Here is a 57,671-nt window from a genome sequence, read left to right on the forward strand (position 1 = left end):
CGCTCCGTCAGGGTTTCCCCCATTGCGGAAGCTTCTCGACTGCTGCCTCCCGTAGGAGTCTGGGCCGTATCTCAGTCCCAGTGTGGCCGGACACCCTCTCAGGCCGGCTACCGATCGAAGCCTTGGTGAGCCATTACCTCACCAACAAGCTAATCGGACGCGGGGCCATCCCTAAGCGAAAGCTTAAATCAGAGGCCTCCTTTGATCTCCGGAAGATGCCTTTCAGAGATGTTATGCGGTATTAGCACCTCGTTAGAGGTGTTGTCCCACACTCAAGGGCAGGTTCCCCACGCGTTACTCACCCGTTCGCCACTCTACTCGCATCCCGAAGGATGCTTTCTCGTTCGACTTGCATGCCTAATCCACGCCGCCAACGTTCGTTCTGAGCCAGGATCAAACTCTCCATTGTAGTGTTTGAATCCATGTCGGAGCAGGAGCGAACTCCTCTCCGACTATGCTGAAACCATCCACATAAGGTGGATAGCTACTGGCTGAATCGACAGGTTTGTGCGCTATTCGGTTTTCAAAGAGCAGACTGCGCCCCTAGGCGCAAGGAGATTGAATCTAACCCCCGCTCACCCAGATGTCAATACCTTGTATGGAATTGTGTCGGGTGCTCTTCAGTTCCCCCAGAGGTTTCCTGAAGCGGGGAGCAATATAGGACGGAGCCTTATGGCTGTCAACACCTTGCAAGAGAATAAAGTGGAAATGTTCAGGTGATGCGAATTCGCAGGAATCGACGCTTCCCCACCTTGATGATCCGGTCTCCGGATAGCTCCGTGGACAGTGAGCTACCCTCATTTTCCACCTTTTCTCCATCGATGGAAACGGCACCCTGCCGGATCATTCTTCGAGCCTCGCCACGGCTTTTCACCAGCCCGGACGCTTCCAGAATTGCAACAATCCAGACATCCTCCCCGCCGCGGGGGAGTTCGTGGAGAGGCATTTCGTCGGGGATGTCCTTCTTGACAAAGACCTGATTGAAGGCCTCTTCCGCTTTCAGCCCTTCCCCCTCTCCATGATAAAGGTCGACCAGTCTCCGGGCCATTTTCCTTTTGAGGAGCACGGGATTCACGGAATGGCTCTTGAGGATCTCCATATCCTGCTCCGCTTCCTCTTTCGGGAACCAGGCCGCCAGAGTGTAGTAGGAAGACAGGAGTTCATCGGGAATGGACATGGCCTTGCCGAAAATCTCGGCCGCCGGCTCCATGATCCCGATATAGTTGCCGAGACTTTTGCTCATCTTGTCCCCGCCTCTGGTACCTTCCAGCAGGGGAAGAGTCAGGATCACCTGAGCTTCCTGCCCGTAGGCTTCCTGGAGATGGCGGCCAATCAGGAGGTTGAATTTCTGGTCGGTCCCCCCCACCTCGACATCTGCTTTCAGGGCCACGGAATCATAGCCCTGAACCAGAGGGTAGAAAAACTCCATAATGCTGATCGGAAGCTGGCTGGAGAAGCGCTTGGAGAAGTCATCGCGCTCGAGCATTCTGGCAACCGTGTAATGGCTCGAAAGAGACAGAACTTCTGCGAAGTTCATGTTCATGCACCACTCGCTGTTAAAACGCATCTCGAGTTTATCCATGTCGAGGATCTTGTGCACCTGCGAGCGGTAGGTCTCCGCATTATTGAGAACCTGTTCCCGATCCATTCTCGGACGCATTTCCGAGCGGCCCGAAGGGTCGCCGATCAGGGCGGTGAAGTCCCCGATCAGAAATACCACCCGATGGCCCAGATCCTGAAACTGCCGAAGTTTTCGAAGACCGACAGCGTGCCCGAGATGAAGATCGGGAGCCGTGGGGTCAAAACCCTGTTTGATGACGAGAGGGAGATCCTCGCGCACAGCCCGCTCGAGCTTCTTTTCCAGAAGGTCTTCGGGAAGAAGCTCCTCGACCCCCTCCATGATTACACTCAACTGTTCTTTCACCGGCAACATGGAACATCGCTCCCTTCGTTCTCGAGGGCGAATGAATCACCAAAGGCTGGAATTGACAAGACAATTCAGTCGGGCTTTATTAGAGAATAATGAGCAGACACTGGAAAAACAAAAAACGATGGCGGCTGCTGAGATGGCTTCTCAGCTTTCGCGTCTTGAGCATCCTGCTCACTTTCGGGATGGGCATGTCCATTGCCCTGCTGGTCTGGCTCTCCCGGGACCTGCCCTCCACTACGCGGCTTCAGGTGATCACACACAATCTCAAGACGCAGGTTCTTGATCGCAATGGAAAAGTCTATGGCTCCTTTGGCACCGAGAACCGGGTGGCCGTCAGTCTGGATGAAGTGCCCCGGCATCTGGTCGATGCCGTTCTCTCCGTGGAGGACAAACGATTCTATCGCCACTGGGGAGTGGATCTGGTTCGCTGGCCGAAAATCCTGATTCGGGATCTTGCCATTCTGCTCAAGAGTCCCAATGCCCCACTGCACGGGGGAAGCACCCTGACCATGCAGCTGGCCCGGGACCTTTTCCTTACCAAGGAGCAAACTCTCACCAGAAAACTGAAAGAGCTGATCCTGACCCTGAAGATCGAGAGAACCTACTCGAAAGATGAGATTCTCACGATGTACATCAACCAGATCTATTTTGGTGCGGGGGCATGGGGAGTGGAGTCCACGGCGCGGAGTGTCTTTGGCGTTTCCGCATCGGATCTTCGCATTGAAGAAAGTGCGCTGATTGCAGGAATGGCGAAAAACCCCTGGGCCTACAATCCGCTTCGCTTTCCGGAAAGAGCGTCCCGCAGAAGGGATCTGGCTCTTTACCTCATGGCAAGGAACCAGGTCATCAGCGAGTGGGAGTGCGACTCCCTGAAAACCATCCCCCTGTCGGTTGTGGGAAGGATGGGACCCAGAGCCAGAACCGGCAGTTACTTTCTGGAACATGTTCGCAAGCACCTGATCGACCGCTACGGCTATGACCGGCTCTACCGAGAGGGGCTGGTGGTTCACACCAGCATTGACTCCACGCTGCAGGCCCAGGCAGAAGTCCGGATGGAAGAACATCTCGCATACCTCGAAAAGTCCATGAAGTATGAGGATACTTATGAGACCGTCTCTGCGATGCTTGATACTGCGGCTACCATTCCCGCCTCCCGCCAGTACTTGCAGGGTGCGGCCATTCTTTTGGACTCAGAAGACGGAGCCATCCGCGCCATGCTTGGAGGAAGGGACTTCCGCCACAGCGAGTACAACCGCGCAGTACAGTCTTCCAGACAGCCGGGTTCTTCCTTCAAACCCTTCGTCTATCTGGCAGCTCTCGAAAACGGGCTCGCGCCCAGTGACCAGATCCTGGATGCACCTCTGGTGGTCAAACAGAGAGGACAGGAACCCTGGAAGCCTCGTAATCACTCCGGCAAGTTCAAGGGCGAGGTCACGCTGCGGCATGCTCTTGACAAGTCCATCAACATTCCGGCGGTGAGACTGATCCAGAGGCTCGGTCCCTCGACCGTGATCGACTATGCACGCCGTCTGGGAATCGACAGCCCCTTGCCAAATGTCCTCTCCCTTGCTCTGGGTGCTGCGGATGTTCCCCTGATTGAAATCACCGGTGCCTACGGGACCCTTGCCAGAGGCGGCGTTCTGAGCGAGCCTTATGCCATCCTCCGCGTCGTGGACCGCTGGGGCCATGTTCTGGAAGAGCATCAGGCAGAACGCAGAGAGGTTCTCGATTCAAAGACATGTTATCTGATGACCAACATGCTGCAGAGCGTCATCACTCAGGGAACCGGAGTTCGTGCGCGCAGGATGGGACTGACCCGGCCGGCCGCCGGAAAAACGGGAACCACGGATAACAACAACGATGCCTGGTTTGTCGGCTACACGCCTGACTATGTCTGTGGTGTCTGGGTGGGCTTCGATGAGCGCAAGGACATGGGTCGCTGGATGGAAGGCGCCCATGCCGCTCTTCCGATCTGGACCGGGATCATGCTCGCGGCCCATGACTCTCTGGAAGTCAGGGAGTTTGAGGTTCCGGAAGGCGTAGGAAAACTGGCAGTCTGCAGAGAGTCGAGCCTCTTGCCCACTCGCTATTGCCCGGAGACGATGCAGGAAGTGTTTATCGAGGGACGGGAACCCAATCGCCCCTGCGATCGTCATTCCCTGAGCAGTTCACAATGGAGAGGATCCGGCTCGGAGTTCCGGGACATGGACCGTCAGTCCATGGAAGTGGACGAGTTCAACAGTCCTTAAAGAGACGAGAGGACAAGGGGTGCAGAAACTGGCGCATCTTCGCCCAGTGAGAGGCACTTCGACAGGGAATCCGCACAGACATCCACCTTTTCTTTCTCCGACCCTTCTACGCGAAGCAAGACATCTCCGGGAAGCACCTTGTCCCCCGGCTTCCGAAGGAAACGAATCCCGGCCCGGGGATCCACACCATCCTCCGCCCTCTCCCTACCGGCACCCAGTTGTACACTGAGCTCTCCGACCTTTCGGGCATCGAAGGGAAGGAGAAAGCCCTCCTCATCGGAGAGAACTTCCCGGGAGTAGTCGGCCTCTGGCAAACCCCATCGCTCGTCATGGGGGTCCAGGCGTCCTCCCTGGGCTTCGCAGAGGCCCAAGAAACACTCCAGGGCCCTTCCGGAATCCAGCGCCTCTTCGGCCATGGCCAGGGCGACACTCTCCTCTTCCTCCAGCCCGCTTCCCAGCAACATTTCCGCACAGAGTCGAAGAGACAGTTCGCGAACTTCATTGGAAATCCTCCCGGCAAGGATATCCAGGGATTCTTCCATCTCCGGGCCATTGCCGACACACTGCCCGAGAGGAGAATCCATGTTCGTGAAGAGAACCCGGGTGGGCAGGCCGAGGCTGGCGGCCGTGTCTCTCAGGGCAAGCCCCAACTCTCTTGCTGACTTCATGTCCTGCATAAAGGCGCCCCGTCCCACTTTGAGGTCAATAACCAGGGAGGAAGGTCCGGCGGCCAGTTTTTTGGACAAAATCGATGCGACCACAAGAGGAAGGGACTCCACGGTGCCGGTAACATCCCGCAGGGAGTAGAGCCTTTTATCGGCTGGAGCGATTTCCTCGCTTTGCCCGATCAGGCAGAAATGATGTTGTTCCATGATCTCACGAAACTCGGACTCCGGGAGGCTGGTCCTGAAACCGGGAATGGACTCCAGTTTGTCGAGGGTCCCTCCGGTAAAGCCGAGCCCCCTTCCGCTGAGCATGGGCACGGCCAGCCCACAGGCTGCGGCAAGGGGAGCAAGGACCAGGGAGACTTTGTCCCCCACTCCTCCTGTGCTGTGCTTGTCTGCAGTTGTGCGGGCAAGGTGACCCCACTCATGTCGAGATCCGGACTCGCTCATGGCCCGGGTGAACTCCCGGGTTTCTTCGACACTCATCCCCTGAAAATAGACGGCCATCAGAAATGCAGAAAGCTGGTAGTCCGGGATGGAGCCATCAACCACACCGGCCACCAGACGATTCAGTTCCCCGGAAGTAAGCTCCCCGCCGCCCCTTTTCTTGAGAATCATCGGCTGCAGATTCACTCGCCGGCCTCCCGAAGCTGCTCAGGCGTGAAGGGAGCAGGCAGAAGCTCTTTCAGCCGGTAGCTTCTTGCTGATCCGTCTTCATCGATGAGGAGAATCTCCAGATCTTCGGCAAACTCCTGAAGCACCTGACGACAGGCACCACAGGGAGGGACACCGAAAGGCGCATCGCTGGAGATTGCAATTCGGGTAAAACGCCTCTGGCCGGAATGTACGGCGCGAGCAACGGCATTCCTTTCGGCGCAGACCGAGAGCCCCAGAGAAGCATTTTCAAGATTCGCAGCGGAAAAGATCTCACCGCTCTCCGTTTCCAGAGCCGCGCCTACCCGGAACCCGGAATAGGGCGCATAGGCCATCTCACGCGCCTCGAGTGCTTTTTCCAGCAGTTTATCCATTCATCGCCTCCCGTATACTGGGCAGGAAAGAAGTTCCCGTCCCCAGAGGTGACAGACCGAATATCCCGGCCACAGTTTCCGCATAATCGCTGAAGGTCCTCCGAATGCCCAGATCGCAGTCGCTCTTCATGGAGGGAGAAAATCCCAGAATCGGAACATACTCCCGGGTATGATCCGTCCCGGGCCCCGTGGGATCGTTTCCGTGATCCGCAGTCAGAAAGAGCCAGTCTTCATCGCGCATTCCCTCAAGGAAAGTACCCAGCCAGCGGTCAAAAACCTGAAGGCCTTCTGCAAAACCTTCCACATCATTCCGATGCCCCCAGAGCATGTCAAAATCCACAAGATTCACCAAGGCGAATCCCGGCGATCGCATCTCCGATTGCAAGCGGGTGAAATGCTCCATGCCCTCTTCGTTGCTTTTGGAACTGATCCGGCTCGAAAAGCCTCGCCCCGCAAAGAGGTCCACCACCTTGCCGACCCCGTTTACGGGAATCCCGGCTTCCAGTAGCAGGTCAAGCAGGGTCGCACGGGGCGGCTCCAGGGAAAAATCCCGTCGCCCGGGGCTTCGCTCGAAGGCTCCCGGAATACCAGTAAAGGGGCGCGCAATGACACGGGTGACCTCGTGGGGACCCCGCATGATCTCCCGAGCCTGCTGGCAGAGCATGTAGAGGGCTTTCTCGTCCAGAACATCTTCATGGGCGGCAATCTGCATTACCGGATCTGCGGAAGTGTAGAGAATGGGACGGCCCGTGCGAAGATGCTCTTCCCCCAACTCCTCAAGAATCCGGGTACCGGAGGCCGGGCGGTTTGCCAGAAAGCGGTAGCCGCTGACTTCCTCGAGTTCCCGGACAATCTCGGGAGGAAATCCCTCCGGATAGACGGGAAAGGGCTTCGGGCTCAGAAGCCCGGCCAGTTCCCAGTGCCCGGTCGTACTGTCCTTGCCCCGGCTCTTTTCAAGCATTTTCCCCCGAAATCCCCGAGGCATTACGCTCGGGTTCATTCCGGCAAAGGGCTGCACCAGGCCCAGCCCCAGACTTTCCATGGCCGGCAAAGAGATCCCCTCCGCGCCTTCGCAAACATGAGCCAGAGTATTTCGACCGCTGTCTCCGAAGTCCTGCGAGTCAGGAAGGTCACCGAGACCCAGACCATCGAGAATCACCGTAAAGACGCGGGGCTTCATTCTTCGCGCCCACCCAGGAAAAGAGGTCGTCCGAGAAGACGGTGAATGCCGGTCCACTCGCTTTCGTCTCCCTGGCTGCGGCGAGCCTCATCCATGACCCTTGCATAGCCGTCGACCTGGGCATCCAGATTGTCGATAAGATGAAAGGCGATGGCCTCCAGGGTCATGGGCAGCTTGGGGCTTCCATACTCATAGCTCCCCTGATGACTGACCACGATATGCTTGAGTTGCACGACCTGCTCCGGATCCAGGTCCGGGTGGCCGGGCAGAAAGGAATCCAGAATCTCAACCCCCTGAACGACATGGCCCAGAAGGCGCCCTTCCGAGTTGTACTCGATGGAAGTCTTGTAATCCATTTCCCGGGCCTTGCCGAGATCGTGCAGAAAACAGGAAGCGATCATCAGGTCACGATCCAGTTCAGGATAGAGATCACAGACCTTCTGGGCCAGGCGGCTCAGCTTGACCACATGCTCCAGAAGTCCTCCCACATAGGGATGGTGCCAGGTCTTGCCGGCCGGAGCATTGCGGAACTCCCAGCCCAGTTGCTCATCTTCCAGCATGTCCAGTAGCAGCCTGCGCAGAGCCTCCGACGAGACTTCGTTGACCCTTGCCTTCCACTCCGACATGAGTTCGTCCCGGTCCAGAGGGGTAACAGGCAGGAAGTCAGAGAGATCCAGTTCTTCTCCCTGGATTGACTCAATCTGGAATACCTTCACCTGGAGGGAGTCACGATGCTGGTGAACCTCTCCGTGGACACGGACAAAGCCCCCCTGCTGAATACTGCCGCAGGTCTTCTCTGCCAGGTCCCAGAGAATTCCCCCGACCACGCCCGTGTTGTCGCTGAACTGAAACAGGGCGAAAGTACTTCCGTCCGGGTTCTTCTTCAGAATCTTCCGCTTCAGGACATAAGGACCATCGATCCGGCTCCCGACCTTCAGCGACGCCACTTTCTGCTTGATCATCATTCCCCGCTTCCTGCGTTCAGACATTAAAACGGATGTTCAGGATGTCTCCATCCTTCACTTCGTACTCTTTTCCTTCGAGCCGGAGGGCGCCCTGCTTGCGAGCCTCGGCCAGCGAACCCAGACTGATGAAATTATCATAGGCAATCGTCTCCGCGCGGATGAAGCCTCTCTCCAGATCACTGTGAATCTTTCCGGCGGCCCGATGGGCAATCAACCCGGATGAAATCGTCCAGGCTCTCACTTCGTCCTCTCCCACCGTAAAGAAGGAGATCAGCTTCAGCAAGGAATAGCATGTGCGGATAAAGCGACTACGTGCCGGTTCCTCCACGCCGAGATCCTCGAGAAAAGCCCCCCGCTCGTCCTCCGGAAGGCGGGAAATCTCCCACTCGCTCGCAGAGTCCATGGTGATCAGGGCAATTCCCTTTTCCCTGCACCAGTCTTCCAGATTCCCATACTCCCCGGAATCGTCTCCATGGTTGACCAGAAGCACGACCGGAACCCGACTGAGGAACTGATAGGTTTTCAGGAGAGCCTCTTCGGATTCTCCCAGTTCCAGATTTCGAAGGGCCTGCTCGCCCTCCAGCCAGGCCAGGAGCTTCTCCATCAGATCGAGCTCCGGCTGAAGCTCCTTTCGGCCCTTCTGGAGGTCCTTGCGGATCTTCTCCAGTCGCTGTTCTATCAGAATCAGATCCGTGAGCACCAGCTCTGTCTCCATGGCCAGAGCGTCCTCGAAGACACCTCGGGAGTCCGGATCGGGAGGAACTTCTTCGGATGTGAAATCGCGAAGGACGTGGACCAGGGCATCCAGGTTGCGGAGATCATCCAGAACCCGGGAGTCCAGTCCCCCGCCTCCGGGCACAAAACCGGACAGGTCCAGGAAATCGATCTCGGCACGGGTAGTTTTCCGAGGCTGGAAGATCCCTGAAAGACGATCCACCCGGAGATCCGGTACCGGGACATGGGCACGATGGCTCTCCGCTCGTCCTGCGGAAAAGCCTGGCGTTTCCTCTTCGCTACCGGTGAGGAGATTGAAGACGGTTGTCTTCCCACTGAGCGGAAAACCGATCAGTCCGATTTTCATTCCGGATCCCTTCTATCTATCTGAATTGAAGCACACGGGGGCTTTGCAGGAAAGAGAAAGCGCTCGGTTCAGGCACAAAAAACCCCGGCTCCCGCAAATCGAGGGCCGGGGCAAAAGAACAGGATCAGCCGTTCGTGATCACGTATTCCTGAAAGCGGAAGTGCTCAAGAGTCAGGGGGCCGCTGACACCCGTCTCCCGACGCATCCGGGGATTGTTCAACTTCCCGAGAACGCCGGCACAATCGAAGGCCGCTTCAGACTTCAGAAGAGCCTTGAGGAAAAGGGAACCCTGGGGAGTCACACCTTCAAGGATGAAACGCCCCTGATCATTTTCGATGAAGTAACGCATGACGCCACCGGCCTCAGCGCGACTCAGGGAACCGCTCATCCAGATTTTCTCGCCCTTGCGACCGAGACTCTTCATCATGGCCTTGACCTCGGCAGCACTCATGCCGGAAAGCTGCTCCTCCAGATTGGAATAGGCGGCTCCATTGAAGCCCCCCTGCGTCTGGTAGCTGGGGAAGGAAGGCATCTCATCGGCGGTCACAAAAGAAGTGTCCGGCCCGTCGATGACATGTTCGAGGATGAGGTAGACCTCAGGTTGGGTGCCAAACTCGCGATGTACGCCCAGTTTGTAGCCTGTCTCCAGAGTCGTCAGGAGGTTCAGATCATCTGCGACCAGAAACTCGATGCGGTCTTCCTCCCTCAAGAGGGCAAGATTCCCTTCCACAGAAAGGATCTCGGGCTGGTTCAACTCGAACATGAAGAGCTTGTGTTCGCTCTCCCCGCTCAGGGCACCACCCAGGGTGACGTTTTCGTAAGGATTCTCGACCTTCTTTTTCCCGCATCCTGCCAGTGGAAGGACGAGCAGAGCCGTCAGGGACAGGATCAGGACACGCGTCAAAACGCTTTTCCGCAGCATTGATGAAGCTCCTTGACAAAACGATAAGGCGCCTCTCCAGACTGGAGAAGCCGAGGAAAATTAGCACCCGATTCGGCTTCCGTCAACGGCTTATGGCAGGAAAAACCGCTTTTTCGAAATGAAGGGAAGACAGAATTGCCCTTCCCCTTTGGCTCCGGGAAACCTAAGTTGAGGTAGATGAAGTATTCTATCGGCATTCTCCTCTTTCTCGCCCTTGCCATCGCCCCCTTTTCCGCTTCGGGAAAGGAGTCCCCGAGCCAGCCCGGCCTGCAGGACTGGCAGGTCTATGTCTGGGATGACCTCTCCGTTCTCATGAGCCCCCTGGAGAAGGATTCTTTTCGCAATCTTCTGCTTCCCGAAGACATGGACCTCTGGATTGAGGCTTTCTGGGTCCGGCGGGATCCCACTCCCACCACTCTCTTCAATGAGAGAAAAGAGGAGCACGAAAAGCGACTGGCTCGCGCGAGGAGTGCCTATCCCCTGGAAAGGTCTCCCGGTTTCGACCTCCGGGGCCGCGACCTTCTGCTCCTCGGCCCTCCCGATGAGATCCTCTTTCAGGATGACTGGTTCGATGAGACCGGCCACCATCCCGGTCGGGAAACCTGGATCTGGGTGGACAGCAAAATGAGGGCCGATTATGAGGACCGGAATCTTGACGGGGAATACGAAGAAGCAATTCTGGACCTGCCCTCCAGCCGACCGGATGTTGCCAGCCGTGCTGCAGGACAGGTCTCCGGAGAGGGAAGTGAAGAGGCCCGTGCCCTCCTTCGGGACCTGAAACGGAGCAACCCCGAGATCTATCAGCAGATGGTCCGGAAACTTGCGGAAGGTGAGATCCAGAACATTCTGGACCTACAAAGTGAGGCTCACACGGCAGAGTTGCTCCTCCCCCGGATCCGGAAGATGCGGGGAGCCTGGAAGGATGCGGTCCGAAAGGGAGAGGATCACTACCAGTACGATTTTCAGGCGGAAGCCCTGTGGGCCGTGTTTGCCGTGGACTGCTTTCGGGCCAGTTCCGGGAATACGAGAGTAGAACTCAGCCATGAGGTCAGAATTCGGGATCTTGGTTTTCGCTGGAACTTCGAAAGCAGCCAGTTCCAGGCGAAACTCCTTAGAAGGGTCGCCTTCTTTGACGAAGAGGATCGGAGGGTTTCCAGCAGGGAAGATTCCCTGGACATTCGCCGGACTTCGATGGAGGAAACACGCAGCGGAGAATTGATCCCGGGAATCTCGGCTCAGGAGCTTCCCCCGGGTTCCTATCGCATGGCCCTTCGCCTTGAAGACCAGCATAGCGGTCGGCTTCAGGTTTTCACCACGGCGGTAGAAGTTCCTTCTTTTCCCCGGGACACTCTGGCGGTCAGTGACCTCAGTTTCCTTTCGGACATCAGGGAAGCAGGGCCGGAAAACGAATCCACACATGGGGAATGGAGCCTGACCCCTCACCCCTTCCACGCCTATTCTTCCCATCTCAATCTTCAACTGTATTTCGAGATCTACGGTCTGAAAGCAGATCAGGACGGACTCAAGAACTACTCAGTTCGTTACCGGATTCGTCGCAAGAATCCGAAGATCCGCAGTTCCTGGCTCTGGACCCGCGAAGAAGTCATCGATTCCGAGATCAGTGCGAGCTTCCGCGATCAGCACGGGGAGGAACTCAGCAGACACCCCCTGACAGTCTCCACACAGACCTTTGACTCGGACAGTTATCTGATCGAGCTTGAAGTGGAAGACAGCCTCAGTGGCAGGATCGCCCGAAGCCGCGGACAGTTCAGCATTGTCCCCGCAGGGAACCTTCGATGAGTTGACAGTTTCTGCGTTCTGGGGAATACTGGGATTGCACATAGGAGGTGCCCGTGTTCTCCCGGATCCTGATTCTCCTTCTCTCCACCGTCCTCTTTTCACTTCCCGCATCTTCCCAGGAAGGAACCCCGGGCAGACCGATACGAATCGGTTTCAATGGCGGAAGCAGTCCCGGGATCATCAAGATCAAGGCCAATGCCTTTGCAGCCTTCCTGGAGGAAAGAAGCGGCCTGCAGATCAAGCCTGTCATTGCCGGTAGTTACAGCCTGCTGATTCGGGACATCGGGGCAAACCAGGTGGACTTTGCCTGGCTCTCTCCCCTCGGGCTGATCAAGGCCGAGGAAGTGGCCGATGCAAAGGTGCTGCTCAAGGCCGTTCGATCCGGGCAGCCCTACTACTGGAGTGCCGTGCTGGTTCGAAAGGACAGTGGCATCCGCAAACTGGGAGACCTGAAGGACAAGCGTTTTGCCTTCACGCATCTCGGTTCCACTTCCGGCTATGTGATCCCCAAGAGCAGTCTCCTGAAAGAGGGAATCGATCCGGATACCTTCTTCTCGGAAGTCCTGTATGCGGGCGGCCATGGTGAAGTCATCCGAATGGTGCTTGATGGAAGAGTGGATGCAGGAGCCACCTTTGCCGATGATCCCCGGGGCAAGATCGGATCCTGGACGGCAGAGGAGTTTCTTCCTCGCGAAGAGGCAGCAAAGCTGAGCACCATCTTCCTGAGCCATCCCATCCCCGGAGACACCTTCACGGCAACGGGCAAGATGTACTCCACTCACCCGGCCCTGGTGGACAAGGTAGTCAAGGCGATGGTGGAAATGGGAAACAGTCGCCCCGGGCAGACCATTCTGCGGGATCTCTACAATATCGATAGTCTGGAGGAAGCCCGGAGCAAGGACTATGATCCTGTGAGGGAAGCCTACAAGCGGGTCTTCAGCCTCTAGGCGCGCTCAAGATACTTGCCGGTGCTCGTATCCACGCGGATCCGGTCTCCGGTGTTCACAAAGGCTGGAACCGTCACGATGAGGCCCGTCTCCATGGTGGCCGGTTTGGTCTGGGCCGTTGCCGTGGCATTCTTCGCTTCAGGCGGAGCTTCCTGCACATCCATATCCACCGTCTTGGGAAGGGCAAGGCCCACCACGCGCCCTTCATAGGTCTGAACATCACAGACGATATTGGGAACCAGGTAGGGAAGGGCCTCTTCCACCAGATCGGGGTTCAGGGAAATCTGTTCGTAATCCTGAACATCCATGAAGACAAACTCATCGCCGCTCTGGTAAAGGAATTCTTTCTTTTCCGTGATTACATCCACCTTCTCCAGCTTGTCCCCGGTGTTGCTGCGAACTTCCTTGTTGTTCCCGGTATGGAGATTCTTCATCTTGAGCTGGATGTGGGCAGGGCCTTTGCCGGGGGTCACATGAAACTGGTAGGTGATTCTCCAAAGATCTCCGTCGATCAGAACCACATTCCCCACTCGAAGCTGGCTGGAAAGAACTCTCGGCATCCTGTCTCCTTGGATTCGATTTCGGGCGAAACATAGCAAGGAGTAGAGCGGGCTTCAAGTACGGAGAGCTTCCAGAAAGGCGGAAAGGGAATCCCGCAGGGCCTGCAAATGGTAACCGCCCTCAAGAACGGCTAGCAGGCGACCCTCGCAGATCTCGTCTGCTGCACCCCCCAAAATCCGGCCGAACTCTCCATAGGCTTCCGTGCTGAGCTGCAGCCCTGACAAGGGATCAAGGCGATGGGCATCAAAACCGGCTGAGATCAGGAGAAACTCCGGGCGATGCTCCCGAAGCAGTTCCATGAGTTCTCCCTTCATCCAGGCAAGGACTTCCTCATCTCCGCTCCCCGACGGAAGGGGCCGGTTCCGCTGGTTGCCGCAGGCCCGATCCTCTCTGGCTCCCGTCCCCGGATAGTGGGGCCACTGATGGCAACTTGCGAAGAAGACTCGAGCATCCTCTCGAAATATCCCGGCGGTTCCATTGCCATGATGAACATCAAAATCCACGATCGCTACTCGACGCAGCCCGCACTCCAGAAGATCGGCCGCCGCCACCGCAAGGTGATTGAAGAGGCAGAAGCCCATGGCCCGATTCGATTCCGCATGATGCCCCGGGGGACGAAGCGCACAGAAGGCGCGGGAGAAGTCCCCCGATAGAACACGACGGGTTCCCTCCGTCGCCGCCCCCGAAGCCCGGAGTGCTGCCTGCCAACTCTCCGGGACGACCGAAGTGTCAGGATCCAGAAAGGACGGTCCCCTTTCACAGGCACTTTTCACCCTGTCAAAATGATCGGCACTGTGGACTCGGAGGATCTCCTCCCGACTTGCAAGCGGGCATTGCTCAATCCGGTGAAAGGAGTCCTGCTTTTCCAGTTCCTCGAAGAGCGTGTCTATTACAATGAGGCGCTCGGGGCATTCCGGATGTCCGAGTCCGTTATTATGCAAAAGGAAGGCAGGGTCAGTGTACAAGGCGATGGGAGACTTCATGACGAGAATCTAGCACATCGACAAAGCATGTCAAAGGAAGGCAAGTCGTTGACGATTCCTGCCTCGCTCGTATATTCTTCCGCCACCCTCTCAAGGAGCTTTCATGGAGAACAGGCTCAAGAATTCCTGGGCATTGATCCTGGGCGCATCCAGCGGCTTCGGAGCCGCTGCGGCTCGTGCGCTGTCCAGGGAAGCTTGCCACATCGTGGGCATTCATCTCGACCGGAAGGCCACCATGCCTCTGGTTCATGAACTGGTGGCCGACATTGAGAAGCAGGGCGTCGAAGCCCACTTCTTCAACATCAATGCGTCCAGCGAAGATAAGCGTGGCGAAGTGATTCGCTCCCTGAAAGAGCAGGGCGTCGGGCAGATCCGTGTTCTGATGCACAGTCTCGCCTTTGGCACCCTTCTGCCCTTTTTCCCGAAGGATCCCGAAGAAGCGGCCATGCGACGGGACCGCATGGAGATGACGCTCGATGTCATGGCTCACAGTCTTGTCTACTGGGCTCAGGACCTCTATCGGGCTGGATTACTGGGGAAGGGAAGCCGTGTCTTTGCCATGACCAGTTCCGGCTCCGCCCGCGTGATTCCCGCCTACGGAGCCGTCAGTGCGGCCAAGTGCGCTCTGGAAAGCCACATCCGCCAGATTGCCAGTGAACTGGGAGCCATCGGAGTCACCGCCAATTCTATTCGTGCAGGAGTCACTGACACCCCGGCGCTGCGCATGATTCCCGGCAATGAGAATCTTCTGGAGAAAGCCCGGCAGCACAATCCCGCAGGGCGACTGACAGAGCCCGAGGATATTGCCGAACTGATCGTCAGCCTCTGCGGCCCTGCCGGCGACTGGGTCAGCGGAAATGTGATCGGAGCCGATGGCGGGGAAGACATCGTCGGCTAGTCGATCCGGAATCCATGCAAGGTCCGGGAAATGAAACATCCGTCCGCGATCACCATGACGGTTCCCGAAAGTGAATCTCCTGCCGAAGAGAACTCCAGACTGTAATTATAGAAGTCCGGCCCATCGACAATAACCGCCGAGGCGGATTGTCCCAGAACTTCCACTTCCACCAGAATCGCTCCGTCTTCAAAGTGGATCCAACAGCTGTTCTGGGAAATCTCCCAGTTGAACTCGCTGTAACTTTCGGTCGGTTCGCATTCACCGGACAAGACCCGACTACTGTCGGCGACAAACCAGTGGCCTCGCAGGTTTTCACAATCTGCCCCTGCATCCATAAGATAGATTTCTGCAAGGGAAGAAACCGTCGGGTCCTCCTGGCTGCGTGCCCGAAGGTGAACGGTGGCCGTGTCAGGAAGAAATTCCGGAGCAAGGTAGAGACCTTCGTCATCCACGCTCCCGTGGCTCTCCCCCTCGTCCAGTGACCAGTCGATTCCCTGATTGATGCTGCCCTGCACAAAGGCAGAAAAGGCATAACTCTCTTCCAGGTCGAGCATGATTTCTCCCGGAGTGAGTTCCACCAGGACTTCACCAAAGACCAGTTCACGAGCCGAACCCTGCCCCTCAAAGTCACAGGTCTGCCCGGATTGGCGAATCACGCCACTACAAGTGAGCTCCAGTTCCCCGGTGCCATAGTCGATCCGGTAGACAGCATGGGCACTGCTCTCGCCCTCTTCTCCCTCAAAGACCAGTACCACGCTGGAATCATTGCGGGTGGACTCCGTCTCAAGACTGAGGCCGGCAAGCCCGTCGAGGCTTGCGGAAACAAGGCAACCCTCCTGTTCGAGAGTCAGCACCGGAATGCGGGAATAGGCCCCCTCACAGTCCTCCCCCTCTTCAAAAAGAAGCCAGTAGCCGGAGTCCTGGGGACAAGCCCCGTCAGGATCGACCGGTCCCTCCTCGGCACAGGAAAGGGAAAGGAGGGCAAATGCAGCGAATAAGAAAAGTGATTTCCACATGATGGAGGAAGATGAAGAAAGTCCCGGAGGGAGTCCAGAAAAAAGGAGGAAAATGCGACTTGATGCCCGGAGGCAATTCGCTTCATTATCCCCGGACTCAAGACTGAAGGAGATCCCATGGGTCGCAGTATGATCGAGAAGATCTTTGACCAGCACGGAAAAGCCGGAGCAAAGCCGGGAGAAATCGTCGACCTTGAAATCGATGTTCGCATCGCAAGAGATTTCGGGGGAGCGAATGTCGTCGGCAATCTGGAGAGCCGGGGGCTGGGTCTCGACGATCCTTCCAGAACCTTCTTCACCTTCGACACGAATCCCACCGGCAGCGACCAGAAGTACGCAGCCAACCAGCAGCGCTGCCGGATTTTCGCACGCAAGGAAGGCGTGCGGGTCTATGACATTGATGCAGGAATCGGAACCCATGTAGCGCTTGAAGAAGGAATGGCCCTTCCGGGCAAGACCCTGGTTTCCACCGACAGTCATGCGAACATCGTGGGTGCCATCGGCGCCTTTGGCCAGGGTCTCGGGGATGTGGACATGGCCCAGGTCTTCGCTTATGGAAAAACCTGGTTCCGCCTGCCTCCGTCTCTTCGCATTGAGCTGACAGGAAAGCCCGGGCCCTTCGCAAAACCCAAGGATCTGGTGCTTGCACTCCTTCAGAAACTGGGGGCCAGCGGCCTTCTCGGTCACTCCGCCGAGTTCCATGGCGAGTATGCCGAGCAACTGGGCCTTGACGACCGGATCACCATTTCCTCCATGGCCACGGAAATGGGAGCGATTATCGCACTCTTCCCGCCCAATGAAGAAGTCATCGCCTACTGCCGCGCGCGCAATGCGGATTTCGAAGCGCTGTATCCTGACGAGGATGCCGAGTACTCCGACAGGATCTCGCTGAATCTGGATGGTTTGCGTCCCATGATCGCAAGACCCGGGAAGCCGGATGACACCTGCGAGGTTCGGGAATTGGCGGGACGGAAGATCGACTCGGCCTTCATCGGAAGTTGCACGAACGGCAGGCTCTCGGACCTGAGGGCTGCCGCGGAACTGCTTCGTGGCAAGCAGGTCGCAGACGGCGTGGTTCTCAAGATCGTTCCGAGCACGGACCGGATCTGGAAGACAGCCCTGGAGGAGGGCCTGATCGAGATCTTCAAGGACGCCGGAGCCCTGGTAGGCAACGCTGGCTGTGGCGGCTGTGCAGCAGGCCAGATTGGAATGAATGGCCCCGGCGAAGTGACTCTCTCCACCGGGAACCGGAACTATCCGGGAAAACAGGGGCGCGGAGAAGTGTATCTGGCCAGCCCTTCCACTGTGGCAAGCAGTGCCCTGAGCGGTGTCATTGCCAGCGAAGAAGAGATGCCTGCGGGCGTCACCTCTTTCCCCCTCGGAAGCGATCCGACCCCCCGCCCTGCCTCGAGAGAAGATTCAAAGGCGGAGGGTAAGCCGGAGAAGCTCAAGGGACGGGTCTGGGTCATCGACCAGGATGACATTGATACGGACATGATTTTCCACAACCGTTACCTTGCCATCACCGAGCTTTCAGAGATGGCTCCCTACACCTTCGACAATCTTGAGGGCTGGGAAGACTTCTCGAAAATGGCAAAGCCGGGGGACATTGTGGTCACCGGATCGAACTTCGGGGCCGGGAGCAGCCGTCAACAGGCCGTTGACTGTTTCAAGGCACTGGGGATCACCGTCATCCTTGCCCGCAGTTTCGGTGCAATCTACGAGCGCAACGCCGTCAATGCGGGGATGCCGATTCTGGAGGCTGACCTGATTCCCCGGGGACTTCAGGATGGAGAAATCATTGAAGTGGATCTGCGAAGCGGTATGATTCTCAGGGAAGATGGAAGCGAGTTCACTGGCAAGCCCTGCAGTGAGGTTGCACTCGAAATCTACCAGCGGGGAGGCCTGCTGGAAAGCCGGGAGGAAGCATGAGCGCGAAGGTCGCAGAAGCGGGAGTTCGTGGCAGAAAAGTCCGTTCGGATCTCTGGACGAAAGTGGAGCCAGCCGGAAGCGGAGGCCTTGAAATCGAGCTTCAGAGCAAGGTCGAGATCATGTATGGAGATTCCATCCGCCGGCAGTTGCGAAAGGGGCTGGAAACTCTCGGCATCGAAAACGCAAAACTGCAAGTGGAGGATGCCGGTGCCCTTCCCTACTGCATTGATGCCCGCCTTGAGGCTGCCGCCCGTCGCGCATTGCCGGATCTCGACAAGAGGATCCTGCCCGATGAGCCGAAGCCCCGCAGTGAAAGCAGGCGTGATCGTTTCCGGCGCAGTCGGCTATACCTCCCCGGAAACAGCCCGAAGCTCTTTCCCAATTCCGGGCTTCATGGCGCAGATGCCCTGATCCTCGACCTCGAAGATGCTGTAGCTCCCACCGAAAAAGATGCGGCCCGCATTCTGGTGAGAAACGCCCTGCTTTCTCTCGACTTCGGAGAGGCGGAACGAATGGTGCGGATCAATCAGGGAGAGCGCGGACTGGATGATCTGGGTGAGATCATCCCCTGCCCCGTTCAATTGATCCTCATTCCCAAGGTAGAGTCTGCTGAGGATGTTCGAATCGTGGATGAGAAGATCCGGGAGATTTCCGCCGAATGCGGTCGTGAGGAAAGCGTCTGGTTGATGCCGATCATTGAAAGCAGTGCCGGAGTTCTTGCCTCTCTGGAAATCGCCCGGGCCTCCGGGAACATCGTCGCTCTGGCCATTGGGCTCGAAGACTACACGGCCGATATCGGAGTGCCCCGAACCGAGGAAGGACGCGAGAGCCTGTGGATGAGGAGCCAGATCATCAACTCCTGCCGGACCACCGGCATTCAGGCAATCGACACGGTCTACAGCGATGTCGCCAATGAGGAAGGTCTGCGCGAAAGTGTCCGCGAGGCAAAGGCTCTGGGATTTGACGGCAAGGGATGCATCCATCCCCGGCAGATTCGGGTCGTCCATGAAACCTTTGCTCCTTCAAAAGAAGAACTCGAAAAGGCCTGCCGCGTGGTTCTGGCCTTTGAGGATGCCGAGGCACAGGGCCTGGGTGTCGTCAGCCTGGGAAGCAAGATGATTGATGCGCCCGTCGTCAAGCGGGCACAACACACCGTGGATCTGGCCATTGCAATGAATCTCCTGAATGAACAGTGGCGCAGGGAGGACCCGTCATGAGTGACTTCGTTAAGAACGCAGCAGGACGAAGCATACCAAAGAAAGTCAACGGAGTAGACCAGGTCCCTTTTCAGGGAGTAGGCAAGCACCCTCCCCTTGAAAAGAAAGCCGCCGCACCAAATGCTTCCTGCCAGGATTTTCCAGCCGATGGTGACAAGCGTGTCAGCAGTCTTCGCGAAGCACTGGAGAAGTGCGGACTTCGTGATGGCATGACGATCAGCAACCACCACCACTTCCGAAACGGCGACCGGGTCATGACCCGGGTATTCGATGCTGCGGCGGAAATGGGAGTTCAGGGTCTTACCTGGTTTCCGAGTGCGGCCTTCCCCTGCCATGAGCCGGTGATCGAGCATATGAAAAACGGAGTCGTCAAGCGCGTCGAGGGAAGTCTGAACGGTCCGCTCGGGGATTATGCCAGTAGCGGAGAAATGGACGGAGTCGCTGTTCTGCGAAGCCATGGCGGCCGCTGGCAGGCTGTGCAGGATGGGGAGGTTCACATTGACATTGCCATCATTGCTGCTCCCACCGCGGACTCTTTCGGCAATGCCACGGGTGACCGCGGGCCGAGTGCCTGCGGAAGTCTCAATTTCGGGCTGGTCGATTCACTCTATGCGGACAAGACCATCGTGGTGACGGACAACCTGGTCGATTTCCCCTGCATCCCCTGGCAGATTCAGGGCAATCAGGTGGACTATGTGGTGGAACTTGAGGAGATCGGAGACCCGGCGAAAATCGTTAGCGGCACAACCCAGATCACCAAGAGCCCCGACCGACTGCTTATCGCTGACCTGACTGCCCGCTTCATCCGTTCCACCAGTCTCTATCGCGACGGTTTTTCCATGCAGGCCGGAGCCGGAGGGACGGCCCTCGCCATGGCTATCTATTTGAGAGACATGATGCGCGAAGACGGGATCCATGCCCGTTTCATTCGTGGTGGATCCACGAAGTATCTGGTGGAGATGCTCGAGGAAGGGCTGACGGACTTCATTCTGGACGGACAGACCTTCGATCTGGAAGGTGTTCGCTCCCTGCGCGAAAACTGGAATCACGTCGCCACGAGCCCCTACACCAGCTACAACTGGCACGGGAAGGGTAATTTCGCCTCCCTGGTGGATTTCGTGGTTCTGGGCGCAACGGAAGTGGATCGCCATTTCAATGCCAATGTGGTCACGCACTCGGACGGCCGCATGCTCCACGGTATCGGCGGATGGCAGAACTGCCTCTTTGCCAATACCACGATTCTTCCGATTCCGAGTTTTCGCGACCGGATCCCGGTTCTCGTCGATGAGGTTACTACTCTCTGTGGCCCCGGCGAGTTAATCGATGTCATCGTCTCGGAGCGAGGCATTGCCATCAATCCCCTCCGGGAAGATCTCATCGAGGAAACCCGGAATTCCGGGCTCCCCATCCGCAGTTTCGAGGAAATCCAGGAGGAGGTCGAAAAACTCTGCGGCGGAAAACCGGAGCATCCCGAGTTCACCGAGGAAGTAATCGGTATCGTCAAGTGGGTTGATGGCACAGTAATGGATTCGATATTTAAAGTGAAATCTTAAGGCAGCAACCGGCCTGGTTCCCCGCAATCCCCCTCCTCCTGGCCCAGGCCAAGCCAGACTTCCTCGAATAGCCTGAATCCTGTTCCTGCGCTTTCCCCGAGCTGATCACCTTCCATGATGCGCCGACCCCCACCAGGATCACCCTGTTCACATTGCAAGGGACAAGGAGATGAGGGTCGGGCACGGGACCTTCGCCCAAAACAAGAACCCCCTCCCGCTTTGCGGGAGGGGGTCTCTTTGCGAGCTATTTCAATAACAGGAGCTTCTCGCTGCGATCCCGGTCGCCGCATTGAAGCCTCGCAAAGTAAATCCCGGATACCAGTGAGCGCCCCCGCTCATCCCGTCCGTCCCAGATCACTTCCCGCAAGCCCGCCCTCTGGAAGCCATCGAAGAGAGATCGAAGCTGCCGGCCTTTCACATCATAGATATGCAGACTTGCCGGCCCGTCATGGTCCAGGCTGATCTGCAGTTGAACTCGCGGATTGAAGGGGTTGGGCCAGGCATTCAGGACCAGGGGAAAAGCATCGACGGGCGTGGCCGGCGAGCCTTCAGAATTCGAAGCTCCCGGTGTAGCCGTCTCCATGAAGTCCCAGGGAAGTCCGCCGTCCGAATATCGTCCGTAGGAAATGTCCGTGAGCTGGGAGCCGAAGGTCAGGAAGTCGATCGGAGTTCCGTCCGCCTGATAAAAACCAATCTCTTCCCCGTTGCTGGACAGCTTGAAGTTCGCATGCAGGGGGCCATCTTGCGGATCGTTGTCCGCCCAGACAATCAGGTAGCCAAAGGGCTCGATCACGGAGGCCGGATCCTGGGGGAAGGTCCATTTCCCGGGTATCGCCAGATCATCGCTCAGGGTCATGCCCGCAAGATCAATGACATCGCTCCCGGCATTGTAGATCTCGATCCAGTCATCATAGCTGCCAGCCTCATCCGGAAGCACGGAGACATTGTCAGCCATGAACTCATTGAGGAAAAGGGGAACGCTGGCATCCTGAATCATGACTTCTTCCGCGAAAAAGGGAGCGCCGATCGGGTAGGTGGCCTCCATCCCCAGTGAATCCACGGCCACGATCCACCACTTCAGCATGCCGGCCTCTTCCATGGGAACGCTCTCGACGAACCAGTTCAGGGAGTCCGGTCCAGTGGGCATCATCTCCAGTTCATGGGACTGCCCCGCCATCTCCAGATGCAGGTCCATAGTGTAAGGACGTTCATGAATGCCAAGTCTTGCATCGACCCGCAGGCTGTCCTCCGTCCAGGGATTCTCCGGGCTGAAATCAGCACTGAGGATTCGGGGGAAGCTTGCAGCCTGGTTTGCCAGTCCGGAGCTGGGGAGCATCTTCTGCCAGGTGATCCAGCCATCGGGGAAGCGCCCCTCGGACGCGCCTTCCTGAAGCGGCCCGTAACGAACCCGATCTACCTGGTTTCCATCCTGATCCAGGAGAATCAGGATTCCCCCGGCCGGGTCCAGCACAGCAGGTCCACCGGTCGGCATGACCTCATGAACCATGTAATCCCCGGGTTCCAGCACGGTCGCGGGAATGCTGCTGAAATCCCCCCCATAGAGATTCCAGCCCACCAGCATCATGGACTCCTCACCGTAGTTATGAATCTCCACCCAGCCCTCGCCGGGGCCGGAAATGGCCAATTGAAGCTCGTTGATTCCGACCGGCGTGATCGTGGATTTGAAATCAGGAATCATGGTCTCAAACTGCGTGTCCCGCTGGTTGAGCCGATAGCGAAGGTAGCTTTCTGCGATATCGTAATAGTCCATGTTGCCGAAGAAAGCGCGATAGACATCCCTGTCCCCGGCCTGCTCCAGAGGGTCGTAGGTCTCATTGACAAGGTTCTCCAGATTCGGGCCGTTGAGAACAGTTGCATGAAGGTTCTCAAGCTCTTTTGCATAGGCCCATCGAATCTGGGGGACCTCCAGCATCCGGTTGAAGAGACAGTTCCAGGCCCCGTCCCAGAAGTGTGGGGAGTTCTCCGTCCCGAAATCCAGGGCAAGAGCTTCCGGCCAGAAGGAGAGAGTCATGTCCCAGGGAAAGAAGCTCCATCGACCGGTTTCCCGACTGTGATAGAGGTAGTAGTTCCGGTCGATGAAGTCGTACTGCCTAGTGTAGATCATCATCGAGTAGTACTCGAAGAAATTGCCGAAATCGATTCGCTCTGCGATGAAGGGCGGAAAATCGAAGTCGTCCAGATTCGCCGTCCCTTCGATCAGGTCCCGGAGGTCATCGTAGCTCTGATCGGATCCTCCCTTGTACTCATAGTACAGGTGGTACTGTGAATCGTTGGCAAGGGCACCCATGTCCGCATAGGCCTTGTAGAGATTGCCAACCTCCAGGTCTCCCCGCTTCAGGACGAAATCTTCATCCACCGGTTCCACAAGATCGTAGACGCCCCGGTACTCGCTGTTGAGAAACAGAGACACGGAGTAGGCATCGGAGTGCCAGACATTCAGTTCATCAAAGATGCGGAAACTCAGTTTATTACGAATCAGATAGTTGTCATCCGGGTTTGAAATGAAAAGCAGTTCATCGAAATCCGCATAGGCATCCTCCAACCCGGGCCGCACCTTCCAGGACTTCTTGTTGAAAAACTTCGCAAGCCCCCCCCGGAAGCGAGCTTCGCCAGCATGGTAGCCACCCCCATCCACCGCCCATCCAATGTTGTAGTATTCGTCGGAGAAAGGGTTGGCATTGAGGCTGTCATAATCCACGGTCGTGATGTTGACCTCGAACCAGGGAAGACCTGTCTCCGATCGTGCCATCGTGTTCACAGCCTGAGGAACACTCAGGGCACTCTCCCGGCCCCAGGCATCCCGATGGGAGATTGCATATTCGTAGGACATTCCGGGGAAAGCATCCCAGTCCACGAAGTAGCGACGCACCGAAGACATGCTGCCGACTTCCAGCCAGGGATCCTGATCATTCATGCGCCGATAGATCGCCGTTTCTTTCAGACTGACATCCCATTCATAGCCCCAGCGAAGGATGTTCATTTCATAGCCAGCCATTGCCGTGAAGTCTGTCGGTGAGTCCGGTGCAATTCCCGGATCCGCAATGTCCCAGACTCCGATGGCTCCGATCACGGCTCCACCACGGGGGCTGTCAAACTCCACATCCAGAGTTCCGTCGGAGACCGTGCTGGCGATGGAGTACTCATAGGCTCCCATGAAGCCGACCTTCGCGCAGAGGTCAAGATCATCAAAGATCTGCACCCCCTCGATCCAGATGTCCATGAGGCGAAGGTTCGGACCATGTCTTTTCCCGTCCAGCAGGTAAAGGCGAACGATATACTCTCCGTTGGGGAGATCAAATCGATAGGCCGTCGCTCCCTTGCGCATCCAGGTGTAGAGGTCGTAATCCAGGGAAGTCCAGGGAGCGTTGTTCGGCACAAATCCGGGGACGGTCTGTGATCCGCCCACGTAACCCTGGCTGCCAGGGAAGTAGGGCTGGTCAGCTTCAAAGGTATTCATCTGGGAGTCGGTGAGACGACTTCCCCCGCAATTGAAGGCATAGAGCGGAGCCTGTGCCTGAGAAGATAGAGCGAGGCAGAGGAAGAGGAGTGATGCAAGGATGCGATGCTTCAAAAAGCCTCCTGATATTGGCGAACCGGGGCTTAATTTTAGCATATCGGCAAGGCGGAATCGAGTGCCTCAGAGAAGAAGAAATGATGGCAATCCACTACAGGAAAGAATGGAGAAGTGCCTTCCACGCTGAAACCTGATGAGGCCAGGAAAAAACATCCGTGATTTCAAAAAGTGGAGATCCGTCTCCCGGATATGGCTTCAGGACTCTCTCCCGAAGAGCGGGGAAGAGTTCCCCTCGGGGGTAAAGACAGGTCGATGGCCAGATCTCGGGATAGGCGAGGTCTGCGGGAAGAAGGGGAAGGGCTCCTCGTGCGGCCGCTTCCAGAACCGACAAACCCTGAAACTCGTGAAGAGAAGTGGAGACGACCAAATGCGCGCGCTCCAGTTCCTCCAGATACTCGCCCCGGCTCTCCAGATATCCCCAGCGAGCAATTCTGTGAGCTAGCCTTTGCTTCGCTTCCTCAAAAACAGGGGGCTGCTCCCGGAAGGACTCACCGATTACCGAGACCTGAAAGTCCAGCCCCTCCTTGTCCAGTTGATAGAGAGCCTCGAAAAACTCTTCAGGGTTCTTGTCATGCTCCCAACGATGGTTCCAGAGGATGCGGCAAAGACCTTCCCGCTCCGGGGGCATGGGTCTATCTAGAAAGTCAGGAGACAGGGGGACGGGAAGCAAGTGGGAACGGTCGAGGATCCTTGCAGAAAGATCCCGGGGAGCATGATCCGGCATGGCACGCACAAAACCAGGAAGAGCATTCAGAAAACTGTCACGATTGAAAGCCGTGTTCCAGATCACGCGATCTGCGGACAGGGCACTGAGGATATTGATCCAGCCGTAGTGATAGTCCCGGGGATCCTCGTTTCGGGTCGGATAGTTCAACTGGTTTTCATGAAAGTAAAGAAGCGCCGGGATCTGCCTTGCCTCTGCAGGAATCAAACCCCGAAACTCTGCGAGGTTCATCAGGGAACTGGCAAAAACGAGATCGACTTCCGGTTTCTCCTCCCGCCAACGATCCGCAAAGACCGCTGCAGCTCCCCTCATGCGCCACTTCCACTTTCTTGCAGGGAGACTCCAGAGCAGAAAGTCCTCTTCAAGATGACGGACCATGCCATCGACCAGTTGGCGGTGGCTTCCTCCGTAGTACGGTTCCAGAATCAGGATCTTCATTTCACTTCCATATAGAAAGGGGGAGAGCCTTGGCCCTCCCCCTCATGATCCTGCAGGCAGGCCTAGAGCTTCCGGGCAACTTCCTCGGCAACTTCCAGCGTTGAGTGGCTGCCGCCCATGTCATAGGTGCGGAAATTTCCGTCCGCAATGACAGTGGCAATCGCTGACTCGAGGCGGGCCGATGCGTCAGACTCTCCCAGGAAGTCAAGCATCATGCGTGTGGACAGAAGCATGGCCATGGGATTGACCTTGTATTGTCCCGCATACTTCGGCGCAGAACCGTGGGTAGGTTCGAAGACCGCAAAGTTGTCGCCAATGTTTCCGCTGGCAGCAAATCCGAGCCCCCCGACCAACTGGGCAGCAAGGTCGCTGATGATGTCGCCGAACATGTTGCCGGCTACCAGAACATCATAGTCTTCAGGGTTCTTGACCAGCCACATGGCCATCGCGTCGATGTTGGTTTCCCAGAGGGGAATGTCGGGGTAATCCGCGGCCACCTTGTGTGCTGCGCGGGTGAACATGCCGCCCGTCTGTCGAAGCACATTGGGCTTCTCTACGAGAGTCACGCTTTTGCGACCATGCGTTTTCGCAAACTCGAAAGCCTGACGAACAATGGACTCGCAACCTGCACGGGTCACCAGGCGAGTGGTCATGGCCATCTCGTCCCGGGGAACATCGCGGAAGCGTTCGGCCTTCGGTGCATGCTTCGCCCAGGTGTCAAAGAGCTCATCCGGAACCGGGTGCGCTTCAATCCCGGTATAGAGGCCTTCGGTGTTTTCCCGGAAGACCACCAGGTCAATTCCATCCCGGAAGTTGAGAGGATTGCCGGGGTAGGCTTTGCAGGGCCGTAAATTCGTGTGGAGATTGAACTCCTGACGAAGGCGGACAATCGGGCTGAAGTACTTGTGTCCTTTTCCCTGCAATTCAGGGGAAAGTTCTTTTTCTGCTTCCGCTGGCGGCTTGCTGGTGATCGCCCCGAAGAGTGCGGCGTTGCTTTCTTTCAAAAGATCAATGGTGCGATCCGGGAACGGATTCCCCTCGCTCTTCCAGAGTTCCCAGCCAATGTCTCCATGCGGGTACTCCGCATCCAGCTTCAGAACATCGAGAACCAGCTTGCTGGCCTCCATTACCTCGTTGCCAACCCCGTCTCCGGGCAACCATGCGATACGGTAGCTCACGCGCACTCCTTTCGTCGCAATAGACAGGAAAAGCTAGCGAGGAGACTTGCGAAGCGCAAGACTAATTGCTCAGTGGGGTCAGGATCTTGCGACGTATTTCCACTCCGGGGGCACTAAGCCGGAAAAGATACACTCCACGGGAAAGATTGCTGCTGTCCCAGACCAGGTCTCGGGGGGAAGTCAGGGAGCCCTCATGGAGGGTCTCCAGCCTGCGCCCCCTGATGTCGTAAATCCGCGCGACTACCGAAACATCGCGATGGGGAATCAGGGGAAAGATCCAGGTCCTCCCGTCACTGCTCCGTGGCTCGCCCATCTCGACTCCCGCCAGTACGGGAACAGGGTCCGGATCGGAATCCTTGCGATTCGTCACATAGTCACCATTTCTCACGAAGGGTTGCGACACGCCATTGCAGAGGACCTCCGTCGCATCAGGGGCCCAGATCAGGAAGTCGAGATTGTCATCGCCCAGGAGAACCGTTTCGCCCTGCCAGGTGACCGAAGAGGGACGATCCAGCTGGACCATCGTCCGGCCCTGATCCAGATAGCGGCTACCTTCGAAAAGGAAACTTGCAGTTCTCATCCCGCTTTGAAGTTCCACTCCGGCCCAGAGACCATCGCTGTAAGACCCTGCCCCCTCCACCCATTCCTCGTCCTTGCGAAGAAGAATCCTGCGGCTTCGGTTTCCCCGCTCGCTTGTTGCCAGGATCCCCCCGGCAAAACGGAAGGTCGTGTCCCGGGGCGCTTCCGTGTTGAGAGGGACCGGAGCGAGGTGCATCAAGACACGGTTCCTTTCTTCGGATCGGTAGAAGCGGAAGACCTGCGACTCCGGATCTACATTCCCGTTGTCCCAGGAGGACAGGCCCCAGGCCCCGTCCACGAAAGCGGGTTCATGAGCATAGAGGTGAAGGGAACCGTTGTCGCCCGCAATCTCCCAGGTGTCCACTCCCGTCAACTGCACCTGCAGGTCTTCCTCCAAATGCATCCGCCAGCGAAGGGCACGATCCCCTCCGATTTCTGACAGAAGGTCATCGCGAAGGTAGATCTCCGGCAGTTCCCCCTCCTCTCCCGGGAAAAGGAGCAAGCTGCGCTCGGCCACCTGCATGGGATTGCCTCCATCGTATCCCCAGGACCAGTCCCAGCCTTCCCAGGGAACATCCGGGTCATTAAAGGCAGAGTGGGTCGTGTAGGCCTGAGCCATGTCAACCTTCAGATACTTCAGGAAATCGCTGTCCCAGAGGAAACTCATCACTCCATCCGTTCCGATGGATTTCCCGGCATTGTGCTGCCCCCGGTCGTCGATCGTGGGGAGATTGTGAGCCTTTGTGTCGGTATCGCCATAGCCATGGTCAATGGCAAAGCCATGGCCCATGGCGCGAAGCGTAAACTGCCCGACATCTTCCTGCATGTGCCCGCCCATGAACTGCCCGCCCTCTAAAGTCATGAGGAAGCTGTCTTCCAGCGGGTCGCCCGGCCAAGCCTGCCGGTAGACATAAAAGCCACGATCGGGAAAAAAGCGATCACGGCCCAGGAGCCGCGGATCCAGCTCCGGGGGGTTCTGGTGCCAGAGAACCGTCGCCCAGGTGTCCGAATCCTCGCCGAGATTATGCCCCTCGGCACCGGATGTGTGGCGCAGGAGCCAGGCGGCCAGACCCGGTTCCGCCAATCTCCCGCTGGCCCACTCCAGAAGACTGACATGTCGGCTGGTTTCGAAGGCCAGGGTGCTGCTGTCATTGCGGTTGAGGAACTTCCCCTCACCGACTGGCAGGATCTGCCATGCCATCCACTCCAAAACCCGCTGAAGATGTTCCTCCTCCCACTCTGCCGTGCCCTCCAGACGCCAACTCGCCTCCCAGGCCGGAAGAAGCGTCATCATGGTCCAGACCAGATAGCTGATGCCCTCCCGATAAGTCCCGTCAGCAGGCAGCAGATCCTCTATGCCGCGCTTGATGTAGACTCTGCCCGCCTGTTTCGCCTGAGCGACGACCGGATCTCCCGGGAGGTCTTCGCCGAGGGCCATTCCCGCAAGAAGAAGGCTTGCTCCAATCGTGATCCCCTTGTTGCTGACCAGGGGATTGAACTGGAACTTCGTAAAGAGAGAATCACTCGAAAGAACTTCCATGGATTCCAGCATCTCCGAAACCAGACGCTGCCGCAGGCTGTCAGAAGCGCTGCGAAAACCGTGATCATAGGCCCAGGAGAGGTTCCAGAGACGGAGAGCCGGACTCAGTTCCCCTAGGAAGCTATCCAGATCCGAGGGCCCCCAGTTGTCACAGAGATACAGGGCCAGTTCCTCCAGAGTCTCCGATGCAGTGCTCGCCGTCTCAGCGCTGCCCAGGCGGGCCGCAAGGCTCAGTTCTGCTACCTGCCGATAGCCCCAGTAATCGAGAACCAGGCTGTCCGGACCCATGGTGGCGTAGTTCTCCACTCGCGAGAGGATCCCGGAAAAGGTCGATGTTCTCAGCGGGTCTGATGCAATGTCAGAGAGAAGATCGGGGATCTCCGATTCGTGAAAGAAAAGAGAGGGATGGTTTTCCGTGTGCGGCGGCAGCACCGGGTCGGACAGACCTGTGCCCTGCAACATCAAGGAAAGCAATATCGCCAAAAACGCGCGCACGGATCCCCTCCGAAGGGACGGGTGAAAAAGTCCCCCCTTAATTATATCAGCTTTGGAGGGGTTCTCTCAAGGGAGGGGCTCCCGAAGGAGAAGGACAAAGCCGCCCTCCCGTCGAAGGATGCGGGACGGATACTGCCTCTGGATCTCCTCTGTCCGATGAAGGGGAGTTACGATGTAGAGCGGGCGATCTGTCGCTGTCATCAGTCTCTCCCGTCCCTCCGCAGAACGATCCGACCAGGCTCGCCGCCCCATTGTGTAGAGATGGGCATAGCTCTTGAAACCGGCGATACAGAGATCCGCAGGCTCCTCCCGCAGGCTCTCGTAAAGCGCAATGGCTCCCCCCTGGGAATGTGCCTCGATTTTGGGAAGCAAAAAGGGCCAGGATAGAAGGACACAAAGCCCGACAGTGAAACCCTGACTCATGGTTCCTCTTTGCCAGTTTCCACGGAAGACCCACAGGAGGGAGACAAGGGTCCCCAGTGCAAAGAGAAGCCCTGGAATCAGTGCCAGAGGACTCCAGGGAACCGGGCGAAGTATGTTGGCACGGGTAAACTCGTCCTCAATTAGATGAATCCAGGCATCCGGGTTTCTCATCAGGGCTGGCAGTGCGATGAGAAGAAGGGAGATCAGGCCCCCCACGAGAACCCAGAAAATCAGGGTCAGTTTCGAGAGCCTTGTCGAGTTGGCCAATAATCGTACTTCCCTTGCCGCCAACCAGGCTCCCGGCATGTAGACCAGGCTCGTGTAGTGAGGAATCTTGGTTTTCACAAGAGCAAAGAGAAGAAGGACAAAGAGCAGCCAGACTCTGGCAAGAAGAGTGGCGTCTTTCAGGGAAGGATCGCTTTCCTTTCGAAACAGGAATCGAAGAGCAAAAACAGAAAGCGGGAAACAGCCGAGGAGAAAGATCAGGAATTCGTAGCCGGGGAATCCCCCGTGGCCGGCATCCTGAGTCTGAAGCAGGCGAACCTGGTAGCGGACAAACTCCCGGATGAAGTCTCCCCCATTCACAAGACTCTCCATCAGAAACCAGGAAGCGGCACTGAGAACAAGAGCAAGTAAGAAAAGCGAGAAGGGGAGAATGCGAAGGTGAAAATCGCGCTTGATCAAGCGATAGATCACAAAGATCGCAATCGGGATTCCAGCGCCAAGAGGCCCCTTGCTCAGCACTGCAAGGCCGAGAGAAAGGCCGGAAATCATCGCAAGAGGAAAAACCCTTTCCTCCCGGCGATCCAGTTCGAAGAGGAGAAACAGGCCGAGAGCAATCCAGAAATTGAAGACCGGATCGATCAGACCCATGCGCCCGGTTACCAGAGGGAGAAAGCTGCCAAGATAGAAGCCCGCCCAGAGGAGCCCCTGCTTTTCATCCTTCCATCGCCGCCCCATCAGAAAGAGCATCAGGGCTGTCATGATACTGGCGATGGCACTCGGCAGTCGAGCCGATGCTTCGCTATCGCCCAGAAGAGAGGAAGCCATAGCCTGCAGCCAGAAGAAGAGAGGAGGTTTCTCGTAAAAGGGCTGACCGGCGATGGTCACTGTCAGGTAGTCGCCACGCTCGCTCATCTCGCGGGCAGCCTGAGCGAAGTTGAACTCATCCCAGTCGAAAAGGTGAACACTTCCGAGAAGAGGGAGGAAGACAAGAACCGCTAGCAAAAGAACCGGAAGGATGCCTCTCATGATGGCTTCTGATCCCTGCTGCGCAGGTCGGCGGGCAGCCAGAGTTTGGACATCAGGTCCACGCCGAACATTCCCAGAAGTGCCCCCCCGAGAACATCCAGGGGAAAGTGCGCTCCGACATAGACCCTGCTCACGCCCACCAGGAGAGCGAGCAGATAGAGCCAGCGCATACGGTTTCCGAAAAGAAGATGAAAGCCTGCAGCAAGTCCGAAGACGGCCTGGCTGTGACCCGAAGGGAAACTGCCATGGCGCAATTCGCGAAAGAGCTGCCGCATCGGAGTTCCATCGGGCAGGACTCCGCCCAGTTCCAGCAAGGGACGCGGGCGACCGACCCAGTCTTTCAAGAGATGTACGAAAACCGTGGTGAGCAGGACTGCCCCTAGAAGGAAAAGAAAGCGACTCCAGAAGCGACGGCGATCCAGCAGTAAGAGCCCCAGAATTGCAAGAGGCGCAGCAAGGAGCCCGTCTCCCAGCCAGGTAACCCAGCCAAGGAGCAGATCGCTTCCGGGAAAGTGAAGTCCATTGATCCAGGCGAATAGTGCGATATCCGCCTGACGAATCCAGGAACTGAGCGTACAAGCCGCCGATGGGGAACAGGTCTGGAGGAGTATCATGGAGCGAAGATAGTCAGGCCTTGTCCGGGGAACAAGAGAAAAGGCTGGCTCAATGTTTCCAAATATGGTACATTAATAAAAGTCCCCAACAAGTTGTGATACATGAAGATACGCAACATAACACTCCTTCTGGCCCTTTTTCCCCTTCTTCTCTCTGCCGAAGAACTGAGGCTGCTGGACTGGAATATCCTGAACTATCCGGGTGCGGGCTCGGACAGGGAAACCCACCTGTCGACTGTGATCGGGGAGTTGGAACCGGATCTACTCGTCGTACAGGAGCTTCAAAATATAAACGGCTACCAGCAGTTTCTCAGTGCGGTGCTTGAGCAGGTTCATCCGGGGCAATGGGGCGAAGCCCCCTTTCACAACAGCTACAATTCGGACCGGGGTCTCTACATCCGTGAGGAATGTGCCACCGTGATCGACTCCGGATGGCTGGACACGGATCTTCGCGACATTGAATGGTGGGATCTGGAGGCCACCTCCTCGGGAGATATCTTTCGCCTCTACACCCTGCACCTGAAAGCAAGCCAGGGAAGTACGAATGAAAACCGCCGGCACGATGAGTGCCTGGTCTTGCGCAACCAACTCGACACGCTCCCCGAAGACATGCCTTTTATCGTCGCCGGCGACTTCAACATCTACCACTCCAGTGAGCCCGCCTATCAACTGCTTCTCTCCAGTGGCCCGGGACAACTCCTTGATCCCATCGACTCTCCAGGGAACTGGCACGACAATCCCTCCTTTGCATCGATCCACACACAGTGTCCAAGGAAGGAGCAGTTCGGCGGTGGATCTTACGGAGGAATGGATGACCGCTTCGACCTGATTCTTGTCAGTGAGCACTTGCTGGATGGCGAGGGTCTGGAACTGCTTCCGGAAACCTATACCGCCTACGGTAACGATGGAGAACACTTCAACGAGTCGATTCTCTACGGCGGTTTCAACAATGCTGTTCCCTTTGAGATCGCCGAAGCGATCCACGAGGCCAGTGACCATATCCCGATACTTGCAGATATCGCACTGGGGGAAAGTGTCGATGCGCCCGAAAGTGAGGCGCATTCGATCAGACTCTCCGCATGGCCGAATCCCTTCAACCCGACCTGTGTTCTGGAAGTCCGTCTGGAAGAAGCCGCAAAGGTGACTCTGGAGATTTTCAATCTAAAGGGCCAGAGGCTTGAAGTACTCGTTCACCGCATTCTGGAAGCGGGCAGGCAGCAGTTCCCATGGAAGGCGGAAGGGCAACCCTCCGGTCTCTACCTTGCAAGACTACGCACAAACAGGGGGCAGGAAAAAGTGACCAAGCTGCTTCTTGTCCGATAGTCAAACGGTTGACAATCCCGAAAACCCTTGATAGCTTCTCGCATCCGGGAAATCCGGTATGTCCCCTTCGTCTAGCTCGGTTAGGACACCAGGTTTTCGACCTGGCGACACGGGTTCAAATCCCGTAGGGGATACCTTCTCAAGCGAGGGCTTTTGCCCTCGTTTTCTGTTTTTTGGCATGGCACGCTTGCCCTTCAAACCTGTTCCGGCTAGTTTCCATGGAAGATCCAAAGGAAGCCCATGCCCCATCGCGAAGCCCTATACAGCGTCCGCGAGGAAATCCTCCACAGTATCACTCACGGTCTGGGTGCTTTGCTGAGCATCGCCGGCCTTGTCCTTCTCGTCACCTTTGCGGCTCTGCGTTCTGACGTCTGGAGCGTAGTGAGCGTAAGTATCTTCGGAGGCAGCCTGGTTCTCCTGTATCTGACTTCCACCCTTTACCACGGCTTTCCCTGGCCCCGAGCGAAGATGATCTTTCGCAAACTGGATCACGCAGCCATCTACCTTCTCATCGCGGGAAGCTACACACCCTTTGTGCTGGTAAATCTCCGTGGAACCTGGGGCTGGACTCTCTTTGGCATTGTCTGGGGTCTGGCACTCCTCGGCATTCTCTTTGAAGTGTTGCTCAAGCGTCCGCCCAAGTGGCTCTCTCTGGGTTTCTATCTGGGTCTGGGATGGATGGTCCTTGTTGCCGCAAAGCCCCTCATCGAGTCGGTTCCCGCCTTGGGTTTACTCTTCCTGGCTCTCGGAGGCCTCTCCTACTCTCTGGGCACGGTTTTCTACGCATGGAAGAAACTCCCCTACCACCACGCCATCTGGCATTGCTTCGTCATCGGGGGAAGCGTCCTGCACTTCTTCTCTGTCTTCTATTCCGTGATCCCTGAGGCGTAGCTAGAATACACCCCAAGCTCAGGGCGTAAGATATTGTCACTTCATGTGTTCTGATATATGTCGCCCTGCTGGCGGGCGCAGGCACAATTTCCCGGCCAGAAGCTAGAGGCCCCGATACACCGCCAGTACTTTCCCGAGAATGCGGATTTCCGCTGAGCCGGCCGGCACGATAATGGGATCCATACTCGCATTCTCCGGCTGAAGGCGAATGGCATTGGACTCACGGTAGAAGGTCTTCACCGTGGTTTCGTCATCCACCATGGCAACGACGATTTCTCCGTTGCGTGCCTCCTCCTGAGACTGCACGACCAGCATGTCCCCGTCGAGGATATGGGCATCAATCATGGAATCCCCCGTGACCGTCAGGAGGAAGCTGCCATTGCGTGCCATGGAGCTGTCGATTTCCCTCCAGCCCTCGATGTTCTCTTCGGAGAGTACCGGCTGTCCGGCGGCCACGCGTCCCAGAAGCGGAAGACGAAGCACACTGTCCGCAGAGCTCGGGCGAAAGTCCAGAAGCTCAATGCCCCGGGACTTGTCCCGCTCGCGGCGGATGTAGCCTTTCCTCTCCAGAGCTTCCAGATGGTCCTGCACTCCCCGGGGAGAACGGATTCCGAACTGCCCGCCTATTTCCCGAAGGGTTGGCGGGTAGCCATTCTTATCGAGAAAGTCCCTCAGGAAGTCGAGGATGACAGACTGGCGATCTGTGAGAGCCTTTTTTTGCATACAGACCTTCTACGGTGAAAGTACCAAGCCCGGGAACAGCGAAGCTGCACCCGACGCACTCCATCGGAGCACAGGCGAAGGACGGGGGTCAAGAAAAAGCGCGGACCGGTCTCCGGGCGGGGCCCGGGGGTGAGAGACTCTGTTTCCGGAGACGGACGATCCGTCCGGAGCCAGCCCTTCGCGCCAGAATCGAGGAGCAAGGAGGAGGACGGCTGGGCCGACCTCATGAATGTCGAGCAGAGCGAACCCTCCCTGTCGCCTGCAGGACTCTCCTTCTCCCCGGAACTTTCTCCGGCCGCCCCGTCCCGGGCAAGGCGCTCTCCTGTCGGACAGATCCTTTCCCGAAGCAATTCCACAGCCGGATAGATACCCCCTGCCGGATGTACCTTGCAGCCGGGACAGAGAGCGTAGAGTTCAGGGTGTTCCGGATCCGATGGAAGATGAGCCGGATTTTCTTTCCGGAACCCCCTGGATTTCTCATTCATTGCCGCCCGGGCATTAGCCAGGGCCTCTTCAAGACTCAGGTCTCTCTTCTCCTCAAAGGGAATCGGGTATTGCTGGAGAGAGCTGTGATTCATGATTCTTTCCTCCTGAGAAGACGCGCGCGGCGAACGCTGTCCACACCGAAACGCCGCCCTAGCTCATCCATGGCATCGCTCACGCGTTCGCTGTGGCGAGACCCGGGTTCTTCAAAAAGACTCCGGGGAACTTCTTCCCGCGCCAGAAGCGAGGAGACAGAAATCCCCAGAAGCCGGGCCTTCTCTCCCCGGCGGTCCACCCGCGTGAGGAGCTTTTTGGCAATCTCGTAGAGTGCCCAGGCCTGATCGATGTACTCGGAACTGCTCATGGAGCGGGTCATGCTGCGGAAGGAGGCAGTACGGAACTTCAGCGTCACGGTGCGCCCGGCCACGCCCTGTTTGCGAAGACGGCGGGCCACTTTCTCGGCAAGAGCCAGAAGCGTTCGCTCAATGGCTTCCTGCGAGCCCCGGTCCTCGGGGAAGGTGATTTCGTGGCCCACGGATTTTTCTTCCTGAAGAGGCTCGACGGGCCGCTCGTCCACACCACGGGACAGACGCCAGAGGTGAGTCCCCCACTTGCCGAAGCTTTGCTCCAGTCTTTCCAGGCCCATCCCGGCCAGATCGCCAATCGTTTCCACACCCATGCGCTGGAGACTCTCCAGAGTTCGGGGACCCACGCCCCAGAGGCGGCTGACGGCCAGGGGATGAAGAAAAGCCTCCACCGTGCCGGGAGGAACCACCACGATGCCAGCCGGTTTGTGCAGGTCGGAGGCAATCTTCGAAACAAACTTCACGGGCGCGATTCCCACGGAGGAGTTCAGACCCGTTTCCTTCAGAACCCGCTTCTGGATATGGCGGATCGTCTGCTCCGGCGGCCCGAAGAGCAGGAGCGTCCCGCTAAGGTCGAAAAAGGCCTCGTCCAGACTCAGGGGCTCGACCCGGGGCGAGTATTCCCGGAGGATGCTCATGACCTGCCGACTTTCCTCGACATAGGCCTCCATGCGAAGATCCATGAAGCAGGCATCCGGGCAGAGTTTCCAGGCCCGACGCAGGGGCATGGCACTGCGGATGCCCAAAGCTCTCGCCTCATAACTGGCCGCCGCCACCACTCCCCGGCGACTCGGATCACTACTGCCCACGACCACGGGACGACCCCGCAGTTCAGGGAAATCCCTCTGCTCCACCGATGCGTAAAAGGCATCCATGTCCAGATGAGCGATGGCGGGAGAACGGGAGAACAAGAGCAATTCCTTTCCTTTGGCTTCGTGGAAAGGAATACTATACATTTGTATAGTGTGTCAAGCCTCTCTCAAAAAAAAGTTCCAAGTCCTTGGGGCACAAGAAAAAGGGAGAGGCAGCACCTCTCCCCCCAAGGCTGGAAGCGACCCGGTCTTAGCGATAGAGAGCCTTGAACTGGCTCCAGCTACTGGTCTCTGCCGGAGCCATGTCGCAACTGCTGGGACCGAAATCGCTGCTGTAGCGATCATCGCCCGGAACACTGATGGCCTCCCAGTGAAACTCAAAGAGATCACCCTCAAGAGCAGCGAAAATAACAGGAGCCTCTGTGACAGGATCCCCCAGAGGCACTCTCCAGTCGAGAAGCCAGGAGCCGTCCGGCTCAAGGCGACCCGGGACATTGCCCATACCGGGGTAATCCGAAAGGTCGATGCTCAGTTCAAGGATCTTTCCCTCAATCGGCGTGATCCGCAGACTGCCCAGGGCTTCTGCGGCGCTGTACTCAAAGCTGCCCCGCCAGGCGAGACTGTTCTCTCCACAATCCAGAGAGTATTCCAGAATCTGGACAGCGGAAACCGGTACGGCAAGCAGTGAAAGGAGAAGAAATGCGAGTGTTAAGTTCTTTTTTTTCATGATCTTGTCCCCCATTGACTGGTTTTGATAACACATCCTCTGCTCCGGTAATCGCAAAAGAAATGCCAGAGGGAAGGAATGGGCAGAATCATGCCCCTGAGGGAACTAGGAGGAACTGCGCGCCCGGAGAATCCGGAACTCCAGATCCCGGAAAGAGCGCGCCATCGAACGGGCGCTACGGGCAATGGAATCAATGCCACGCAGGGAAAACTCGTTCTCCTGCATACGGGCCAAAAGAAGAAGCTCGAAGGCTGTCGCGCGCATCCAGCCCACATCCACCCGGTAGCCGCAGGCAGCCAGGGCGCCGGTTCTGTCAAGGAAGCGCCGCAGGCTACGAGCTTCGATATTCAGGGTGCTGCAGGAGGCAAAGAGGATGACCCGGTTCTCGCAGCGCCCTTCCAGAAGCTCTGCCATTCGATCCAGAGAATACCGCTCCTCAGCAATCTGGATCCCCTCCTCCAGTCCATGGCTGGCCAGATAGAGAACCGGATAGGCCTCATAGCGCTTCTGCGTCCACTTGCCGAGATAGAGCTCAAACTCCTCGGCGGTAGCAAACTCCCGGTGGATGTAGTCCACTCCCTCGTTCAGACGAAGAAGCTCCAGAAGGGGTCGCACGGTGGACATGACTCTCAGGTCGGGATCCCAAAGACCCTCGAGACAGAAGATGCCCTTGTTCTGATCTTTCTTGCGCATACCCGCCTCCTCTTCCCCGAAAGCCTAGAAGCAGCAAGCCAAATGGGGAAGCAAAAAAAAGACCCCGCAGGGTCCATTTCCAAAGCAAGAAAGATTTCAATCCCTAGGGGGAAGCAGTCCAGGCAAAGTAGTCAAAGAGGGAGTAGCTAAAGGTACCGTCGTCATAGAAGGTGCGCAGACCCGCATAGAGCTTTTGCCCGTCAGCAGGCAGGCCGGTGGCCAGTACGGAGTAGTCCCGCTGATAGCCGGAATGGAAAAAGACCTCTTCACAGTTCTCATCAAGGACTTCAAACTCGAAGCCCACCACGCTCGGAACATCCGTCCACTCAAAGAGCACGTCCCGGCCCATGAGAACTGTCCCCGGCAAGGGGCGGGCAATCTCCGGCGTCATGTACTGCATGTGCCACCAGTTCGACTGGTAGGTCAGATCACAGGCCTGGTCGTATAATTCCAGATAGACCTGATAGGGAGGCTCCAGATCCCTTGGATAAGCATACCAGAGAGAGTTGAGATCCTCGTTGTCCTCCAGATCGCAGAAGACATTCAACTCCGCGCCTTCCTGATCAAAGAGTGTCACCAGGGTTCGGGAGGAAAGGGAGAGTCCACCGTCCTCGCAGGGAGGGTAGCCCGGGCCCGCCGCGAAGAGAACATCCGGGATGACATCCCAGTTCACAACCTTCATGAAGTAGCGGGTGTAAACGATTCCATCTTCAACAAAATCCTCTGTGCCCGTGGTGCCAACCCGTGGCTGGGGAAGATCGGGGAAGCAGTCCACAGCTCCGCAATCTTCCGGATTGTCCGAAGGACCGACCAGCACTTCCACAATCTCGCGGACCGTTCTCGGGGCCGGCTCGCCGGTATCGGGATCCACATAGAAATCCGAGATCTGGATGTCGATGGTCACGACTCCCCCATCAAGCAAACAGGGATAGTCGTGGATCTCATAGACAGGCGTGTTGCTGATGCGTTCCAGAGGAGCTTCACCATCGCCCCAGTCAACGGTCACCAGCATGGAGTCGTTGTAGAAATTGCCATAGGTCATCGAGAGCATGACCTCGTTGGCCCCGGGAACAGTGGGCGTCACCATGAGTGTAGCGATGATGGGTGGCGGCGCGCCGTCACTGACAGTAGGATCCAGGGCGAGTGGGTACTGAACTCCCGGCTCGGTGAACCAGGAAGTGGACAGGCGAGTGACCAGTTCGGCACGGCCCGCTTCCAGGAAGCGAAGCTCGTACTCGATCCATGGCCGGTGAAGGAAACGGGCATCCCAGGCCGTTGCGGCGGGAATGTAAAAGACCTCGGCTCCCCCGGAGTCATGAAGGCTGATTCCATTGGCCGTGATGGCACTCTCACCAGCAAAGACTTCTCCCGCGCGAGTGAAGACCCGAAGATCCTCATCGAAGCTCAAGGGCTCTATGAACTCCAGAGTCTTCGCCTCGTCGACAAAATCCGGCAGGTACTGGAAGAGGATCACATGGCGAAGCAGGCCCTCGGTCTGAGTGATGCGAAGATCGATTCCGTTTCCAAAGAGTCCGGGAAGATAGCGGCTTGCGCCCTCTTGCAGAGGGGCAACGGCGGAAGCCTGGAGGCGATCCACTTCCAGACCGGTAGGCCCGTAGAGAACGATCTCACCGGCTTCGAATTCGAAGCGGTGCGTTCCCCCGACCTCGGTCAGGATCGCGCCACCCGTCTCCAGATCCACCAAAGGATCGGAGAAAGGTTCTGCGATATCCAGGCTACATCCGGCCACGATTGACATCAGGATACTGAGTACCCCGATACCATATAGCCGAATGTGGGCGACCCGATTCATGGGTCCTCCATTTCCGTGTACAGGCTTCCCGTGTAGATCTTCTACACCCATCCGAAGACAAGTATAGCAAAGTAGCTAAAGCCTTGTGTATCAGCAGCTAAGACCCTGAGGTGCGGGATTTTTCTGATAATTGTGTAGGCGAGCACCTACGCAATCGTAGGAAACATCCAGGAAGTTCAGGGAAGAATCGGGAGCCCCAAAACTGAAGAAAGACTGTCTCCGAAGCTATAGGCGGGAGTATTGGTCTTGTCCCAGCCAATAGACCAGACCATAAAGCCCTTCATTTCAGCACCTTGCGACTGAAGAATCTCGTATTCCGTGGCAATTTCCAGGGGCGACAGCCAGCCTCCACCCGGAGCGGAACCCGTGGGAGTGGCCGGATGCCCGCTCGCGATTTTGTCAGAAGGAATCTCGATCTGATAACTGCACTTGTCATTCGGATCAAAAAAAGATTCCCAGGGATGATGCTCGGGAGCTTCAAACTCGAAAGTCCCGCTAGCCAGAAGAGTCACATATTCCGAGATGGAATGGGCGCCATGAGAATGGTTGTAGAACTGGGGCTGTATCCAGTCGACATAGGGCATCATGTCGCTGCTGAGCAGGGGAGCATAGTTGTTCCAGGAGCGCGTGGGACGATTGACCGGAGGGTCGTAATCGTAGAGAAATGCCTGTGGAGGGCTCAGGGTAACCAGATAACCATACCCCTTTATTTTTTTTATCAGGCCCCGCATGCAGTAGAGGAAGTCATGAAGAGACTCTACCGTCTCGATGTCGATGTCGAGACCGTCAAAACCATACTGCTCGAAAACATCGAGCAACTGGCTTCCCGCTTTTTGAATCCAGAAGTCCCGGCTTACATTCAGGAATGGAAAAAAGCCCCTCTCTCCCCCCATGGACAGCAGGACACGGCAACCGGTTCTCTCCTTGAGAGACCGAATCTGTCCGTTTTGAATCTGCGCGGGGTAAGCCACCTGTGGTTGTCCAAGCTGAATCCAGTCCAGGTTGCCGTAGCTGTCGACATTGCAAAAAGCCACCGTGAGAACATTGTAACTCTCGGGGATCTGACTCAAGTCCGGTGGTTCCTGCATGGTTCCCGGCTGTGTGGCCCCCCAGAATCCCGACAGGACTATTGGAGGAGCTTCCACATGTGCATGCTCGTTCCCGTTGTCGGGATACACAATGACCAGTTCCGTGCAGGCACAGAGGAAGAGGACAAGAAGGGGAATCAGGATGGGTCGATGCATGTCACTTCAGGAGCAGGAGTTTACGGGAATGGGAACTCTCTCCGTCAGAGAGCCTTAGAAAATACACTCCACTCGCCAGTTTCATTCCCCGCTCATCCCGTCCCTGCCACTGCAGCGAGTGGTTCCCTGCTACATACGGACCATCGGCCAGAAGCGCAAGAAGCCTCCCGCTCAGATCATGAACCGACAAACGAATATCGCATGCCTCCAATAGAGAGAAGCGAATCTCCGTTGTGGGATTGAAGGGATTGGGAAAGACATTTCTCAAGACAGTGGAAGCGCCCGGCGTCCCTTCGCTCACTCCCACTGCATCGGAAACACTGTTGAGCGCCCCCGGAGTGCCGTACCCTTGGGAGGAGGCCCAACTCTCGGGAAGCGAATTGTCGAACTCGGCATCCAGAAGCTCCAGGGTCGGACCGAAACCGTCGGCCTCGGGAGGCCAGGGAGGGGCATCATCATAGACAAGCTGATCGTAGATCACTCCCTCTGCGCTCCGGAAGCTCAAGGCCTCTCCTCCCCCGCTGAAACCGAAGCCCAGATCACCGACCACCTGCGTGACCTCCGGGAAGCAGGCATGAAAGAGCTGGTAACTCCTGCAAAGCACCAGATAGGCGTGAGCCGCAATCACCGTCCCCTCAGGAATGACAAAGGTATTGGCCAAATCCATGAACTGCATCCCGGAAATGTCAATCGCCTGATCGCCAGGGTTGTGCAACTCCACCCAATCCTCCGGATTGAACTGGCCGGATGAGTGGTAGTTGATCTCATTGATCACGATCCCGGAGGCCGTCATGTCGAAAGGCAGGGCGCCCATGTCCGCAAGAGTTCCGTCCGGGTCGGGAGGAGAGAGAGGATCGCCCGCATTGATGCAGGGAGAAAAGGCCGTGAGATTGAAATTCCCCGCAGAAGCATCCACAAAGAGAGGAGCCTCGAAGAGGTTGCCGATACCCGGAATGCTGTCAGTATCTGAAAGGGAATAACGAAACTGAACTGCGGAAAGAGGGTCGATGGCAATCGAGGAGTCCAGGCTCGAAGAGACAATGCCATTGATCACGGTCGCAAAGCCACCCCCCTGTCCGGCGTTCTTCTCGTAGGCGGAGATCCCCAGCACATTTCCATAGAGAGTGTTGCGATCCATCGTGACAAAAGAGGAATCCTTTACCGCAACCGCGATATCACAAGCTTCAATCGTATTGTAAAGGAGAGTTGCCGTACTCCTCTCCCCGACGGAAACCCCCTTGTCCGCGGCCTGCGATAAAGAGTTTCCCTCCAGTGTCGCGAAACTGCCTTCCCCGACATCGATGAAGTCGTCCTCCCCGCTCGAGAACTGACATCGACGGACCTGCCCATCACTCACTCCGTCGAAGTCCACGGCATCTCCACCGGCAGTCACATTCTCAAAGACGCAGTCCTCGATCAGGGCCGTCCCGACACGCAGATTGAAATGTTCCCCCTGATTTCCCGACAGAAACTGGCTGTCCCTCAGTTCGACGCTGGCTTCATTTGCATAGACACATTGGTAGTTGTCCCTGAAGACAAGGTTCTGGAGAAAGAGATCGGTCGCATAGCTGGAGATGGCCGCCTTTTGCCAGGCGGGTCCCCCCTGAGCGACTCCTGACGAGGCTCCCTCGATGAGGACATGCTCCAGCGTGGAGGGAGCGCTTCCAGCCTCGAAACAGAGTGCGCCCCAGCGGTCGGCCGACAGTCGCGGCATGAAATGAATGGGTCGCCATGCGTAGCCATGGGCATCAATCTGCCCTTTCACCAGAACCCTCACTCCATCGGCCAGACGAATCTCTGAACCGTATTCGATTTCAAGAAGCACCCCGCTCTCCACGGTCAAGTCCTCGTTCACATAGTAAGGAGAACCCAGGATGTTGAGGGTCATGTCTTCGCTGATCGAGGGTGGAAGAACGGTGCCCTCCACAACCTTGAAGGAATTGTAGGTGTCAAAGCCCTCTACCTCATGCCCCGGCATTCCGTCTATGGCCTGCACCATCCAGTACCAGAGGACATAAGGGTTGAAGGTATCGGGAGGAGTAAAGACCGTATCCTGCAGGCCCGTGTACCAGGTCGTCAGGTCTTCGGCAAAAGTCAAGCTCCTGCTGATTGCCAATTTGTAACGGACTGGATCACCATTGGGATCGCTGGAGGAACCCCATCGAAGGGTCACACTGTCGGGAAATGAGTAGGGAGTCCGTTCCAGTTCGAAGGAACGGGGTTTCCAGGAGAGTTGTTCAATCAGGTCAGGAATGCGACCTTCAATCCCGATCACCTTCTCCTGTGAAGTGCGATACTGCCAGTCGTTGAGGTCATACACATTGTCGCTATGATCGTTCTCCACGGAAGCCTCAATCACAACCATCAAGCTGTCGATGAGCGGAAACAGATGGTCCGTGGTAAAAAGGGTCGTCGCCAGTTCCAGCACGCGGCCACGATAAGCATCGAAGAGTTCGGGAACGATAAAGACCCGTTCCGGCAGTGGATTGTCATGGTAGGTGAAATAGGATGTGCGATGATAGGGATAGGATGCCCCGTACTGGGCAAAGGTCTTGTCCACATCCCAGGGCAACATGATCCAGTTCCCGCTTCCTGCGATGTCGTGATACATGTAGTAGTTGTGATAGTAGGTGCTTCCATTGGCCAGAAGACTGTTCAGGGCCAGGATGTTCATCAGGCGATCGTAGTCAAAGTTCTGCTGAAAGTAGTTGGGGAGATCCGCGTCAGAAACCGAATCGAGATTGTCAATCAACTCTTGCAGGTCATCTCTCGATTCATTCTCATTGGTTTTCTTTTCCCAGTGTATCTCCACATCATCAAAGATGCTCAGGCAGGCTCCATCAAGAGTGGCCTTGTAGAGATTGCCCTGCGGGTCGAGTCCCTTGTCCGCAAGAAAGTCCTCGTCCACATTCTCCACACGAATGTAAAGCCCGAAGTACTCTCCATTCAGGTGGAGCCTTGCATGCTCCGCATCAAAACAGGGATGCCCGCTTTCCTGGAAGAGTCGGGAGGCAAGAACCGTCCTCATATAAGAGCGGTCATACCAGTCGGCATTCATGAGCATGACATCCCGGCCGTTCGGAAAAGCAGCCCCGTCGCTTTTGATTCTGAGCGACTTTTTCGGAAACTCTCTTGAGGAATCTCCCCGGATTCTCATCCTGCAGTCAGGCCAGGTAACTCCGTTGATCCCCATCGTGCAGGGGATGTAGTGATCCAGCCAGTAGTTGTCATAAATGAACTGAAAACTGTCGGGGTCACAGCTGAGGAAATAGTCCGTCGGAGCCAACTGGGCATGACCAAGCGGGGCAATCAGGGAAATCGCCAAAAGGAAAAGAACCGGCTTTCCCGGAAAATGCATCCTTCCCCCACCTTGTCGTGATTGATTCAAGGAATCCCAATTATAGCACATCCAGGGAGGAGTGGTCTAACCGGGCAAAAGAGAACCGCGCCCCGCAAAGCGGAGCGCGGCACATTCATAAAACGCGAACTATCGGAGCAGAACCATCTTTCTCGACTCGCTGCCTCGCAGGGTCTGAAGCCGCGCGAAGTAGACACCGCTGGAAGAAGGGTTCCCATCGCTGTCGAGCCCGTCCCAGGCAATTTCCTGCATCCCGGCCTCATGGACACCGTTGGCAAGTTGCACAATCTGTCGGCCTTCAATGTCATGAACCGTCAGCAGGATTTGCTGCTCTTCCTGAAGATGGAAGCGGACCCTGGCGTGCGGGTTGAAGGGATTGGGATAGATTCCAAGAATCCGGGTCGGACTTTCCGGCAAATCTTCTGCGGCATTTCCCCCGGGGAAGGCAGACTCACAGGCACCCAGATCCGGGGCGGTTCCCGCCGGACGAGGGCGATCCAGCCCGTCAAAATCAGTCGCGATGCCATAGTCCTCTGCACCCGCCGCAACACAGGGACTGTCCTGCTGAAGGTGGAGATCGGGCAAAGCCTCATCGACGAACAGCGGATCGACATCCATGATCTGCTCTCCCGCATAGCCTCCCTGAACCAGACAGTAGCGGAGGCTGAAGCCGGTTCCCATGAACTCGGCACCCCCGGCTCCTGTGTCCGCCCAGAAAATGCTGTTCCCGGCATCGAGAGTTCCGCCAAACATCGCAGCAGCGCCGCCACCGTTGGTGGACTGATTCTCAAAAGTAGTCACATGAAGCATGGAGGCTGTTCCCCCCATGTTGAAGAAGCAAGCGCCGAGGGGAGCCTGATTGCCCGTGAAGATCGTGTTGCTGACTTCGAGGCTGGTTCCCGCTGCAAGATAGATTCCCCCGCCGCCAGGGATTCCGGTCGTACCGGTAACCTGATTGGAGTCGAAGAGGAGGCGGTCAAGAACGGTGGCTCCGACAGCAAGATACAGGGCTCCCCCGCCATCTGTCGCCATGTTCGAAAGGAATGTTCCTCCGGAGAGATTCATGTTTCCGGACAGAAGAGACAGCGCTCCTCCATAGGACCCGCTACTGTTCCCTTCGAAAGAGCAGTCGTTCAGGTTCAGTTCGCTTCCCTCCATGCAGATCGCGCCCCCATGAACCGTGCCCGTATTGTCCACGAAATCACACATTTCAAAGAGCGCAGATCCACCGACCCAGGCGGCTCCTCCACCGCTAGTCGCTCCACTTCCCGTTGAAGAGCTGTCGATCCTGCATCCGGAAATAACCGGCGAGGAAGCAGGGTCAATCCAGAGCGCCCCGCCCTCAAGGTCATCGTAGCCCTTGCGAAGTAGCAGGTTTTCAATCCGCGTTCCCGGGCCTTCCGCATTGTCAAAGATGAACAGACGGTGGCTGCCTCCTCCGTTGAGAATCGCATCTCCGAGGTTTCCATCTCCCCGGATAACGATATCCTTGCCATAGGGACGAAGGTCCGAGTTGTTGAAGGTGCTGTAGGCTCCGGGAGTGACGAGGACGGTATCGCCGGAGGCAGAAGCATTGATCGCCACCTGAATGCTGGCATAGGGATCATTGTGGGAGCCAGCGCCACCGTCGCTTCCATCCGGCGCTACAAACCAGACCGGCCCTTCCCAGCTCACTTCAAGGTGATCGAGAAGATGTTCCACATCGGTTTGCCCGTCGACATCCTGCACAATCAAGCGCGGGCTGTAGATTCCCGTGTCCTCGAACACAAAATCGTGAGGACCGGGACCGGAAGCATCCACGCTCCCGTTCCCGTCGAAGTCCCACTGCCAGTCGACAATGCTCCCGCTCACGCCCACGGAGCGATCCGTGAAGGTGACGACTTCCCCCGCATTGGAAAGGGTGTTGGACAGTTCCATTGACGCATAGGGCGGCTGCCCGCTCGTTGTGTAGCGAGTGTAGTAGGTGTAGTCCCCGAAACTGCAGCCGGCGTTATAGGAGATGTTGAAATAGCCGTCCATCCCCCAGTCCTCGCCCCAACTGTTCTTAACGATGAAGTAGCCCCCGTTGTCGTTGTAGCCCACGATGCAAACTGCGTGGCCGCCCTCATACTCCCCGCTCGCGACATAGATGCCGGAGAGGTAGGAGTTGAAGTTTTCGTAGATGTCCATCGTGGTGTAGAGGGGACCGTAATTCAGCAAGGCATTCTTGATCGAAGTCGTATTGGCCGTGTAACAAACGACTCCATAGTTCCCGTAATAGTAGTCGCGGTATTGCGTATCGGAACAGTGATCTCCGCAAGGGACCGTATCACTTTCCTGATAGGGCATACAGTCGTCATCGAGCATGCCGCTGTTTCTTGCGTAGTTGAGAACATTCTGCCCCCAACCTCCTCCGCAACCCCATCCATTGGAGATGCAGGAAAGGGGATACTGCTCGCTCATGTTCAGGTTCACAACATCGCCACCATCGATGGCGAATAGGAAGGCACTTTCCAGAGCGGCAACCGCACCAAAGACCCAGCAGGAACCGCAACTTCCCTGATCCTGAATCCCGGTTACAAAGTTCCCGCCATTGTTCCGCCAGTCCAGCAGGCTCCGATCGCCTGAACGATCCTCCGTCATGACATAGGGTATTCCCACATCGCCGTTAAAGGGTTCCAGATCATGCATCAGCGTGGCCCGCCGCTCTTCGGGAGTCATCCTCATTCGACTGGTCTCGCCAGCAATCCAGTCATGGCCGAGAGCATCAATCCCGGACTGGAACGCAGAAATCTCCGCCTCCATCGTAGTCTGACGTTCCGGACTCATGTCGCTCGAAGCCAGGGACGAAGAAACCAGTGTCACAGACACCAGCAGGGTCAAAAAGAACGCCGCTCCGTGCAGCTTTGCCGTGCGCATCATTCACCTCCGCGGGACAAACCCGTTCTGTCTTGAGGGCCCAAGTACCCCTAGGGGTCTACAATTATAGCATTCCCGGGCACAGCGTGTCCCTAGGGTTTTCGGCAATCCTGCGGGAAACTTGACGCCACATCGCTGTTATGGTAGGAATATCTTATCTCTAAGGCATTGGATGGGATGCTACTAATAAGAAGTTTTATGTCCCGTCCGAACACCCTGTTCTTCATTTCGCTCTGCATCCTTGTCCTTTCTCTCGCCTGCGGTCGGACCTTTCTCATTCAGTCCAGCATTGACCTGACCGAGTGGATCGATGCTGATGACCGTACTTTTTCTCTCGACATCACCGACCCTGACCCCGACTTTCAACACACATGGTTGGACGCTCCGGTCGTTGAGATTCAACTCTCCGAGGCCTTTGAAGAGTATGTTGTCACAGACGAGATCCTGATATTTCTGGGTCTCGAATCCTTGACCCATGTTTCCAATGGGGACATCGACCTAAGTGCGGAGGTCTCTGTCTACATTTCTGAATTCAATGAACCGGAGATCTGGGAAGAAGAACCCCTGTATACTCTGGACTTCCCTCACTTCAACCAGCCAGGGGGTGCCGAGTGTGCGGGCACACTGGAACTTGCTGAAGACTTTCGGAATCTGATTCACTCTGGTGTCCCTCTCTTCCTGGGTTTGCAGGCCACCGCAAGCAACCAGGGAGGAACAGGTCAGTACAGTGGCTCGATCATCGCCACTCACTTGAGACTGGACTACATGGGCCACCGGGAATTTTAGCTCTGTGGGGGCATGGTAAATGCCATGCCCCCTTGCAGCTATTTCATCAAAAGCAGCTTCCGGAATTCCCTGCCCCCTTCATGCTGCAGGCGGGCGAAATAGACTCCACTGCTCACTGCATGTCCGGCATCATCCCTTCCATCCCATTCCACACGGTGTTCACCCGCAGAAAGGGACGCGTCTGTGAGGAGACGGAGGGAGCGGCCCGACAGGTCCAGAAGCTCCAGACGCACATGTCCTGCATTTTCCAATTCGAAGAGCAGTGTCGTTTTGGGGTTGAAGGGGTTTGGATGGCTGGACAGGCGACAGACAGGGAGCTCTGCGGGCGAAGCCGTATCGCCCCCATAGTAACCATCGTCGTAGCGAATCACGCGAGAGATCTTCAGGTTGTTTCCGCCACAGGCAAAACCGCGATGCTCGTCATACATGTCCAGGCCGAGAAGACCACAGGGCTCGTTGATCGCTTCGAGCGCCCAGGTCAGTCCCCCGTCGCTGGTTCCCAGTATGGAGCTTCCGGGCTGACCTTCCGGCCCATTGGGGTTGTAGCCCACAGCCCATCCCTCTGTCTCGCTTACCATGCGAAGTTCCACCAGAATGTGCTCGTCTTCTGAAGGGAAGTGAATGCGGGTCCAGGTGTCTCCCCCATTGGTGCTTCGATAGATCTGGCTCGTAAAGTCTCCGGCACCCACGGCAAGGCCGAAATCAGAGTCGACCATGACGATACCGTTCATGTAGCCGATACCGGTGCTGGAAAACTGTTCCGTCCAGTTTGACCCACCATCAGGAGAATACCAGATCGAAGCCTCATACTGGCCAGGGCGACCGCCTTCACTGCGGGGCTGTCCGGGTACATACTCATGGAAACGGGAGAGCGAGGGTTCTTGGCCCGAGAGCCCCTCCTCTTCCGGCCAGGTCCCGCCCGTTGCCCAGAACTCGTTTCCCTGCACACTCAGATAGCGAAGGGCATGCGAAGCGGGAGCCGTGTGAGTTTCCCAGGAAGAGCCTCCATCGTAGGTGGAATAGAGACCTGTCAAGTTGTCGAAACTCCAGGAGCCCACCATGTGGGCTTCCTGCTCGCTCACGGCCGTTACTGTCAGGTAATTCGCAACCAGGGAAAGGAAGGGCGGCTCTACAGGATCCCAGACCGCGCCACCATTTGTGGTCATGGCGCCGCAGCCCTCGGCGTCCGGCATGAATATCATGTAGCTACCGGAGATAAAACCCTGCGAAGGATTCAACATGTCGATTCCGAGAAGAAAGATGGAGAGATCCATTCCGGAGTACTGGAGTGTCCAGCTTTCTCCCCCGTCGGATGAGTAATAGATCTGGTTGCTGTTCGTCTGCTCATTGAGACCGATAGCCCAGACCTCATCCGGGCTGACACAACTGATGTCAAGCAGTGTCAGCCACTGGGGAAACTCGTAAACCACTTCCCATTCGCCTGCGAATGCCGGAAGAAATAGAGTCATCAACAGAACAGACAGAATCGCTCGCATGGCCCCTCCTCAATGACTGCCCCAGGGTCGGTGTGTGTCCACGCGCAGCTTTTCGGCGCCCCAAAGCAACACAATTATAGACTATAGACGAGTTTTTCCAAGTCGTCCAGCTTCTGCATTTTCCCTTGCATAACGCAGAAACAGGGTTATAAATCAGTCATAAGGAGGTAGTGTATGCACTGGATCAAGGTTGTCCTCGTTCTCTTTCCCATCCTATTCTGTTCTCCCGTATCAATAGCAACGATAATCACACCGGTTTCCGGCACACTGATTGTCCATTACAACCCGGATGTCCTTGACCCTGAAACCGGAGGGCCGGAGGAAAGCGCGCTGAACATCGCATGGATTGAGCTGGCAAATGGAGTTCTGGACTTCGCGACTCCTGCCTGGCTCCCGGATCCGGAAAACCACGGATGCAACATCTCTATCTTTTCCCCCTTCGCAACGGGAGCAGGTCATGCAGACTACATGGCTCACGCACTTCACACCCTGGACAGTGGTGTCAATCCTGTTTTCGAGTTTGAGCCACATGGCGGAACTCCCTGTTACTGGACCCTGGACTATTACAGCCCGGAAAACGGACTTCCTGTCAACGATCCATCCAGAACGAGAATGCACACTCTTCTCTTTGGGAGTTTTACCAGCCTGGAACAGGAATATGATCCTGCAAATGACGGGACCGGGGGCATCCCGGATATTCAGTACCTGAGTGTGGGACTCAGTGTGGATGACGAGATCTACCACGCCATGTCCCTTGCCGAGATCTACAACAATGACCTGTGGCCCTATATCGGAGGCTCGGGAGACTACAATGAGATCCTCTTTGAAGGAACTCTCTATGAGAGAAACGACGGCATCAATGACGATGGGCTGAATTACTGGGATGGTTCAGGATATTTCGCAAGTGGACTCGGGACTGGAGTCACGGCTAGCAGTTGGAGTGAACTTAAAGCGATGTATTGATCAGCGCAGCAGAATCAGGCGAAGTTGCGAGACATCCCCCTTGCTTACAAGGCGTGCGAAGTAGACACCGCTTGCAAGTTCCTGCCCCTGATCGCTCCTTCCGTCCCACTGAACACGATGTTCCCCTGCGGCGAACTCACCGGAGACAAGTTCCCTCACCAGTCTTCCGCGAGCATCATGTACTCTCAGACGAAGCCGGGAAGAGCGCGTGAGGCTCATGCGAATCGTGGTCTGTGGATTGAAGGGGTTGGGGTAGGCGGAAAGGGAAAGCTCCGGAGATGGTGTTACACTCGAGGTCACGTCCACGGGAAGAAGGGGGCGCTCAAATACACCCCGGCCATGGCTTGCGCAACGAAGGGCGCGATTGGTTTCGGAAATCTCCAGATCCATGACAATAACCGCTTCGGGAAGCCCTTCAAAAAACTCAAACCAGCTTGCCCCGCCATCCTCGGATGCAAAGACACCGAGGTCGTTGCCAACGTAAAGGTTCCCTGAGGAAAGCGGGTCCACACAGACCGCATTGCAGGGGAGGTCCGGAAGTCCCGCTCCAATGTCTTCCCAGCTTGCCCCGGCATTCTGGCTTCGAAAAAGATGCGATGTGCCGAAGCCCCCGAAGCTGAGATAAAGCGTCTGATCATTCTGCGGGTCGACACAGAGATCCACGGGGTAGCGATCGGGCAGAGATCCCGTGATCTCCTGAAGGGTCTGGCCTCCATCACTACTACGGTAAACACGACTGCGATCGGAAACGGGAGCCGTAGCGCAATAGAGAACATCCTCATTGCTATGGGACACTCCCATCGAGAGAATCGGATTCCCGTCAATCTCGGAACCGCTGTTCATGACCGTCCACTCGGATCCAGTGTTGTCCGAGCGAAGAAGATAGGATCGTCCGGCATACATCCTCTCCGGACGAGAGGGGCAGAGGAGGAAGGGTGAGAGGAAACAGGCATCACCAATCTCAGGAAAGTCCATCTGTTCCCAGTAATCCCCGCCATTGCTCGTTCGATAGAGGTTTTTCAACCACTGATAACTTCCGAAACGGATGTCATCATTGTCAGGGTGGATCGCACTCCAGCCTCCGTCACCGAACAGTGCGCGACGCCATTCACCCGTGCCTTCATAGATCGCCGTGTAGTTGTCCTGCAGACCACCGATGGCAAGCATGGAATCCTGCGAAGAGGAGGAGAAGCCATTATAGAACTGCGTGGTCTGAAAGCCACCATTGAGGCCCAGGTAACTGTCCCCAAGGTCCTCACTACAGAACACTCCCCCATCTGTTGCGAAGTAGGCGACATCAGCTGATCCCGGCATCCACTCGATGGCATGAACATCCACGTGGCAGTATTCGGGAGGGCCTTCCGGTCCGCCAGCGGGCGGCACATCATGAATGTAGTGCGACTCGCTGACCGCCTGCAGATCTTCCCCCATGTTCTCCGATCGCCATACCTTGATTCCCGCAGCAAGGACCCTCATGGAATCCGATGGGCAGATGGCAAGGTCATGGGAGTACCAACCCTGAAAGCTGGAATAGTTCGCAAGGCAGGCCAGAAACCAGGTATCCCCGCCGTCCAGACTCCGCATAAGGAAACTGGCAGAAGAGCCATTGTATCCATTGTGTTTTCCGATGCTTGCAAAAACTGCGTCCGGCATCTGCTCCGTGACGGCCAGGCGTGTCTTGCCATACCAGTCCTCCGGCAATCCGCCGGATAGCCGAGTCCAGTTGTCCCCCGCATCCCGGCTGCGATAAATGCCGAAGCCGGGAGTCTGGTCACAGCCGCTGGCCATGTAGATTGTCGTAGTATCGTTCGGGGCGAAGACCAGGTCGGTAGCCATCACCGCACTATGAACCTGAGTCCAGGTGTTGCCTGCATCCCGGCTACGCCAGGTGCCTTCGCTCGTTGCAGCAAACAGGGTAGAGGAATTCTGGGGATTGATCGCAAGAGCCTGAACCCCACGCTTCTCCTGCATGCTCCAGTCCAGGCTCTTCTGCCAGGTCTCCCCCCCGTCGGTACTTTTCAGAATCCCTATTCCATAGCTCCCTCGTGTAGTGCGTTGAACCAGCCCCCCGTCGGCATTGCGATAATGATAGACCTCGCCTGTGCCGATATAGATGGTCATCGAATCTTCGGAAGCCACGGCAATCGCACCCACACCGAGGACGGGGAAGCCGGTCTCCACCGGAAACCAGGCTTCCGCCCCGAAACCACCTGTGTGGCTTCTCCACAGTCCTCCACTGGCAGAACCTGCCCAGAGGGTCATCGGATTCTGCGGGTTGAAGGCAAGACTCAGGGTTCTTCCCCCGATGTTCACGGGACCGAGCGAATGCCAGGGCGGGGGTACTTCATCCCGGGAATGCTCGCTGCGCATCGCACTCACTTTTTCCCAGGCAGCCTGAAGTTTACCCTCCGGCAACTGCGTGCCGGGATAGGCTCGGCTCATCTGCCAGAACTCCAGACTCCCAAAGGCCCCCGTGATCTTTGCAGGCTCACGATTCCACTCAGACTGACTCAAAAGCAGAATGACAAGGAGGCAGAGAGGCAGATATTGCCGGGTCTTCATGGCTTTCCCTTCAGCAGGACCAGCTTCTGCGTAATCTGCCGGTCTGCAAGCCGAAGTCTGGCAAGATACACACCAGCGGGAAGCGTCCCGTGTTGCCACTCCAGAACATGTTCTCCCCGGGCGAATTCACCTTTGGCAATCCGCTTCAGAAGACGTCCCGAAGGATCATGAAGGGTGATCTCCAGAGGCTGGGACCTGTCCAGTTGAAAGCTAAGGCGCGGAGCGGAAAGACCGGGATTGGGCCAGGCCCGGAATTGCACCGTATCAAGGTTCGGGGGAGCTGGTGACCAGTCGAAGTAGTCTTCGATCTGGAAAAGCTGTGGCGACTGCCCGGCTCGCAACTCCAGAAGCTCTCCATTGTCCAGAGCCTGCCAGTCCTCCTGTGTCTCTCCCGGATAGCGGGACGCGACCGCCGTGTAGGGCGTCGTTTCCACTCCCCCCTGTTTCCAGTAGAGGGAAACTCCCTCACGGTAGGCCCAGAGGGATTCTCCATCCGTGAGCAGGATGTTCAGGTATGCGTACTCCCCGGGCAGGCGAAGTCTCAGTTGAAGAACAACCTCGGCAAGAGCGGGAAGGAGTTCGCCACCAGAGATTTCCAATTCCTGAAGGAGGTAGAGGAAATAGAGTTCGCTATCCACCCACTCCTCCGGGCTGGAACCGGTATGAGGTGGATGTGAATCCAGAAAAAGAGGATCGATCAGGGACAGGAGAACCTGCTTGTCGATGTCGCCATTGTGCGCCAGAAGCCAGGGTTTGCCGAGAAAGTCCCGGCTAAAAGGATGAGGATCGGGAATGTCACAAAGTCCGGAACTGCAGTTGCGGATGTGGGCAAGAGCCAACTGGGACCGGCTTTGCAGGAGAGTGTCAACGGCGACATCAAAGAGGGAATCTTCATAGGCCGGAGGCAGGCCGCGATTCAGGTAGTGCATACCTTCTTCAAAGAAACTCAGGCCCCAGCCATTTCGATGGGCCTGGCTCAGGACTTCCAGAGAAAAGGGCTCCGTGAGCAGATGTTCCTCTATAATAGTAGAAGGAAGGGAATCGGACACTGCGGCCCAGAGGCGACAGGCCTTCAGAGGCTGCGCCATCAAGAGCATGACGAGACAAAGGGCGGACAAGACGCCAGAACGCAGGTTTCCTCCGAAGCACATGCCTGATTATAGCAGATCCGTCACTCCCCTGCCCACTGCAGGGTAAGAAAGTGATTACAATGACTTGTGCCCCCCCACGAGCAGAGGCCCAGAATTGACACAGATCATACAATTCAACTTTAGAAGATCTGGATCCAATTCATGGTGCAATCCTCTCTGCGATCTCATCGCAGTGGGCGAAGATCTCATCTGCATCGAGATCGGTGAACTCTCCTCCGCGAAGTCGACAGCGCCCCGCCAGAAAGACCGTATCCACATCACTGGCATCAAGCGAGTAGATCACCTGGGAGGACGCGCTGTGAAGCGGGCGAGCGTGAGGCTCCTCCAGTTTCAGAAGAACCAGGTCTGCCTCAAAACCGGGGGCCACCTGTCCGATCTGTTCTTCCAGTCCCAGCGCCCTGGCTCCACCCAGTGTTGCCATTTCCAGAGCCCTTTCAGCGGGAAGTCGCTCGGGATCCGAGAAGACCAGCTTCTGCATGAGTGCCGCCTGTCGCATCTCCCGAAACATGGAAAGACGATTATTGCTCGCCGTGCTGTCGGTTCCCAGAGCCATGTTGACCCCTGCATCTTCCAGCGCCTGAAAGTCCATCGCACCGGCGCCCATCTTCATGTTTGAAGTCGGATTGTGAACCACCGTGACCCCTCTTTCGGACAGGATCTCCCGGTCTTCCTGTGACATAAATATCCCGTGCGCTGCCAGCGTCGGACGCTCAAAGAGTCCAAGATCATCCAGAACTTCCACGGGACTCTTTCCATGTTGCTGCACACAGGAAGCGATCTCTCCGGCAGTCTCCGATAGGTGGACATGAATGCCGAGTTGGTAGCTTTCGGCCAGCTTCAGGACTTCCTCCAGATAGTCATTGGAACAGGTGTATTGTGCATGAGGCCCCATCAGAAACCGAACCCTGGAATCCCGGGAATTTGAGTTCCCTGCGTAAGCCGCCGCTCTTCGAAGAGTCTTGCGCCCCGGATCCTGGGCCTCAATCAGGGCTTCGGAGAGAGAGGCCCTTGCTCCCATTTCTTGCAGTGCTGGAGCCATGGCCTCTACATCCACACACATGTCCGCGAAACAGGTCGTGCCACCGCGGATCATTTCCAGAAAGGCCAGGCGAGCTGCCCAGGCCCGGTCTTCCGGAGTCATGGCAGCAATCATGGGCCAGATCTTCTGTTCCAGCCAGGGCATGAGCAGCATGTCGTCGGCTGCGCCCCGCATGACCGTCATCCCCACATGGGTGTGCGCATTGACCATGCCGGGAAGAGCGATCATTCCCGAAGCATCCATGCGCCGGGCATCACGCCAATCTTCCGGAGCCTTCTCGCCGACATAGGCAAAGTGCTCCCCCTCGATTCCAATCCAGGCAGAGGGTAAAGACTCCCTTCCGGGTCGGAGAAGATGTGCATTTTCAATCAGAATCCGCTGCATACGGGCATCCTAGCGGAGCAAGGGAAGGAAAACAAGATGCGGATCTGTCCTTGTATTCTGATTGACATTCTGCGAGCATTCGTGAAAAGGAGGTATCATGGACAAACTGAGCATGATCCCCAGCACTCGCTACATTGCAAAGCAGTACCTGATTCTGACTCTTTTTGCGCTGGCAACTGCCCTCTTTCTTTACGGGCTGGCCTATCTGATTTCCCAGGACGGAACCAACACCGAGACCTTCCTCAAACTGTCTCTCTATTCCTGCCTCGGGCTCTGGTTGATTTCGCTTCTCTTAGTCGCCCCGTATTTTCGTAGCCTGCGATATGAGATTGCCCACGATGAAGTCATCGTTCATGTCGGTATTGTGACCAAGAGCGTCAAGCACGTGCCCTATCGCACGGTTACAAACATCAAGATCAATCGAGGGATCTTTGACCGCTGGTTTTTCAATATGGGGACTCTGAACATCCAGACGGCCGGCATGAGCGGCTCCACGGGAGCGGAAGAAAGTCTGGTTGGCTTGCCCAATGTTCATGAGATCTATGGGATCGTGGCAGAAAGACTCAGGGCATTTCGGGGCGGAATGTCTCCCACGACTGCAGATGAGGAGACTCCTGAAGAAGATCACGGATTGAATGAGGTAATCAATGAACTCAAGGCGATCCGAAAGGCGCTGGAGAGATAGGATCTGCCACCCTCCGGGCAAGCGAATAGAGTGGGGAACTCGTGGGCATTGCCCCTTCTCTTGACAAGACAAGGAAATTAGAACAGCTCCGGCTACTCCTCTGCATCGATTCGGAGAAGATGGTCCAGAGAAAAGGGACCCGAGCCTCTCCAGACCAAGAGAAGGAGCGAAAAGAACACATAGATATTGAACTGAAAGTTGATGTTCCCGCCCAGGACGCTTCCACTTGAACTGCCAATCAATCCGTAAATGACCGCCCCCAAGAGGACAAGTGCATTTGCGCCTGCAGCAGCACGTGTGATAAATCCAAGTGCCAGGCTTGCCCCTGCTACGATATGGGCAGATACCACTGACCAGGCAATCATCGTCTGTGCCTGTCCCAGCCCTTCACTGAGAGTTGCCTCCAGAACGGACATGTTCATAATGAAGTAGATCCCCTTGATCATCAGGGCAATCCCCAAGTAGATCCTCAAAGCGTCCATGGGGCGAATGTGCTTGATTCCGGGGATGAGATCCTGAATGGGGACTTGATCCTTGCTCTCCTTTTTCCGACGTTCCAGAGCAAGGTTGAATTCTTCTGCAGCCGCAGCCTCCTCACTGGGTTTGAACTTGACCAGATAAGCAGCAAAAGCTGTCATGGCAACGATCCCCCCCAGAATCATCAGGGCTTGGGGATAGCTGACTCCCTCCATTCTGAAGAGGAAGCCCGCAGCCACTGCACCCATGGTCCCCCCTGCCCCCACAATACCGGCAACTGAGCCAAGGGCCTTCTTGTTTATGAAGGGAACAACGGAAAAGGTGGCACCCTCGGACATCTGTACGAAAAGGCTGAAAACGATCATGGCGGGAATCGCCAAAGCAAGAAGTTTCATCTGTGAAAAGAGGAGAAGCGCAATTCCTTCCAGCTGCAAGGCGATAAACAGCCAGTGAACTCGCCCACGAAGCCCTCCCTTTCTCACAAACTTGTCACTGATGAAACCGCCCAAGGCGCGACCGAAGATATTCATAAGGCCGAAGAGTCCTGCGATCAGACCCGCCGTTCGGAGACCGAGATCGAAAGTATCCATGTAGTAAATAGCAGCGATGTTATTGATTGTCAGTTCAATTCCAAAACAGGTGCCGTAGATCAGAAAGAGGGCCCAGACCCGGTAGTCCTTTGCGGCCAGGAAGAAGGTAGACTTTTTCCGGGATGTCGCCAACTCGCCCCGTTTCCTCAGTTCCTTGAAATTGCCATCGGGCAGATCCGTGGTGAAGAAGTAGTAGGCTAGCCCCGTCACAAAACAAACTGCTCCAGCAACAACCATGGAGAGGCGCCAACTGGTTTCTCCCGTCAAACCAAATGCAAGGAAGGCCGCAAATATCAGTGGCATTACCATCTGGGTCACTCCACCACCCATGTTTCCCCAACCTGCAGAAGCGGCGTTGGCCGTTCCCACGACATTTGGAGCAAACATCACAGAGGTGTGGTACTGGGTAATGACAAAAGAAGCGCCAATGACTCCGATCCCCAA

The 57,671-nt window shown here is 56.6% G+C and carries 41 protein-coding genes, 1 tRNA gene, 1 rRNA gene and 1 pseudogene (2 of these 44 running past the window's edge); 13 read left to right on the plus strand and 31 right to left on the minus strand.

Translation table 11 applies throughout. From position 1 onward, the window contains the following. Both QGH30_01850 and tyrS read right to left on the minus strand, forming a co-directional pair. Nucleotides 1–409: ribosomal RNA gene (locus tag QGH30_01850) — 16S ribosomal RNA — on the minus strand; it reaches 1,150 nt to the left of the window's first position. A gap of 303 nt (nt 410–712) precedes the next feature. Further along, a complete protein-coding gene (tyrS, locus tag QGH30_01855; GenBank protein ID MDP7021080.1) occupies nt 713–1,933 on the minus strand; it encodes a tyrosine--tRNA ligase in 1,221 nt (406 codons plus the stop codon). An 89-nt stretch (nt 1,934–2,022) separates the two neighbouring features. Here tyrS and QGH30_01860 point away from each other — a divergent pair, with 89 nt between their 5' ends. Beyond that, entirely contained in the window at nt 2,023–4,179 is a 2,157-nt protein-coding gene (locus QGH30_01860; GenBank protein MDP7021081.1) for a PBP1A family penicillin-binding protein, read from the plus strand. Here the strand turns inward: QGH30_01860 and QGH30_01865 are convergent. From QGH30_01865 to QGH30_01890, 6 genes are all read right to left on the minus strand, one after another. After that, complete coding sequence (locus QGH30_01865; GenBank protein ID MDP7021082.1) at nt 4,176–5,477, minus strand: thymidine phosphorylase; 1,302 nt, start codon at nt 5,475–5,477, stop codon at nt 4,176–4,178. The genes QGH30_01860 and QGH30_01865 overlap by 4 nt on opposite strands. Next, the gene (gene cdd / locus QGH30_01870) at nt 5,474–5,872 is read right to left on the minus strand and encodes a cytidine deaminase (protein ID MDP7021083.1); all 399 of its coding nucleotides are present in this window, start codon (nt 5,870–5,872) and stop codon (nt 5,474–5,476) included. The genes QGH30_01865 and cdd overlap by 4 nt, the downstream gene beginning before the upstream one ends. Further along, nucleotides 5,865–7,052 (minus strand): phosphopentomutase, encoded by a 1,188-nt coding sequence (locus QGH30_01875; GenBank protein ID MDP7021084.1) that lies wholly within the window; start codon nt 7,050–7,052, stop codon nt 5,865–5,867. The genes cdd and QGH30_01875 overlap by 8 nt, the downstream gene beginning before the upstream one ends. Further along, on the minus strand, nt 7,049–8,017 hold the full coding sequence (locus QGH30_01880) for an HD domain-containing protein (protein MDP7021085.1): 969 nt from the start codon (nt 8,015–8,017) through the stop codon (nt 7,049–7,051). The genes QGH30_01875 and QGH30_01880 overlap by 4 nt, the downstream gene beginning before the upstream one ends. 16 nt (nt 8,018–8,033) lie before the next feature. After that, nucleotides 8,034–9,098, minus strand: a complete 1,065-nt coding sequence (locus QGH30_01885; GenBank protein MDP7021086.1) for a DUF933 domain-containing protein — start codon at nt 9,096–9,098, stop codon at nt 8,034–8,036. Between the two features lie 124 nt (nt 9,099–9,222). Further along, a complete protein-coding gene (locus tag QGH30_01890) occupies nt 9,223–10,020 on the minus strand; it encodes a hypothetical protein (GenBank protein ID MDP7021087.1) in 798 nt (265 codons plus the stop codon). A 177-nt stretch (nt 10,021–10,197) separates the two neighbouring features. On the opposite strand from QGH30_01890, the gene QGH30_01895 reads away from it, so the two are divergent. Next, a complete protein-coding gene (locus QGH30_01895; protein MDP7021088.1) occupies nt 10,198–11,820 on the plus strand; it encodes a GWxTD domain-containing protein in 1,623 nt (540 codons plus the stop codon). 53 nt (nt 11,821–11,873) lie between these two features. Next, nucleotides 11,874–12,767, plus strand: a complete 894-nt coding sequence (locus tag QGH30_01900; protein ID MDP7021089.1) for a phosphate/phosphite/phosphonate ABC transporter substrate-binding protein — start codon at nt 11,874–11,876, stop codon at nt 12,765–12,767. On the opposite strand, the gene efp is transcribed toward QGH30_01900, so the two are convergent. Both efp and QGH30_01910 read right to left on the minus strand, forming a co-directional pair. Further along, nucleotides 12,764–13,327, minus strand: a complete 564-nt coding sequence (efp, locus tag QGH30_01905) for an elongation factor P (GenBank protein ID MDP7021090.1) — start codon at nt 13,325–13,327, stop codon at nt 12,764–12,766. The genes QGH30_01900 and efp overlap by 4 nt on opposite strands. Nucleotides 13,328–13,381: 54 nt before the next feature. Then, a complete protein-coding gene (locus QGH30_01910; protein MDP7021091.1) occupies nt 13,382–14,311 on the minus strand; it encodes a histone deacetylase family protein in 930 nt (309 codons plus the stop codon). Between the two features lie 103 nt (nt 14,312–14,414). On the opposite strand from QGH30_01910, the gene QGH30_01915 reads away from it, so the two are divergent. Then, nucleotides 14,415–15,209, plus strand: coding sequence for an SDR family oxidoreductase (locus QGH30_01915; GenBank protein ID MDP7021092.1), 795 nt, complete (start codon nt 14,415–14,417; stop codon nt 15,207–15,209). Here QGH30_01915 and QGH30_01920 read toward each other — a convergent pair. Further along, on the minus strand, nt 15,206–16,225 hold the full coding sequence (locus tag QGH30_01920; GenBank protein ID MDP7021093.1) for a hypothetical protein: 1,020 nt from the start codon (nt 16,223–16,225) through the stop codon (nt 15,206–15,208). The genes QGH30_01915 and QGH30_01920 overlap by 4 nt on opposite strands. A 117-nt stretch (nt 16,226–16,342) precedes the next feature. On the opposite strand from QGH30_01920, the gene QGH30_01925 reads away from it, so the two are divergent. Genes QGH30_01925 through citF form a run of 3 tightly spaced genes read left to right on the plus strand, consistent with a single transcriptional unit; the run spans nt 16,343 to nt 20,927 of the window. Next, the gene (locus QGH30_01925) at nt 16,343–18,157 is read left to right on the plus strand and encodes an aconitase/3-isopropylmalate dehydratase large subunit family protein (protein ID MDP7021094.1); all 1,815 of its coding nucleotides are present in this window, start codon (nt 16,343–16,345) and stop codon (nt 18,155–18,157) included. After that, complete coding sequence (locus QGH30_01930; protein ID MDP7021095.1) at nt 18,154–19,374, plus strand: aldolase/citrate lyase family protein; 1,221 nt, start codon at nt 18,154–18,156, stop codon at nt 19,372–19,374. The genes QGH30_01925 and QGH30_01930 overlap by 4 nt, the downstream gene beginning before the upstream one ends. Continuing rightward, a complete protein-coding gene (gene citF, locus QGH30_01935) occupies nt 19,371–20,927 on the plus strand; it encodes a citrate lyase subunit alpha (GenBank protein MDP7021096.1) in 1,557 nt (518 codons plus the stop codon). Before QGH30_01930 ends, citF begins: the two co-directional genes overlap by 4 nt. Before the next feature lie 244 nt (nt 20,928–21,171). On the opposite strand, the gene QGH30_01940 is transcribed toward citF, so the two are convergent. From QGH30_01940 to QGH30_01965, 6 genes are all read right to left on the minus strand, one after another. Beyond that, nucleotides 21,172–24,519 carry a CotH kinase family protein gene (locus tag QGH30_01940; GenBank protein ID MDP7021097.1) on the minus strand — a complete coding sequence of 1,116 codons (3,348 nt, stop codon included), beginning with the start codon at nt 24,517–24,519 and terminating at the stop codon, nt 21,172–21,174. Nucleotides 24,520–24,613: 94 nt separating this feature from the next. Next, nucleotides 24,614–25,684, minus strand: coding sequence for a DUF3524 domain-containing protein (locus tag QGH30_01945; GenBank protein ID MDP7021098.1), 1,071 nt, complete (start codon nt 25,682–25,684; stop codon nt 24,614–24,616). Nucleotides 25,685–25,746: 62 nt separating this feature from the next. Continuing rightward, nucleotides 25,747–26,862 (minus strand): isocitrate/isopropylmalate dehydrogenase family protein, encoded by a 1,116-nt coding sequence (locus QGH30_01950; protein MDP7021099.1) that lies wholly within the window; start codon nt 26,860–26,862, stop codon nt 25,747–25,749. A 61-nt stretch (nt 26,863–26,923) separates the two neighbouring features. Then, the gene (locus QGH30_01955; GenBank protein ID MDP7021100.1) at nt 26,924–29,476 is read right to left on the minus strand and encodes a heparinase II/III family protein; all 2,553 of its coding nucleotides are present in this window, start codon (nt 29,474–29,476) and stop codon (nt 26,924–26,926) included. Nucleotides 29,477–29,542: 66 nt separating this feature from the next. Beyond that, nucleotides 29,543–31,150: a glycosyltransferase family 39 protein gene (locus tag QGH30_01960; protein ID MDP7021101.1), complete on the minus strand. Its 1,608-nt coding sequence runs from the start codon at nt 31,148–31,150 to the stop codon at nt 29,543–29,545. Beyond that, the gene (locus QGH30_01965; GenBank protein ID MDP7021102.1) at nt 31,147–31,764 is read right to left on the minus strand and encodes a phosphatase PAP2 family protein; all 618 of its coding nucleotides are present in this window, start codon (nt 31,762–31,764) and stop codon (nt 31,147–31,149) included. The genes QGH30_01960 and QGH30_01965 overlap by 4 nt, the downstream gene beginning before the upstream one ends. 102 nt (nt 31,765–31,866) lie before the next feature. On the opposite strand from QGH30_01965, the gene QGH30_01970 reads away from it, so the two are divergent. The 3 genes from QGH30_01970 (at nt 31,867) to QGH30_01980 (ending at nt 33,978) form a co-directional block, all read left to right on the plus strand. Further along, a complete protein-coding gene (locus QGH30_01970; protein ID MDP7021103.1) occupies nt 31,867–33,087 on the plus strand; it encodes an endonuclease/exonuclease/phosphatase family protein in 1,221 nt (406 codons plus the stop codon). A 60-nt stretch (nt 33,088–33,147) separates the two neighbouring features. After that, a tRNA-Glu gene (locus QGH30_01975) sits at nt 33,148–33,221 on the plus strand. 106 nt (nt 33,222–33,327) lie between these two features. Then, nucleotides 33,328–33,978: a hemolysin III family protein gene (locus tag QGH30_01980; GenBank protein ID MDP7021104.1), complete on the plus strand. Its 651-nt coding sequence runs from the start codon at nt 33,328–33,330 to the stop codon at nt 33,976–33,978. A gap of 102 nt (nt 33,979–34,080) precedes the next feature. Here the strand turns inward: QGH30_01980 and lexA are convergent, their stop codons facing one another. The 8 genes from lexA to QGH30_02020 form a co-directional block, all read right to left on the minus strand. Next, complete coding sequence (lexA, locus tag QGH30_01985) at nt 34,081–34,701, minus strand: transcriptional repressor LexA (protein MDP7021105.1); 621 nt, start codon at nt 34,699–34,701, stop codon at nt 34,081–34,083. Nucleotides 34,702–35,275: 574 nt separating this feature from the next. After that, nucleotides 35,276–36,466, minus strand: coding sequence for a DNA polymerase IV (locus QGH30_01990; protein MDP7021106.1), 1,191 nt, complete (start codon nt 36,464–36,466; stop codon nt 35,276–35,278). A gap of 145 nt (nt 36,467–36,611) precedes the next feature. Beyond that, complete coding sequence (locus QGH30_01995; protein ID MDP7021107.1) at nt 36,612–37,088, minus strand: hypothetical protein; 477 nt, start codon at nt 37,086–37,088, stop codon at nt 36,612–36,614. Between the two features lie 105 nt (nt 37,089–37,193). Beyond that, complete coding sequence (locus QGH30_02000) at nt 37,194–37,781, minus strand: hypothetical protein (GenBank protein MDP7021108.1); 588 nt, start codon at nt 37,779–37,781, stop codon at nt 37,194–37,196. Between the two features lie 103 nt (nt 37,782–37,884). Beyond that, nucleotides 37,885–39,594 carry a hypothetical protein gene (locus QGH30_02005; GenBank protein MDP7021109.1) on the minus strand — a complete coding sequence of 570 codons (1,710 nt, stop codon included), beginning with the start codon at nt 39,592–39,594 and terminating at the stop codon, nt 37,885–37,887. 176 nt (nt 39,595–39,770) lie between these two features. Then, nucleotides 39,771–40,838 carry a glycosyl hydrolase family 18 protein gene (locus QGH30_02010; protein ID MDP7021110.1) on the minus strand — a complete coding sequence of 356 codons (1,068 nt, stop codon included), beginning with the start codon at nt 40,836–40,838 and terminating at the stop codon, nt 39,771–39,773. Nucleotide 40,839: 1 nt separating this feature from the next. Continuing rightward, entirely contained in the window at nt 40,840–44,196 is a 3,357-nt protein-coding gene (locus QGH30_02015; protein MDP7021111.1) for a CotH kinase family protein, read from the minus strand. Nucleotides 44,197–44,325: 129 nt separating this feature from the next. Continuing rightward, nucleotides 44,326–47,097 (minus strand): C1 family peptidase, encoded by a 2,772-nt coding sequence (locus tag QGH30_02020; protein ID MDP7021112.1) that lies wholly within the window; start codon nt 47,095–47,097, stop codon nt 44,326–44,328. A 195-nt stretch (nt 47,098–47,292) separates the two neighbouring features. Here QGH30_02020 and QGH30_02025 point away from each other — a divergent pair, with 195 nt between their 5' ends. Next, entirely contained in the window at nt 47,293–47,880 is a 588-nt protein-coding gene (locus tag QGH30_02025) for a hypothetical protein (GenBank protein ID MDP7021113.1), read from the plus strand. 38 nt (nt 47,881–47,918) lie between these two features. Here the strand turns inward: QGH30_02025 and QGH30_02030 are convergent, their stop codons facing one another. Then, nucleotides 47,919–49,376, minus strand: a complete 1,458-nt coding sequence (locus tag QGH30_02030) for a FlgD immunoglobulin-like domain containing protein (protein ID MDP7021114.1) — start codon at nt 49,374–49,376, stop codon at nt 47,919–47,921. A 174-nt stretch (nt 49,377–49,550) separates the two neighbouring features. Between QGH30_02030 and QGH30_02035 the strand changes: the two genes are divergently transcribed. After that, on the plus strand, nt 49,551–50,339 hold the full coding sequence (locus QGH30_02035; protein ID MDP7021115.1) for a hypothetical protein: 789 nt from the start codon (nt 49,551–49,553) through the stop codon (nt 50,337–50,339). On the opposite strand, the gene QGH30_02040 is transcribed toward QGH30_02035, so the two are convergent. The 3 genes from QGH30_02040 to QGH30_02050 all read right to left on the minus strand — a co-directional run bounded on the left by QGH30_02040 (nt 50,340) and on the right by QGH30_02050 (nt 55,475). Next, on the minus strand, nt 50,340–52,901 hold the full coding sequence (locus QGH30_02040; protein MDP7021116.1) for a FlgD immunoglobulin-like domain containing protein: 2,562 nt from the start codon (nt 52,899–52,901) through the stop codon (nt 50,340–50,342). Then, nucleotides 52,898–54,019, minus strand: coding sequence for a class II glutamine amidotransferase (locus QGH30_02045; GenBank protein MDP7021117.1), 1,122 nt, complete (start codon nt 54,017–54,019; stop codon nt 52,898–52,900). Before QGH30_02045 ends, QGH30_02040 begins: the two co-directional genes overlap by 4 nt. A gap of 172 nt (nt 54,020–54,191) precedes the next feature. Next, nucleotides 54,192–55,475 carry an amidohydrolase gene (locus QGH30_02050; protein ID MDP7021118.1) on the minus strand — a complete coding sequence of 428 codons (1,284 nt, stop codon included), beginning with the start codon at nt 55,473–55,475 and terminating at the stop codon, nt 54,192–54,194. A gap of 97 nt (nt 55,476–55,572) precedes the next feature. Here QGH30_02050 and QGH30_02055 point away from each other — a divergent pair, with 97 nt between their 5' ends. Next, entirely contained in the window at nt 55,573–56,160 is a 588-nt protein-coding gene (locus tag QGH30_02055; GenBank protein ID MDP7021119.1) for a PH domain-containing protein, read from the plus strand. 92 nt (nt 56,161–56,252) lie between these two features. On the opposite strand, the gene QGH30_02060 is transcribed toward QGH30_02055, so the two are convergent. Both QGH30_02060 and QGH30_02065 read right to left on the minus strand, forming a co-directional pair. Further along, complete coding sequence (locus tag QGH30_02060; GenBank protein ID MDP7021120.1) at nt 56,253–56,642, minus strand: DoxX family protein; 390 nt, start codon at nt 56,640–56,642, stop codon at nt 56,253–56,255. Nucleotides 56,643–56,759: 117 nt separating this feature from the next. Then, a pseudogene (locus tag QGH30_02065) lies at nt 56,760–57,671 on the minus strand (MFS transporter) (it continues 348 nt past the right edge of the window).

The sequence above is a fragment of the Candidatus Krumholzibacteriia bacterium genome (assembly GCA_030748535.1).
GTDB lineage: Bacteria > Krumholzibacteriota > Krumholzibacteriia > JACNKJ01 > JACNKJ01 > JASMLU01.

Coding starts and splice junctions, on each gene's coding strand:
- citF (MDP7021096.1), top strand. CDS start 19,371: ATGAGTGACTTCGTTAAGAACGCAGCAGGACGAAGCATACCAAAGAAA.
- QGH30_02060 (MDP7021120.1), bottom strand. CDS start 56,642: ATGGACGCTTTGAGGATCTACTTGGGGATTGCCCTGATGATCAAGGGG.
- efp (MDP7021090.1), bottom strand. CDS start 13,327: ATGCCGAGAGTTCTTTCCAGCCAGCTTCGAGTGGGGAATGTGGTTCTG.
- lexA (MDP7021105.1), bottom strand. CDS start 34,701: ATGCAAAAAAAGGCTCTCACAGATCGCCAGTCTGTCATCCTCGACTTC.
- QGH30_01915 (MDP7021092.1), top strand. CDS start 14,415: ATGGAGAACAGGCTCAAGAATTCCTGGGCATTGATCCTGGGCGCATCC.
- QGH30_01960 (MDP7021101.1), bottom strand. CDS start 31,150: ATGAGAGGCATCCTTCCGGTTCTTTTGCTAGCGGTTCTTGTCTTCCTC.
- QGH30_02020 (MDP7021112.1), bottom strand. CDS start 47,097: ATGATGCGCACGGCAAAGCTGCACGGAGCGGCGTTCTTTTTGACCCTG.
- QGH30_01860 (MDP7021081.1), top strand. CDS start 2,023: ATGAGCAGACACTGGAAAAACAAAAAACGATGGCGGCTGCTGAGATGG.
- QGH30_02040 (MDP7021116.1), bottom strand. CDS start 52,901: ATGAAGACCCGGCAATATCTGCCTCTCTGCCTCCTTGTCATTCTGCTT.
- QGH30_02000 (MDP7021108.1), bottom strand. CDS start 37,781: ATGCGCAAGAAAGATCAGAACAAGGGCATCTTCTGTCTCGAGGGTCTT.
- QGH30_02055 (MDP7021119.1), top strand. CDS start 55,573: ATGGACAAACTGAGCATGATCCCCAGCACTCGCTACATTGCAAAGCAG.
- QGH30_01970 (MDP7021103.1), top strand. CDS start 31,867: ATGAAGATACGCAACATAACACTCCTTCTGGCCCTTTTTCCCCTTCTT.
- QGH30_01925 (MDP7021094.1), top strand. CDS start 16,343: ATGGGTCGCAGTATGATCGAGAAGATCTTTGACCAGCACGGAAAAGCC.
- QGH30_01910 (MDP7021091.1), bottom strand. CDS start 14,311: ATGAAGTCTCCCATCGCCTTGTACACTGACCCTGCCTTCCTTTTGCAT.
- QGH30_01945 (MDP7021098.1), bottom strand. CDS start 25,684: ATGAAGATCCTGATTCTGGAACCGTACTACGGAGGAAGCCACCGCCAA.
- QGH30_02010 (MDP7021110.1), bottom strand. CDS start 40,838: ATGCATCGACCCATCCTGATTCCCCTTCTTGTCCTCTTCCTCTGTGCC.
- QGH30_01885 (MDP7021086.1), bottom strand. CDS start 9,098: ATGAAAATCGGACTGATCGGTTTTCCGCTCAGTGGGAAGACAACCGTC.
- QGH30_02015 (MDP7021111.1), bottom strand. CDS start 44,196: ATGCATTTTCCGGGAAAGCCGGTTCTTTTCCTTTTGGCGATTTCCCTG.
- QGH30_01920 (MDP7021093.1), bottom strand. CDS start 16,225: ATGTGGAAATCACTTTTCTTATTCGCTGCATTTGCCCTCCTTTCCCTT.
- QGH30_01880 (MDP7021085.1), bottom strand. CDS start 8,017: ATGATGATCAAGCAGAAAGTGGCGTCGCTGAAGGTCGGGAGCCGGATC.
- QGH30_01875 (MDP7021084.1), bottom strand. CDS start 7,052: ATGAAGCCCCGCGTCTTTACGGTGATTCTCGATGGTCTGGGTCTCGGT.
- QGH30_02050 (MDP7021118.1), bottom strand. CDS start 55,475: ATGCAGCGGATTCTGATTGAAAATGCACATCTTCTCCGACCCGGAAGG.
- QGH30_02035 (MDP7021115.1), top strand. CDS start 49,551: ATGCACTGGATCAAGGTTGTCCTCGTTCTCTTTCCCATCCTATTCTGT.
- QGH30_02025 (MDP7021113.1), top strand. CDS start 47,293: ATGTCCCGTCCGAACACCCTGTTCTTCATTTCGCTCTGCATCCTTGTC.
- tyrS (MDP7021080.1), bottom strand. CDS start 1,933: ATGTTGCCGGTGAAAGAACAGTTGAGTGTAATCATGGAGGGGGTCGAG.
- QGH30_01980 (MDP7021104.1), top strand. CDS start 33,328: ATGCCCCATCGCGAAGCCCTATACAGCGTCCGCGAGGAAATCCTCCAC.
- QGH30_01895 (MDP7021088.1), top strand. CDS start 10,198: ATGAAGTATTCTATCGGCATTCTCCTCTTTCTCGCCCTTGCCATCGCC.
- QGH30_02005 (MDP7021109.1), bottom strand. CDS start 39,594: ATGAATCGGGTCGCCCACATTCGGCTATATGGTATCGGGGTACTCAGT.
- cdd (MDP7021083.1), bottom strand. CDS start 5,872: ATGGATAAACTGCTGGAAAAAGCACTCGAGGCGCGTGAGATGGCCTAT.
- QGH30_01930 (MDP7021095.1), top strand. CDS start 18,154: ATGAGCGCGAAGGTCGCAGAAGCGGGAGTTCGTGGCAGAAAAGTCCGT.
- QGH30_01890 (MDP7021087.1), bottom strand. CDS start 10,020: ATGCTGCGGAAAAGCGTTTTGACGCGTGTCCTGATCCTGTCCCTGACG.
- QGH30_01995 (MDP7021107.1), bottom strand. CDS start 37,088: ATGAAAAAAAAGAACTTAACACTCGCATTTCTTCTCCTTTCACTGCTT.
- QGH30_01965 (MDP7021102.1), bottom strand. CDS start 31,764: ATGATACTCCTCCAGACCTGTTCCCCATCGGCGGCTTGTACGCTCAGT.
- QGH30_02030 (MDP7021114.1), bottom strand. CDS start 49,376: ATGCGAGCGATTCTGTCTGTTCTGTTGATGACTCTATTTCTTCCGGCA.